The sequence below is a fragment of the Nitrospirota bacterium genome (genome assembly GCA_016194305.1).
Taxonomy (GTDB): Bacteria; Nitrospirota; Nitrospiria; order JACQBW01; family JACQBW01; genus JACQBW01.
This window is the reverse complement of record JACQBW010000024.1, coordinates 1-55272: the sequence shown is the minus strand read 5'-3', so window position 1 is coordinate 55272 and position 55272 is coordinate 1. Positions and strand designations below refer to the sequence as shown.

General features: G+C 45.3%; 62 protein-coding genes, 2 tRNA genes and 1 other RNA gene. 35 read left to right on the top strand and 30 right to left on the bottom strand.

What is annotated here, in order from left to right:
* A tRNA-Glu gene (locus HY200_08265) sits at positions 1–73 on the bottom strand.
* Between the two features lie 329 nt (positions 74–402).
* On the opposite strand from HY200_08265, the gene HY200_08260 reads away from it, so the two are divergent.
* On the top strand, positions 403–1020 hold the full coding sequence (locus tag HY200_08260) for an MBL fold metallo-hydrolase (protein ID MBI3594937.1): 618 nt from the start codon (positions 403–405) through the stop codon (positions 1018–1020).
* Here the strand turns inward: HY200_08260 and HY200_08255 are convergent.
* From HY200_08255 to HY200_08245, 3 genes are read right to left on the bottom strand one after another with little or no spacing between them, the layout of a single operon-like run.
* On the bottom strand, positions 1008–1673 hold the full coding sequence (locus HY200_08255) for a methyltransferase (GenBank protein ID MBI3594936.1): 666 nt from the start codon (positions 1671–1673) through the stop codon (positions 1008–1010). The two genes, HY200_08260 and HY200_08255, sit on opposite strands and share 13 nt — an antisense overlap.
* Positions 1666–2400 carry a hypothetical protein gene (locus tag HY200_08250; GenBank protein MBI3594935.1) on the bottom strand — a complete coding sequence of 245 codons (735 nt, stop codon included), beginning with the start codon at positions 2398–2400 and terminating at the stop codon, positions 1666–1668. The genes HY200_08255 and HY200_08250 overlap by 8 nt, the downstream gene beginning before the upstream one ends.
* Positions 2401–2413: 13 nt before the next feature.
* A complete protein-coding gene (locus HY200_08245; GenBank protein ID MBI3594934.1) occupies positions 2414–3373 on the bottom strand; it encodes a TIM44-like domain-containing protein in 960 nt (319 codons plus the stop codon).
* 89 nt (positions 3374–3462) lie between these two features.
* Here HY200_08245 and HY200_08240 point away from each other — a divergent pair, with 89 nt between their 5' ends.
* Positions 3463–5127 carry a hypothetical protein gene (locus HY200_08240; protein ID MBI3594933.1) on the top strand — a complete coding sequence of 555 codons (1665 nt, stop codon included), beginning with the start codon at positions 3463–3465 and terminating at the stop codon, positions 5125–5127.
* 14 nt (positions 5128–5141) lie between these two features.
* Here the strand turns inward: HY200_08240 and HY200_08235 are convergent, their stop codons facing one another.
* The gene (locus HY200_08235) at positions 5142–7337 is read right to left on the bottom strand and encodes a hypothetical protein (protein ID MBI3594932.1); all 2196 of its coding nucleotides are present in this window, start codon (positions 7335–7337) and stop codon (positions 5142–5144) included.
* Positions 7338–7459: 122 nt separating this feature from the next.
* Between HY200_08235 and HY200_08230 the strand changes: the two genes are divergently transcribed.
* From HY200_08230 to HY200_08210, 5 genes are all read left to right on the top strand, one after another.
* Positions 7460–7681, top strand: a complete 222-nt coding sequence (locus HY200_08230; GenBank protein MBI3594931.1) for a thiamine biosynthesis protein ThiS — start codon at positions 7460–7462, stop codon at positions 7679–7681.
* Positions 7678–8610: an adenine nucleotide alpha hydrolase family protein gene (locus tag HY200_08225; protein ID MBI3594930.1), complete on the top strand. Its 933-nt coding sequence runs from the start codon at positions 7678–7680 to the stop codon at positions 8608–8610. The genes HY200_08230 and HY200_08225 overlap by 4 nt, the downstream gene beginning before the upstream one ends.
* Positions 8611–9411 carry a tRNA (adenine-N1)-methyltransferase gene (locus tag HY200_08220; GenBank protein MBI3594929.1) on the top strand — a complete coding sequence of 267 codons (801 nt, stop codon included), beginning with the start codon at positions 8611–8613 and terminating at the stop codon, positions 9409–9411. It abuts the gene before it with no gap.
* Positions 9412–9482: 71 nt separating this feature from the next.
* Positions 9483–10043 (top strand): peptidylprolyl isomerase, encoded by a 561-nt coding sequence (locus tag HY200_08215; protein ID MBI3594928.1) that lies wholly within the window; start codon positions 9483–9485, stop codon positions 10041–10043.
* A 10-nt stretch (positions 10044–10053) separates the two neighbouring features.
* Positions 10054–10386: a DUF2892 domain-containing protein gene (locus HY200_08210; protein ID MBI3594927.1), complete on the top strand. Its 333-nt coding sequence runs from the start codon at positions 10054–10056 to the stop codon at positions 10384–10386.
* 237 nt (positions 10387–10623) lie between these two features.
* Here the strand turns inward: HY200_08210 and ssrA are convergent.
* Positions 10624–10979, bottom strand: a transfer-messenger RNA (tmRNA) gene (gene ssrA / locus HY200_08205).
* A gap of 204 nt (positions 10980–11183) precedes the next feature.
* Here ssrA and HY200_08200 point away from each other — a divergent pair.
* The 3 genes from HY200_08200 to HY200_08190 all read left to right on the top strand — a co-directional run bounded on the left by HY200_08200 (position 11184) and on the right by HY200_08190 (position 12526).
* Positions 11184–11786 (top strand): TetR/AcrR family transcriptional regulator, encoded by a 603-nt coding sequence (locus HY200_08200; GenBank protein ID MBI3594926.1) that lies wholly within the window; start codon positions 11184–11186, stop codon positions 11784–11786.
* 111 nt (positions 11787–11897) lie between these two features.
* Positions 11898–12254 (top strand): cupin domain-containing protein, encoded by a 357-nt coding sequence (locus tag HY200_08195; GenBank protein MBI3594925.1) that lies wholly within the window; start codon positions 11898–11900, stop codon positions 12252–12254.
* 65 nt (positions 12255–12319) lie between these two features.
* Positions 12320–12526: a DUF1059 domain-containing protein gene (locus HY200_08190; protein ID MBI3594924.1), complete on the top strand. Its 207-nt coding sequence runs from the start codon at positions 12320–12322 to the stop codon at positions 12524–12526.
* Positions 12527–12538: 12 nt separating this feature from the next.
* Here the strand turns inward: HY200_08190 and HY200_08185 are convergent, their stop codons facing one another.
* Together HY200_08185 and HY200_08180 are read right to left on the bottom strand one after the other, a co-directional pair.
* Complete coding sequence (locus HY200_08185; GenBank protein MBI3594923.1) at positions 12539–14668, bottom strand: HAMP domain-containing protein; 2130 nt, start codon at positions 14666–14668, stop codon at positions 12539–12541.
* 221 nt (positions 14669–14889) lie between these two features.
* Positions 14890–15129, bottom strand: coding sequence for a DUF2934 domain-containing protein (locus tag HY200_08180; protein ID MBI3594922.1), 240 nt, complete (start codon positions 15127–15129; stop codon positions 14890–14892).
* A gap of 255 nt (positions 15130–15384) precedes the next feature.
* Between HY200_08180 and HY200_08175 the strand changes: the two genes are divergently transcribed.
* From HY200_08175 to HY200_08165, 3 genes are all read left to right on the top strand, one after another.
* A complete protein-coding gene (locus HY200_08175; protein ID MBI3594921.1) occupies positions 15385–15774 on the top strand; it encodes a PilZ domain-containing protein in 390 nt (129 codons plus the stop codon).
* Between the two features lie 273 nt (positions 15775–16047).
* A complete protein-coding gene (locus HY200_08170; GenBank protein ID MBI3594920.1) occupies positions 16048–16377 on the top strand; it encodes a heavy-metal-associated domain-containing protein in 330 nt (109 codons plus the stop codon).
* A 335-nt stretch (positions 16378–16712) separates the two neighbouring features.
* Entirely contained in the window at positions 16713–17336 is a 624-nt protein-coding gene (locus HY200_08165; GenBank protein MBI3594919.1) for a hypothetical protein, read from the top strand.
* A gap of 14 nt (positions 17337–17350) precedes the next feature.
* Here HY200_08165 and HY200_08160 read toward each other — a convergent pair whose 3' ends face one another.
* Entirely contained in the window at positions 17351–18844 is a 1494-nt protein-coding gene (locus HY200_08160; protein MBI3594918.1) for an aldehyde dehydrogenase family protein, read from the bottom strand.
* A 283-nt stretch (positions 18845–19127) separates the two neighbouring features.
* On the opposite strand from HY200_08160, the gene HY200_08155 reads away from it, so the two are divergent.
* On the top strand, positions 19128–19493 hold the full coding sequence (locus tag HY200_08155; protein MBI3594917.1) for a hypothetical protein: 366 nt from the start codon (positions 19128–19130) through the stop codon (positions 19491–19493).
* Between the two features lie 119 nt (positions 19494–19612).
* Positions 19613–20785: a cation:proton antiporter gene (locus tag HY200_08150; GenBank protein MBI3594916.1), complete on the top strand. Its 1173-nt coding sequence runs from the start codon at positions 19613–19615 to the stop codon at positions 20783–20785.
* Between the two features lie 226 nt (positions 20786–21011).
* Here the strand turns inward: HY200_08150 and smpB are convergent, their stop codons facing one another.
* Together smpB and HY200_08140 are read right to left on the bottom strand one after the other, a co-directional pair.
* Complete coding sequence (smpB, locus tag HY200_08145) at positions 21012–21485, bottom strand: SsrA-binding protein SmpB (protein ID MBI3594915.1); 474 nt, start codon at positions 21483–21485, stop codon at positions 21012–21014.
* A gap of 5 nt (positions 21486–21490) precedes the next feature.
* The gene (locus HY200_08140; GenBank protein MBI3594914.1) at positions 21491–22267 is read right to left on the bottom strand and encodes an alpha/beta hydrolase; all 777 of its coding nucleotides are present in this window, start codon (positions 22265–22267) and stop codon (positions 21491–21493) included.
* 43 nt (positions 22268–22310) lie between these two features.
* Between HY200_08140 and HY200_08135 the strand changes: the two genes are divergently transcribed.
* Complete coding sequence (locus tag HY200_08135) at positions 22311–22634, top strand: DUF721 domain-containing protein (GenBank protein ID MBI3594913.1); 324 nt, start codon at positions 22311–22313, stop codon at positions 22632–22634.
* A 34-nt stretch (positions 22635–22668) separates the two neighbouring features.
* Here the strand turns inward: HY200_08135 and HY200_08130 are convergent, their stop codons facing one another.
* Complete coding sequence (locus HY200_08130; GenBank protein MBI3594912.1) at positions 22669–23754, bottom strand: ATP-dependent Clp protease ATP-binding subunit; 1086 nt, start codon at positions 23752–23754, stop codon at positions 22669–22671.
* A 159-nt stretch (positions 23755–23913) separates the two neighbouring features.
* Between HY200_08130 and HY200_08125 the strand changes: the two genes are divergently transcribed.
* Positions 23914–23985: transfer RNA gene (locus HY200_08125), tRNA-His, on the top strand.
* A gap of 127 nt (positions 23986–24112) precedes the next feature.
* On the opposite strand, the gene HY200_08120 is transcribed toward HY200_08125, so the two are convergent.
* The 15 genes from HY200_08120 to HY200_08050 all read right to left on the bottom strand — a co-directional run bounded on the left by HY200_08120 (position 24113) and on the right by HY200_08050 (position 36543).
* Entirely contained in the window at positions 24113–24817 is a 705-nt protein-coding gene (locus HY200_08120; GenBank protein MBI3594911.1) for a hypothetical protein, read from the bottom strand.
* Positions 24801–25271 (bottom strand): RDD family protein, encoded by a 471-nt coding sequence (locus HY200_08115; protein MBI3594910.1) that lies wholly within the window; start codon positions 25269–25271, stop codon positions 24801–24803. Before HY200_08115 ends, HY200_08120 begins: the two co-directional genes overlap by 17 nt.
* Entirely contained in the window at positions 25246–25992 is a 747-nt protein-coding gene (locus HY200_08110; GenBank protein ID MBI3594909.1) for a 16S rRNA (uracil(1498)-N(3))-methyltransferase, read from the bottom strand. The genes HY200_08115 and HY200_08110 overlap by 26 nt, the downstream gene beginning before the upstream one ends.
* 14 nt (positions 25993–26006) lie before the next feature.
* Positions 26007–27101 carry a molecular chaperone DnaJ gene (gene dnaJ, locus HY200_08105; protein ID MBI3594908.1) on the bottom strand — a complete coding sequence of 365 codons (1095 nt, stop codon included), beginning with the start codon at positions 27099–27101 and terminating at the stop codon, positions 26007–26009.
* 178 nt (positions 27102–27279) lie between these two features.
* A complete protein-coding gene (gene dnaK / locus HY200_08100) occupies positions 27280–29196 on the bottom strand; it encodes a molecular chaperone DnaK (protein ID MBI3594907.1) in 1917 nt (638 codons plus the stop codon).
* Between the two features lie 159 nt (positions 29197–29355).
* Positions 29356–29913, bottom strand: coding sequence for a nucleotide exchange factor GrpE (gene grpE, locus HY200_08095; GenBank protein ID MBI3594906.1), 558 nt, complete (start codon positions 29911–29913; stop codon positions 29356–29358).
* 23 nt (positions 29914–29936) lie between these two features.
* On the bottom strand, positions 29937–30947 hold the full coding sequence (hrcA, locus tag HY200_08090) for a heat-inducible transcription repressor HrcA (protein ID MBI3594905.1): 1011 nt from the start codon (positions 30945–30947) through the stop codon (positions 29937–29939).
* Positions 30948–31063: 116 nt separating this feature from the next.
* A complete protein-coding gene (locus HY200_08085; protein MBI3594904.1) occupies positions 31064–31651 on the bottom strand; it encodes a leucyl/phenylalanyl-tRNA--protein transferase in 588 nt (195 codons plus the stop codon).
* A 7-nt stretch (positions 31652–31658) separates the two neighbouring features.
* Positions 31659–32864, bottom strand: coding sequence for a bifunctional glutamate N-acetyltransferase/amino-acid acetyltransferase ArgJ (argJ, locus tag HY200_08080; protein MBI3594903.1), 1206 nt, complete (start codon positions 32862–32864; stop codon positions 31659–31661).
* The gene (locus HY200_08075) at positions 32861–33910 is read right to left on the bottom strand and encodes an N-acetyl-gamma-glutamyl-phosphate reductase (GenBank protein MBI3594902.1); all 1050 of its coding nucleotides are present in this window, start codon (positions 33908–33910) and stop codon (positions 32861–32863) included. The genes argJ and HY200_08075 overlap by 4 nt, the downstream gene beginning before the upstream one ends.
* 70 nt (positions 33911–33980) lie before the next feature.
* Positions 33981–34373 carry a 30S ribosomal protein S9 gene (gene rpsI, locus HY200_08070; protein MBI3594901.1) on the bottom strand — a complete coding sequence of 131 codons (393 nt, stop codon included), beginning with the start codon at positions 34371–34373 and terminating at the stop codon, positions 33981–33983.
* Between the two features lie 7 nt (positions 34374–34380).
* Positions 34381–34815, bottom strand: coding sequence for a 50S ribosomal protein L13 (gene rplM, locus HY200_08065; GenBank protein MBI3594900.1), 435 nt, complete (start codon positions 34813–34815; stop codon positions 34381–34383).
* A 90-nt stretch (positions 34816–34905) separates the two neighbouring features.
* Positions 34906–35361: a bifunctional nuclease family protein gene (locus tag HY200_08060; GenBank protein MBI3594899.1), complete on the bottom strand. Its 456-nt coding sequence runs from the start codon at positions 35359–35361 to the stop codon at positions 34906–34908.
* Between the two features lie 110 nt (positions 35362–35471).
* Positions 35472–36098 carry a hypothetical protein gene (locus HY200_08055; GenBank protein MBI3594898.1) on the bottom strand — a complete coding sequence of 209 codons (627 nt, stop codon included), beginning with the start codon at positions 36096–36098 and terminating at the stop codon, positions 35472–35474.
* The gene (locus HY200_08050; protein MBI3594897.1) at positions 36088–36543 is read right to left on the bottom strand and encodes a bifunctional nuclease family protein; all 456 of its coding nucleotides are present in this window, start codon (positions 36541–36543) and stop codon (positions 36088–36090) included. The genes HY200_08055 and HY200_08050 overlap by 11 nt, the downstream gene beginning before the upstream one ends.
* A gap of 187 nt (positions 36544–36730) precedes the next feature.
* Here HY200_08050 and ccsB point away from each other — a divergent pair, with 187 nt between their 5' ends.
* The 10 genes from ccsB to folP all read left to right on the top strand — a co-directional run bounded on the left by ccsB (position 36731) and on the right by folP (position 48291).
* Entirely contained in the window at positions 36731–37546 is an 816-nt protein-coding gene (ccsB, locus tag HY200_08045; GenBank protein ID MBI3594896.1) for a c-type cytochrome biogenesis protein CcsB, read from the top strand.
* 18 nt (positions 37547–37564) lie between these two features.
* Positions 37565–38956 (top strand): glutamyl-tRNA reductase, encoded by a 1392-nt coding sequence (locus HY200_08040; protein MBI3594895.1) that lies wholly within the window; start codon positions 37565–37567, stop codon positions 38954–38956.
* A gap of 54 nt (positions 38957–39010) precedes the next feature.
* Positions 39011–39934 (top strand): hydroxymethylbilane synthase, encoded by a 924-nt coding sequence (hemC, locus tag HY200_08035; GenBank protein ID MBI3594894.1) that lies wholly within the window; start codon positions 39011–39013, stop codon positions 39932–39934.
* A gap of 5 nt (positions 39935–39939) precedes the next feature.
* Positions 39940–41454 (top strand): uroporphyrinogen-III C-methyltransferase, encoded by a 1515-nt coding sequence (gene cobA, locus HY200_08030; GenBank protein ID MBI3594893.1) that lies wholly within the window; start codon positions 39940–39942, stop codon positions 41452–41454.
* 11 nt (positions 41455–41465) lie between these two features.
* Positions 41466–42440 (top strand): porphobilinogen synthase, encoded by a 975-nt coding sequence (hemB, locus tag HY200_08025; protein ID MBI3594892.1) that lies wholly within the window; start codon positions 41466–41468, stop codon positions 42438–42440.
* Positions 42437–43369 (top strand): bifunctional riboflavin kinase/FAD synthetase, encoded by a 933-nt coding sequence (locus HY200_08020; GenBank protein ID MBI3594891.1) that lies wholly within the window; start codon positions 42437–42439, stop codon positions 43367–43369. Before hemB ends, HY200_08020 begins: the two co-directional genes overlap by 4 nt.
* A 24-nt stretch (positions 43370–43393) precedes the next feature.
* Positions 43394–44752: a tRNA lysidine(34) synthetase TilS gene (gene tilS / locus HY200_08015; GenBank protein MBI3594890.1), complete on the top strand. Its 1359-nt coding sequence runs from the start codon at positions 43394–43396 to the stop codon at positions 44750–44752.
* An 80-nt stretch (positions 44753–44832) separates the two neighbouring features.
* Positions 44833–45369: a hypoxanthine phosphoribosyltransferase gene (gene hpt / locus HY200_08010; protein MBI3594889.1), complete on the top strand. Its 537-nt coding sequence runs from the start codon at positions 44833–44835 to the stop codon at positions 45367–45369.
* Between the two features lie 169 nt (positions 45370–45538).
* On the top strand, positions 45539–47344 hold the full coding sequence (locus tag HY200_08005) for an ATP-dependent metallopeptidase FtsH/Yme1/Tma family protein (protein ID MBI3594888.1): 1806 nt from the start codon (positions 45539–45541) through the stop codon (positions 47342–47344).
* 80 nt (positions 47345–47424) lie between these two features.
* On the top strand, positions 47425–48291 hold the full coding sequence (gene folP, locus HY200_08000) for a dihydropteroate synthase (protein ID MBI3594887.1): 867 nt from the start codon (positions 47425–47427) through the stop codon (positions 48289–48291).
* On the opposite strand, the gene HY200_07995 is transcribed toward folP, so the two are convergent.
* Entirely contained in the window at positions 48288–48848 is a 561-nt protein-coding gene (locus HY200_07995; GenBank protein MBI3594886.1) for a ribonuclease H-like domain-containing protein, read from the bottom strand. The two genes, folP and HY200_07995, sit on opposite strands and share 4 nt — an antisense overlap.
* Positions 48849–48991: 143 nt before the next feature.
* Complete coding sequence (locus HY200_07990) at positions 48992–49741, bottom strand: hypothetical protein (GenBank protein MBI3594885.1); 750 nt, start codon at positions 49739–49741, stop codon at positions 48992–48994.
* 155 nt (positions 49742–49896) lie between these two features.
* Between HY200_07990 and HY200_07985 the strand changes: the two genes are divergently transcribed.
* Genes HY200_07985 through HY200_07975 form a run of 3 tightly spaced genes read left to right on the top strand, consistent with a single transcriptional unit; the run spans position 49897 to position 51862 of the window.
* Complete coding sequence (locus HY200_07985) at positions 49897–50703, top strand: hypothetical protein (protein MBI3594884.1); 807 nt, start codon at positions 49897–49899, stop codon at positions 50701–50703.
* Complete coding sequence (cobO, locus tag HY200_07980) at positions 50703–51266, top strand: cob(I)yrinic acid a,c-diamide adenosyltransferase (protein MBI3594883.1); 564 nt, start codon at positions 50703–50705, stop codon at positions 51264–51266. The genes HY200_07985 and cobO overlap by 1 nt, the downstream gene beginning before the upstream one ends.
* Positions 51266–51862: a hypothetical protein gene (locus HY200_07975; GenBank protein MBI3594882.1), complete on the top strand. Its 597-nt coding sequence runs from the start codon at positions 51266–51268 to the stop codon at positions 51860–51862. Before cobO ends, HY200_07975 begins: the two co-directional genes overlap by 1 nt.
* Before the next feature lie 190 nt (positions 51863–52052).
* Here the strand turns inward: HY200_07975 and HY200_07970 are convergent, their stop codons facing one another.
* Positions 52053–52907 (bottom strand): hypothetical protein, encoded by an 855-nt coding sequence (locus tag HY200_07970; protein ID MBI3594881.1) that lies wholly within the window; start codon positions 52905–52907, stop codon positions 52053–52055.
* Positions 52908–53072: 165 nt separating this feature from the next.
* On the opposite strand from HY200_07970, the gene HY200_07965 reads away from it, so the two are divergent.
* From HY200_07965 to HY200_07945, 5 genes are all read left to right on the top strand, one after another.
* Complete coding sequence (locus HY200_07965) at positions 53073–53372, top strand: 2-nitropropane dioxygenase (GenBank protein ID MBI3594880.1); 300 nt, start codon at positions 53073–53075, stop codon at positions 53370–53372.
* 26 nt (positions 53373–53398) lie between these two features.
* Positions 53399–53977 carry a 4a-hydroxytetrahydrobiopterin dehydratase gene (locus HY200_07960; GenBank protein MBI3594879.1) on the top strand — a complete coding sequence of 193 codons (579 nt, stop codon included), beginning with the start codon at positions 53399–53401 and terminating at the stop codon, positions 53975–53977.
* 98 nt (positions 53978–54075) lie between these two features.
* On the top strand, positions 54076–54588 hold the full coding sequence (locus tag HY200_07955; protein MBI3594878.1) for a tetratricopeptide repeat protein: 513 nt from the start codon (positions 54076–54078) through the stop codon (positions 54586–54588).
* Positions 54585–54833, top strand: coding sequence for a YHS domain-containing protein (locus tag HY200_07950; protein ID MBI3594877.1), 249 nt, complete (start codon positions 54585–54587; stop codon positions 54831–54833). Before HY200_07955 ends, HY200_07950 begins: the two co-directional genes overlap by 4 nt.
* Positions 54826–55272, top strand: a 447-nt coding sequence (locus HY200_07945) for a (Fe-S)-binding protein (GenBank protein MBI3594876.1), incomplete at its 3' end; no start/stop codon positions are given. The genes HY200_07950 and HY200_07945, both read left to right, overlap by 8 nt.

Genomic DNA, 55272 nt, shown 5'->3' with positions numbered 1-55272 from the left:
TGGTCCCAACGGGTTTCGAACCCGTGTTTCCGGCGTGAGAGGCCAGCGTCCTGGGCCGCTAGACGATGGGACCTACTAAGCTTGCTCGCGAGCAGTTCCGCAGCAGAGTAATTTTTTCTGATTTTTCTTTTAAAGTGGGCCTTCGGGAAATCTTCTCAATGCCCCATTTTCCGGCCACCTCACCTGCTCGGTGGCGCTCATGGCGTGGTGCTCCTTATTCGTCGCATCATTCGCCCCCTCGTTCGGACCAGCCGAGCCAGGTCCTCACTTGTCAAAAGAGAACCTAGAATCTAAACGAAACCCCGGTTATTGTCAATCCTTTCTAGAATAGACATCACCTCTCTGATATAATCTCTCTGTATGAACAAAACCATTCAGATCCATCAACTTTCTGTAGGCCACATGCAAAATTTTTGCTACCTGATCGGCGATCCTTCCTCAGGCGAAGGTGTCGTTGTGGATCCAGGATTTGAAGCCCAAAAAATCCTAAAAACGGCACAAGAGGCGAAAATTCAGATCAAATTGATCTTAAATACCCATTGCCATTTTGACCATACAGGAGCCAATAAGGATATTAAATCCGCGACCGGTGCCCCGATTGTTATTCATCGGGAAGATGCAAAATATCTCAAGCATTTTACTCCCCCTCCTGCTGATAAAGAGATGGAAGATGGCGAGCTGGTCGAATTGGGCAAAATCGGATTTAAGTTTATTCATACCCCGGGACATTCTCCCGGCAGCTGTATTATTCTTGTTGATGGTTCGGTGATGACCGGAGATACGCTATTTGTAGGAAGTATCGGGAGATGTGATTTGCCTGGCGGGTCTCCGGAGGAAATGTTCCGAAGTCTTAAAACCAGGATTATGCCACTTCCGAAGGAAAGTTTAATTTATCCCGGTCATGACTATGGTCCGACGCCGACTTCGACCGTGGGCAGAGAGCTGGAAAATAATCCTTACCTGCTTTGTCCTTCGCTCGATGCGTTTATCGGAATGACGACCGGCGGCTACGGTTTATAACAGGCTTCCAGAATTCGTACCGAATTTCTTGACCGTTTGACCTCTTCCGTATCGGTCAAATCAAAATTATTTTTTTCTAGAAGAAGCGTTGCTTCCCGATAGCGGCTTGAGGGAAAAATAAAGTTGAGTTTTCCACCCGGTTGGAGAAGGAAGGAGCTCCACTGAATAATACTGCTGAGGCTTAAACTGATTTCATGCCTGGCAATGGCCTTATCATTTAATGGATTCAGTTTTCCTTTTCCGCTTTCCCTGTAGGGAGGATTGGTGACGACTCTTTGAAACGAGCCGTTCGTAAATTTTTGCCAACCTTCCCGAGCATCTTCATTGACAATTTCAATTTGATTCTGAAGCTGATAGAGCTCAATATTCTTTCGAGCACATTGGGCCAATTCTTCCTGAATTTCGATCGAGATGATTTTTACTTCCGGATTCAATTTAGCCAGAATAAGAGAAATGATGCCGCATCCGCCGCCGAATTCCAGGATATTTTCGTTGGGCTGGGGGTGAATCGTGTCGGCCAAAAGAAGGGCATCTGCCGTAAATCGATAACCTTTTTCAGGCTGAACGAGTTCTTTATCCAGGAATGAGAAGTCGGGAATTCTCTCTTCTTCGAGTTTGATAATCGGTCTTTTGGAAAACTCCGGATCAGTCATGGATTAGAATGGATAAAATAGATTCTTTCAAAAAAAGCGTACTGATAGGAGGGGAGGTGGGTATGAGCGGACGGCAGAGGAGAGAGAAATGGTCAAAGCTGTCAAGCTTTCCGGAATAGGAATCCCCGTTTTTTAAACGAAGTGTGATCTCTTTTTTTTGCGACATGAGATTCTGATATAGCTCGTCTTCTCGAAAACCTTTTTTTCCATCCGCCTTTATAACCAGAAATGGATATTCATGGGTCAAAGCATTGAGCGGTGAGGCGTGGTGCTTTTTCAAATAAAAGTTGAGAGACTGAAAATGCCGGTTTAAGAGAGAAATCAACTCGGGATCTTTTTTAAAAAGATGGAGATCGTAAACTTTCAAAAGGAGAGAATAGATCAGTCGAAGTTCAAAAGAGGCGATCCGTGGGATCAGCTTGACGAGGGCTGCCGGAACCGGATCGGACACTTTAAGTTCCTCTTCCGTCTGATCGATCCAGGCAAGCCCCTCTTCCATTTCTCGTGCAGGGAGGAGTTTTATTCGGGATGCGTTGGGACTCTGTCCCGGATTTCCACTGACAGCCTTTTTCAGAAGCAAGATCTGTTTTTCTTTTTGAACAACAATTTCTTTCCAGATTGCTTGTCCGGCCGATTTTTCTTTTTGAAATGAAAGGGTTTGTTTAAAGAGCTGGGAGACTTTTTTTTCAAAAAGAATGCCATGATTTAAGGTCTCAACGATATTCATCGAATGACTCTTGTTAAACCTGCTGAATAGCTGACAGTGTCCAGTTGCCGGTTCCTACGGGCCGGCAATAAGTCCAGTTTTCATTAAAAGAGACCGGTTCGATATCCGACCCCGAAACAATCTCTCCGGAAACGTCACTCTTGGTATAGTCGAGCAAATTGGCTGAAATCAGTGTGGTAATGTAGTCGCAGCCCTCTTCCTGCCAGGCCTCCACAATTTCAACTGCACGGAGGGAGATATTATCAATATGGTTATTTTTGAACTCTGCCTTTAACCGACCGATTTCCCTATCGAATATTGAATTCATTTCAGGAGTCAAAAATTTTGAAAGATAGGAGATATCCCTTTTGCCCCATCCGATTTGAATTTTGAAGAAGATATCGCTTGCAAGATTCTTAAAATTTTCAACTTTAAATTGAGGATCCATAGCCAAAATAGCCCTCAGTCCTTCTCCAACGGATTTGAAAGTGGCGACACCTCCGCTGCCGGTAGGAAAACCTTGGTAGATGGACCCTGGAATGGCAACCGATGAACTTCCTCTTTCGGGTGAAGAGTAAGAAAGACTCGAATTTCTTTTCATCCAGGTGTAGATTCCAAATCCGATTCCGACAATGAGGAGGACCTCAAATAGACCGATACCGCTTCCGCCGAAGCCATCCCCCGCAAAACCAAGGCTCCGGAAGAGCATTCCCCCGATCATACCGCCGATCAAGCCTCCCATCACGCCTCTTCCAAACCCACCCCCGAATAAACCGGGGGATGGCTGGGATGTGGGCTGAACGGGCGTTTGACCCATTGCTGCGGGTGAGGATCCTGTGGTGGGAGAAGGCGAAGCGGCAGGAGCGGCGGTACGGCTTCCACGGCTTCCGAATGATTTGGACCCTCCGGCACGGGCGAACGAATCCGATTCAGCAACAATAAGACCGAACAGGAGCATGAGAATTAGACAGCCGACAGCATTTTTCTTTTTCATCTTTAAGATAATCCTTATAGGGAGTGGTTATTGAATAGAAAACAAGTGTAACAGGGATACTTTCTCTCTTCAAGGGCATAAAGAGACAAATGAAGATTCCCTTTTCAGTCACGTCTTATTATAATGATCATGTGACTAAAAGAAAACCCAATCCCAAAGAGCTCCTGCTGGCGGGCGATCTCAGTTACGAGAGAGTTTCGGCCATTTTATCCCCGGTGGGAATTAAAGACATCAAGAAGGGGGATATGAACCTTCAACTGATTGCCGACGACCCCCGCTCCCGTCTGCTTCTGTCAGAAATCATCGTCGAATTTTTGGATTCTCTTTCCCGTTCGCCCGATCCGGATCAAGCCCTGAACTATTTTGAACGATTTACCAGAATGGCGTTGAATAAAGCCAATCTCCTCTCCTACCTGAAAGACTCTCCCTATACTGTCTGGCTGCTCGCAAAAGTTTTTGGGAGCAGTCCCTTTATGTCGGAAGTTCTGATTCGTTATCCGCATTATCTCTATTGGATTGCTGAAAGCCAGACGCTTGACGGAAATGTCCCCAAAAAAAATCTTGCGGGCGATTTTAAAAAAACATTAAGAAACTTGAAAAGCAAAGAGAAGAAGATCGAAATGCTCTGTGTATTAAAACATAAAGAGCTTCTTCGTATCGGCGTTCGGGATTTACTGCAGAAAGCGTCGCTGGAAGAAACGATCTCCTCCTTGTCCGTTTTGGCCGAAGTCGTTCTTGAAAATATTTTGCGCATTTCAGAAGAGACAGTCAAAAGACAATACGGCGTTCCGAAAGTGAGAAGGCGAGGCGGGGAGGGCGAAAGAGCCGCTTTCGTCGTCCTGGCCGTGGGAAAACTGGGAGGTGGAGAATTAAATTTTTCTTCTGATGTCGATCTGATTTTTCTTTATGAAAGCGATCAGGGAGTCAGTTCAGGAAATCGAAAAGGATTACCGCACTCCATGATTCCAAACAAAACCTATTTTACCCTCCTTTCGCAGGAGATGATTGCCGGATTGAACGCCATGACATCCAAGGGTTTTCTTTATCGGGTCGATCTAAGACTTCGCCCCGAAGGAAGATCAGGAGAAATCACGAGTTCGTTCACCAGATTCCGGAAATATTATGAAAAGAGAGGAGAGAGCTGGGAAAAACTGGCTTTGTTGAAAGCCTGGCCTGTGGCCGGGGAGATGCGTCTTGGAGAAAAATTCCTCCGTTTGGCAAGCCGTTTCATTTACCAATCCCCTTTTTCAACCATTCATTTCTCGGAAGTCAGTAAGATCAAAGAGGAAATAGATAATAAAATGTCCGCCCGAGGGAAGAGCTTTCTCCATGTTAAATTGGGGATCGGGGGGATCCGCGAGGTGGAGTTTATCGTGCAGTGTTTACAGATTTTTTACGGGAAGAAATACCCGGAAATTCGAGACCGCCAGACCCTGGGAGGTTTGAGAAAACTTTATGGTCTTGGGGTGATTCCGATGGAGTGCTTTGGTACTTTAACAGATGGTTATGTCTTTTTGAGAAAAGTTGAAAACTCACTTCAAATGGTCCATGAAAATCAGACTCACACGCTTCCAGAGGGTGAGGAAGAGTTTCAAATGGCCGCTCTAAGGCTTGATTACCGTGACAATGAGAATGAAACGGCCACGGTGCAATTTGCGAAAGATTACAAGACACATACCGGCCGGATTCACCGGATTTTTGAAGATCTATTTAACGGGCCCGAGTCCTCCGCACTCCTCAAGTTTCCGCGCTGATCAAAAGTGAGAATTCACCTCTTTTTCGAGAAATGTCCGGTATAAAATTGATGTGCCCACTTCATGTTCCGTCGAATATCCCTGTCCATTTCGATAGCCCCATTTTCCCAATCCGGCCTGAAATATCCCATTCGCCGCGCGAGGAACTTGAATTCATTTGATGAACGTTCAGGAAGAATGAGATCTCGCGCGTTTCCCCGGACCACTCTTAAGGCATCGATCAGATTTCTGAGGAAAAGATATGACTCAATCAATTCCTCTCTTTCTTTTCTGGAAATCAGTCCGACCTGGGAAAGCCGTTCTATCGCGATCAACGTAGTGGGGGTTCTTATTACCGGATAGGTACGGCCCTTGAGTATTTGGAAATATTGCACAGCATATTCGAGATCCACAACTCCTCCGGGACTATATTTAACATTTACGGTCCGGGGTTGTACGAGTTCTTTCGTCTGACGCTGACGGAGATTCAATGCGGTTTTCAGGTTCCAGGGGGCGCCGGAATAGGTAAACCGGTCCCGAATGTTTTCAATCTTTCGTCCTAGAGATTCATTTCCCGTTACCCAGCACAATTTTGTAAGGGCTTGCCTTTCAAAGGGTGCCGCGTCTCCACCCAGTTGATAATACCGTTCAAGAAAATCCAGTGAATTAGTCAGCGACCCTTTACTTCCATAAGGTCTTAGACGTAGATCCACATGAAAAATCCCTTCCCGTTTTGCTTCAATCAGGTTGAGAATGGATTGACCCAATCTTTCATAAAATTCCTGGTTGGTCATGGGATCTTTGCCATCCGTTTCTCCATCCCCGCCATAAACGAGAAGCAGTTCGATATCAGATCCAAATCCCATCTCCCCTCCCCCAAACTTTCCCAACCCGCAGATCGCAAAGGGACAGGGCTTCCCGTTCTCAAGCCTCGGCATTCCGAACCGATGTTGCAAATCGTCAAATCCAATTTTATAGGCCGATTCCAAAACGATTTCTGCCAAATCAGAAAGAGCACGCGAAAAGGTTACCAGATTCCTTTTACGCGACAAAAGATGGACCAAGTCAATGCGGAAAAGCTCCCGGTCTTTAAACTGATTGAGTCTTTCCTTTTTCCCTTCATAACGATTGGTCACTCGAATGGTTTTGCGCAGGGCCTGCTTGAGGCGAATCTTGCCCGGACGAAGTTTTTCCGCACGATACTTTTTAAGTATAGGAAGGAGTTCATCAAAATGCATTTTGAGAAAATCTTCAAAAAGGTACTCACTTGTTCCAAGAAGACGGGCGAGAAGATCCAGATTTCTTTCGCCATTTAGAAACGTGATCGCGGACGGAGAAAGTCCTTTTTCCATGATTTTACCCAAAAGCCGGTCAAAGTATTGAATGCCCTTTACGGGATCGGGTGCCGCAGCGAGAAAATAAGTAAATTGCTTTGTAAATAAGATTGCGATTTTTAACTGGTTTTGAGTTTTTCCACCTTTTATCTGTCCCCCCTGCGCATACCTTAAAAATATCCGGTCATGAACTGTCTGACCGCTGCTTTCAATGGTGACTTTGTCAATATTGATGTTCTGCAACGAAATCGCATTAGAAAAAGCATATAGAAAACCCGGACTATTTCTTGATTCAATCTCCATCAGAGTCGACTCGGCGGAAAGTTTGTTATTAAATGTGATTTTGGTAGGAAATGTCTTGCCATCCATCGGAAACTCAATGCCAGATAAGAATTCGACAACCTGCAAATTCACTTTCTCTCTTGCACGATCGAGCTGATTGTTTTCCAAGTATTTGACGACGGTGTCCAGATCTGCTTTAAACCTTATTCGGGCTTCTTGATTAAATGAAGTCCTGTCCGCACCTGTGACTTGAAAGTGGTCGATAATTCTTTTGCAATCCTGGTTTAGGGATGATTCCTCAAAAGTGAAAATGTGACCGGATTCAATATCCAATCCGTATGACGTCAAAAGTCCGCAGAGGAGAGAAAATTCTGAAAAATAGTCGTAACCCGCGATGACAATATTCAAGAGTTTTTTTTCAATCGGCTTGATCTGACAACGGACAAGGTGTTCTCCGGTCACTTCGGCAGTCAGTTTTATGTGCCTTGCGATTTCATCAGGAGTGTAAAGGGAAAAATAATCAGGTCCAAGATGGGAAAAAAAGAGATTTCGAATATCGGGATCAATTTCGCGAGTCAGAGATTCAATCGTTTCCTTATCATTTTGCTTTATCATGATTTGTTTGTCAGTGTCTCAAAAGCGCGGTCCTGGAGTCAATTCTCGGAAAGTGATGGAAAAACAGGAAGTTGAATAATTAGTTTGAATCAGATAAAATCACGTTTCACCGGACAGCACTTATGAAAATCACTTTTCATCACCCCACAAGGATTCTGGAGTTTTGTGGTCCCAGGAAAGTCTCTCAGTTGTTAAAAGAACTGGAGATTCTACCCGAGACGGTCCTGGTTATCTTAAAAAAAGAGGGGACAAGGGAAAGCGATGAACTTTTGCCGCCTGATAGTCAGATTGGGGACTCTGACAGTATCGAAATTCGTCCAGTGATATCTGGAGGAAGCCGATGAGGTGCCAAAAATGTCGTCAAAAAGCTGTTTTAACAATCTCCCGGTCAAATGCAAAATATTGCAAGCCTTGTTTCTTTGAAACCTTTTCGGTTCAGGTCAAACGGGCACTGACGAAAGACAAAATGGTTACTCTGGAAGATCGCATTCTAATTGCCGTCTCAGGCGGAAAAGACAGCCTGGCCCTCTGGCATATTTTGGTTGAATCAGGCTATCAGACCGCGGGACTCCACGTCGACCTGGGAATTGGTTCCTATTCTGAATCTTCAAGGCAAAAAGTCGAGAAATTCGCCGAGAAATACGGACAGAGGCTTTATACCTACCGTTTGAAAGAAGCGCATCAAATGGGAATTGTGGAACTGTCGGAAGCAACTGACAGGTCCCCCTGTTCTGCCTGCGGCACAATCAAGAGGTATCATTTCAATCGTTTTGCGATGGAGCATGGATATACGGTTTTGGCAACCGGTCATAACCTGGATGATGAAGCCGCAAGGCTGCTAGGAAATGTTTTAAGATGGCAGCAGGAATATTTGAATAAGCAGTCTCCAATCCTGGAAGGGAATGAAGGGGGATTTGTAAAAAAAATCAAACCTCTCTATCGGCTTTCTGAATATGAAGTCGCAGCCTACTCTTTTTTGAAGGGCATCGATTACGTCGTTGAAGAATGTCCCATGAGCCAAAGTTCACCTATGCTGATATACAAGAAGGCACTCAATTTAATCGAGAACCATTCCCCTGGAACGAAACATCAGTTTTATCTCTCATTTTTGGAAAATCGGAAAACGGCTCCGACCGGATCAGGGTCGATGGAAATGCGCTCTTGCACAATTTGTGGAGAACCCACCTCTTCTGTTTCATCTGTTTGCGGATATTGCAAATTAATCGTGCGCCTACCCGGTTATACGGCCCCACTACATGAGAAGGCGCTTTAGTTGGAACGACTAGAATCGAACAGTGGGAAAACATTAAGAGAAGGTGAGTGGATAGAGCTGATCGATCATAAAGAACGGGTCTATTCCCTAATCTTAAAAAAAGGGGCGAAATTTCAGTTTAGCGGAGACTTTCTATCGCATGACGATTTGATCGGAAAAGAAGAAGGGGAAAAGGCGGTATTTCCCAGCGGAAGGGAGATGACTGTTTTGAGACCGACCTATGGAGAATATGTTCTTCATATGCCAAGAGGGGCGCAGGTCATCTATCCAAAGGACACCGGGCAGATACTCATGTTGGCCGACATTTATCCTGGGGCTAAAGTGCTTGAGGCCGGAATTGGATCGGGCGCACTCGCAATGGCCATTCTCCGTTCTATCGGGCCGACCGGGACTCTGATTTCTTATGAAGTTCGGGAAGATTTTGCGACGAGGGCAAAGTTGAATATCGAACAATTTATGCAAACTCCGTACAATCTTCTGATTAAAAATCAGGATGTCTACAAGGAAATTACGGAAACCGATCTGGATCGTGTCGTGCTGGATGTCCCGGAACCCTGGCAGGTGGTTCCTCATTTAAAGTACGCATTAAGAACAGGCGGTATTTTTCTCTCGTATCTTCCGACGATCATTCAGGTGGTACAACTGGTCGAGACCTTACGAAGAGAGAAAGGGTTTTTCCAGATTAGCGTCAGCGAATCTCTTGTCCGGGGGTGGAATGTCGATGGGATGAGCGTTCGGCCTGATCACCGGATGGTGGCCCATACGGCATTTTTAACGACAGCACGCCGGGTCAATCGTTAATAAATAATCACTATAATCAGAAAGGAGTTTTCATGATGAAAGGTTTTTTTTCTTTTACCTTTATCGTTCTTATGGTGTTTTCAGAAATCAGCTTTGCGGCGGACAAAAAACTTGCTCCAGGAACTTACGTTCTCCTGGATACCACAGTTGGAAAAATTACCTGCATTTTCTATGAAAAGGATGCCCCCAAGACGGTTCAAAACTTTATCGGTCTGGTAGAAGGAAGCAAGGAATGGACCGATCCGAAAACAGGCCAAAAAGTCAAAAAACCTTTTTATGATGGCTTAATCTTTCATCGCGTTATCCCGAATTTCATGGCACAGGGCGGAGATCCTCTCGGAATCGGAGTCGGCGGACCAGGGTATCAATTTGAAGATGAGTTTTCTCCCAAGCTAAAGTTTGATGTTCCGGGGAGGCTTGCTATGGCGAATGCGGGTCCGGGCACCAATGGAAGTCAGTTTTTTATCACTCAGGTTCCAACGCCGTGGCTTGACGGGCACCATACGATTTTTGGACAGGTTGTCGAAGGTCAAGAAATTATCGATAAGATGGCTATGGTACCCAAAGGACCCAATGACAAGCCGATTACAGATATTGTGATGAAGAAAGTCACCATTATGAGAATCAAATAGGAAATCAAATATGGCGCTATCCGAAGATACCCCCCCCGAAGCAATTCAGTCCGATAAGGATGCCTGCCTGCTCAAACCATCCCGTTATAATATGGGAGGAACGGATCGGACTATGCGGGGCATTCTCGGAATCACCTTGATGTTTGCAGGACTGTTTCTATTTGATGGATTCAGTCTAAACCACTTCGGGCTCTGGGTAATGGCTCTATCGCTGTTTCCCATGGTAACCAGTCAGATGGCCATCTGTCCGATTTATAAACTAGTCGGATTCAGCACCCGAACCGCCTTGGATGTGGAAAAAGAGGCGGAGTATGAAGAGAATTACGAAAAGGACTATCACTAGGCCTGACTTACAGTCAAATGTTCTTAAAGGTTGGTGTGCCAGATCAGAACGCTCAGGGCGCAAGGCAGGTGAGAGGGGGACGTACAACGGGCTCTGCCCGTGCTGAACGAGGGGTTCGGGGGTAATGAGTGTATTTAACGAAGGCCTCAACAAATAAAACAAGTGAAGCATCTGGCTTTGCCAGTGCTAAACGCAGGTTTGGGGCAGGAAGGTGGTCTTCCTGGCGGGCCCCAAAATAAATGGAGGCGCGGAGAATCGAACTCCGGTCCAAAAGCCTAAACCCCAAAGCTCCTACATGCGTGTTCTTTGTTTTAGGATTCGCTCTTCCCCACGCCCAAAGACAGGCTTAGAAGAAGGGCTAGTCGACTTGATCTTATCCCTCTGACATCAACGGATCCGGGGGACCAGCCTGCTGCAGTTGCGCCCTTCTCATTACGCAGGCCCTCATGAGAAAGACGTCACAGACCTAAATTAGGCTGCGAGTGCCAGTTCTTCGTTGGCAGTTGCTTTTTTTTCCACCTGTTTAACGAGACCGATGGAACCTCGGCATGCAACCTTGAAATATAGAGCTCCTGTCGAAACCAGTCGCCCCCTGATATGATTTTATCAGTCTATCCTATTTTGACGCCTGACACAACTGCTATCGCTCGATCTGCTTGCATGACAGGCAAGGATAGAATATGATTTCCCTTGCAAGTGATCAGGATTCGAATGGACATTGAACTGGCCAAAACTGCCTGAAACGATGGACAATCGAGAGATTGCCGCCTAAAATAAATCGCACGTTCGGATCTGATATGAGATTGCCTAAAAATGTAGACGGAAAGAAAGATACCAAAGAAGCGATTCTGGACGCGGCTCAGTCAATCATTCAGTCATGCGGGGCAAACGGAATAAGTTATCAACATATTAGCGATATCGTTAATATCCGTAAAGCGAGCATTCACTATCACTTTCCCACCAAAGACAGGCTTATTGAAGCCCTGGTGCGGCGTTATAGTCCAAAGTTTTTAAAGTGCGTCGACGACTTAATCCTTCTCCCTGTATCCGCCCGGATCAAATTGAAGAAATACATCGAGTTGTTTGAGAAAACGCTTCAGGATGAACCTGGAATGAAAGTGTGTCTCTGCGGAATGTTGAGCGCAGAACTGGCCAGTATGGGGAATCCGACCGTGCTTCTTTTACGCCGATTTTACCGGGAGAATATAGGCAGGCTTTCCCAAATCCTGGACGAAGGCAATAGTTCGGGGTCCCTCAGTTTCACGGGCGATAGCGCCATTCTGGGTGCATTGATACTTTCGCTCCTCGAGGGAGCGATGATTGTTTCGCGGACCGAGGGAGGTGTGCCGCAATTCAAGGCAGTTAAGAATCAATTGTTAAGGCTTTTAGATAAAAAATAGCCCCTTTTTTTCTTCTTGACATCTACCTATTAGTAGGTTAGCATGCTTCCGTTGATCCAGAATTCCCAGGAATACCCATATCAACCATTCTTCCAAAAAGGAGATTGCACCATGCTTCAAACTGAATATAAGCGTCTCGACGCGCCGGACGAGACTCGAAAATTTGAAAAAGGAAAGCTCGATTTAATCAATATGGGGGGTGGGGTCATTGGCAGACTTACTCTCCTGCCCGGATGGAAATGGTCTGATCATGTCAAGCCGATCGCGGGAACCCAAAGTTGTGAAGCGCCCCATTTCCAATATCACGTCACTGGCCGTCTTCGGATTAAGATGGATGACGGAACTGAAATTGAAGCGGGTCCGGGCGATGTAACGTCTCTTCCTTCTGGCCATGACGCCTGGGTTGTGGGAGACGATCCGGTCGTTGTGATCGACTGGCATGGCGCCACGGAATACGCTAAATTATAGGAGAACGCGTGGTCAATTGCGTGCTTCGGTTGCCTATGAGTCTCAAAAAAGTAAAGGAGAAGATCATGCCCAGTAAAGAATATAAAAAATTAGGTTGTTTGGACGTCAGCCCCTCTGGAGGCTGTGCATTTGAAATACGCGCAGAGACAGAAGAGGAGGTTTTGAGGATGGTATCGGATCACGGCAAGAAGATGCATGACATGGCACAGGTCCCTCCGGATGTCGCGGCGAAGATAAAGAGTGCCATTAAGAGTGTCAAGGTTAACGTCTGAACGGGAATCTGATTAAATTATAAATTTATCGACTTCTTTTTTTAGAATGGAGACTTGTCCTGAGAGCACTTCGACGGAAGTGCTCATTTCTGTGGCGAGTTCAAGATTGGAACTTGACGTATGACGGATATTTTCCATCACACCGACGAAGGTCTCTGTTCCTTTCTTCTGTTCCTTGATCGATCTTAGAATCTGCTGTACGCGTTCATTTACATTTTCTGCGGAATCACTGATTTGTTTTGTTCCCTTAGATTGTTCTTGAATCGATCTTTGAACCACATGAGTGGAGTTTGCCATCATTTCTGTCGCGTGGAGTATTTGTTCACTCCCCTTCTTCTGCTGAATGGAAGCAGTAGAAATCTGTTGAACCATTTCATTGATCTGTTCCATTGCCTCGGTGATTTTCTGGGCCGCCAGCGTCTGGTCGCTTGTGGCCACTTCTATTTTGCGCGATTTTACGTTTGAAAGCTGAGAACTTTCCAATATCTTTTTCAGAGCCTCTCTGGCATTCAATGAAAGCGTGATTCCGTTTTCAACGCGGCCGACCCCGGACTGCGAAATGTGAATCGCTTCACCGACCTCCTTACGCACATCATTAATCACCTGGGATATCTCCTGGGTCGAACCCGCCGTGCGATCTGCGAGATTCTTGATTTCCTGGGCGACCACCGCAAATCCTTTTCCCTGTTCCCCGGCCTGAGCGGCAAGAATGGCGGCATTCAGGGCCAGAAGATTGGTCTGTTTCGTCACCTCGTCAATGACATTGAGAATGTTGCCAATCTGTTCTGAACGTTCGCCGAGCTGGTTAATCGCTTTGACCGAGGTCTGAACGGTTTCTTTAATCTGGTTCATTCCATCGATCGTTTTTTCCACCGCGACCATGCCAAGCTGTTCGGCGTCCGATTTCACTTTTTCAGACAAGGAAGTGGATTCCTTGGAATGGTTTTCTATCTCCTTGATAAAATTGTTCATTTCCTTAAGCGAGGTCATTGTTTGAGTCGAGGAGTTGGAAAGGTTTTGGACGTTCTGGGATACTTCCTTGATCGCGTTTGTCATTTCGACAATCGAGGCAGAGGTGTCATTGACCTGACCCACCATGCCGACTGTTGCGTTGGTTACTTCATTAAAAGAAGCGGAAATTTCAAGAATGGAAGACGAGGTAATTTCAGAAGAAGACGAAAGACTTTCTACATTCGAGGAGATTTCCATAATTGCAGAATTCATTTCAATGATGGAACTGGAACCCGTTTCCGCACAGGAAGCCTGATTTCTGGCCCCTTCCATAACGGTTTTCGTGTTTTTCCCCATCTGTTCGGTGGCGGAAGCCACATGGTGAGTGACTTCCCGGATATTTTTGATCATGGCGCTCAGGCGATCCGACATTCTTATAAATGCCCCGCTTAGAATTCCAATTTCGTCCTGAGAATTGACTGTGAATCTCTGTGTAAAGTCCCCTTCCGAAATCTTGGTTGCCAGAGTGATCATGGAAGTCAGCCTGGTACTGATGTTACGAGCCACAAGCACACTGAGAATCATTCCTCCTATCAATATGACAATGGTAATCGCGATCGTAATTTGATTGAAGGTCTTGATCCGCTGCTTCATATTCGCTATGTCATTGCGAAACACCGTATCCTTCGCAGAGGTGTAATTTTTTATTTTATCTTTTAGAGTGCGATGAAGTGTTGAAAACTCATTCATTCCTTTCTCGATCTCAGAAGATTCCTTTTTTGCGATAATCGAGGAGACAAGATTTTTGCCCATGACGGTATATGCCGCAAAAGCGGTTTCCATCTCTTCCACAGAATGAATATCCTTTACTTCATATTTTTTCAGATCATTGATGGTTGCCGTAAAATCAGTCTCGATTTCCTGGGTTTTGGCTAATTTTCTGTCGTCGCTGAAACTGATGGCATCCACATATATTTTACCCAGATTGGTAAATTTTTCTTCTAATATCAATCCATCTCTGGAAGTCAAATAATCTTTTTCCTGTAGATCCCTCGCTGCATTGATCAAACTGACCCCCTCAATCCACCCATAAATGGAGTGAGCCAGAAATGTCAACAAGATTAAGGAGAAGCTCGCAGCCAATTTTTGCTGTATTTTTAGATTGCGAATGAATGTTATCAAGGTGTTCATTTTCTAAGGAAATCCTCAAATGAAAGAGATTTAAAAAATTTGAATGTAAACGGTTTTTCCGGATCTGTCAGAATCAGATCATCAATATGACTTAAAGTTTAATATATCGTGATAAAATGTCAAATGTGAAAAAGTGGGTAGGAACGAGATTTTAACAGTCCTGTGCCTATTAAATCGGAAGGATTTCAGATTAATTTTATAGGCCATAAGGGAACATGTTTCTAAGTGCGGATTCCTGACTTCATCTGGGCCTGAACGATTAATTCGGCTTCCAGCCAATCGCCGAGATCATGACCATGTTCTCCTCCTCTTTTTAAATAGAGTTGATAGGCTGTCTCTGAAATGAGACTGTTGAGGCTCTGAGCGTCATTTTTTTGCAGATCTAAATTGTGAAGATCAATGCCGGTCTTAGAAGAGCTGGTCTCAGCGGGTGTCAGTTTCTTTACGATGGTTCTTGCCATTGCTTCCTCCTTTTGTAAAAGAATATTTCCCCTTTTCTGATTCTAGGAAAAGCATAGACCCTTCGAAATCTAAAATCAAGGAATCGTAACATAAAGATCTCTGAATCCATGATCGAGTTTTTTGAGAAGAATTAAAACCCGGTTGTAAAACTGATTTTCCCTTATTTATCCGCTTATAAAAATAGACCGATACAGAATCTGTTTTTTCCAGAATGGGTCAAGTCAATTTTTTTTAAAAATGGTATAATTAATCAGATGAACCGGAAAACAGGCTCTAAAAAAGATCTTCGAAGACATCCACGGGTTGACATTCATATTCCCGCAGAATATCGAATTCTTCAGCCAGGGGAATTGGGAAAGAAGAAAGGTTTTTTCGAAACCGAAAACATCGGAATAGGAGGTCTCATGTTCTATTCCTATTTTAAACTCAAACAGGGAGAAAATCTGTTGGTCAATCTTTATGTCGAAAAGAAACTGGTCGAATTTTCTGCCAGAGTCGCCTGGATCAAGGAATGGTCCGATCCAAAAGACCCCATTAAATCGTATGCAATTGGATTACAATATTTTGAAATTACACCGGCGGCTATTGAGACTATAAACCAGGCAGCGTCAAGAGTGGTCCTTCTTCAACCTAAATCTGATTAGTTTTGAAGCAAAAAGTCCTATCTCAAATCTCCTGAAAATCGTATCAATCAAAGTTAAATTATTAAACCTAAAATAGGGGCTCCTCCTCTTTTCAGCGTGTCGAATTCTTAAAAAAACAGGGTGCCAACCTGAATTGGCATGTCCGAGTAATAAATTATATTTTGTATTTAAAAATAGATTTGGGTATCGTGGAGCTGATTTAATCCTCATGAACGAGTAAGACATTTGAGATCCAGCTTTTCTTTTCTCACTTCTAACCGAAGGGAATTCGATATGAATATAGGTAGAATTCAAATACGGAAAATAACTGGCATTTTCGTGAGCACGGTTATCGTTCTTTTATCTTTAGTTCCATTGGCCAAAGCAAATGATCAAAAAACGATCCTGATGCTAGGGGGGACTTACTGTGAATCTTATCCGAAGGAGATTACCAAAGTCCTGATGGGGGTGAAAGGAGTCAAGACAGTGGACCTTAATAGTCTACCAGGCCATGCCATCGTATTGCATGACGATTCCGTTCAGTCAAAGTCACTGGTTGAGGCCATTAAAAGCGCAAAGGGCGACGGATGGTACTGTACCGGCCAAGTCATGGATAATAATTAGAGGAATGGGAAGATGCTATAAATATTGAGATTCACCACGGATAAACGACAACCTAAGGAAATGCGATTCAAAGTCGCAAAAGAGGACAATCCTGTGGAATATCTGATCGATAAGCAGATTGTCCTGACTGAATTCTAAAACCTTCCGAAATAAATTCATGCCCGAAGTTTAGGGACTCATTTCTTCTAGAAATATAAAAGGATTTCCAGTGACAATATTCGATTCAACAGAGTTTGACCATCTTCTTTCTTTGAGATACATTTAAAAGAGAACCTGTTTGAGACTTTAAAAAAGCATAGCCTGAATCCTCTATACAAGATTGAGAGAATTGTAATATGCATCCGATCTTAGAAAACCAAATTAAGGGATATTCCGAGCCACTCGTTATCAGACTTATTGAAAATTATTTTAGAGAGAATGAAGCGTCAAACACCTATCTTCAACTTTTGCGGGAGCAAAACAGTACGCTCATCATCGATCATGTCGCTATTCGATGCATGAATGTAGATCAAAGAGCCATGGAGTTCACCCAAATGGGTTACGCCTGGAAAAATGAAATAATTGAATTTCCTGAACAGGGGTGGTGGGCCAAGGTTTACCGCAAAAAAGATCGTCCGGCACTATTTATTGACCAGGACTATACCGATACAAAAGGATTAAACAGTCCTATCACACCCTGGGTAAAAATGTTTGGCGACAAAATCCTTCATCATGTTGCAGTTCTGGTGAAAAATATTGATCAATCCAAGAAAGCCTTGGAACAAAAAGGAGTGGAATTTTCGGGAAACATCATCGGCGCTTCCGGAACTCGATTAAGGCAGATATTTACCTCGGCTGAAATCAGGAGCGGATCGGCCTTTACTGTTTTGGAGCTGACAGAAAGAAATCACTATGAGGGCTTTTACCCTGAACAAGCTGATGGATTGATGAAATCTTCAACCAAAACCAAAACCCGTTAGTCATTCACACCGGATCAGGATTTATCAATCTGAGCTTTTTGAAGTCTTCCAGAATAATCCCGATAGATAACTTTCCACTTGCTATAATGATCCAGCGCACCACCTCTTCCCCCTGCCTCGCGAGGGCCATATCCCGTCTTTTTCGTTCCTCCAAACGGGAGTTGAATCTCAGCTCCTATGGTGGAAGCATTGATATAAACAATTCCCGTATCCAGCTCCCTCTCGGCTATGGCAGAATTGTTGACATTTCCTGTGTAAATTGCTGACGAGAGGCCATACGCAACCTGGTTGGCGATTTGAATTGCTTCGTCAAGACTCCTTATCTTCAAAATAGAAACGACAGGTCCAAATATTTCTTCGTTCGCAATTCGCATTGTTGGGCTGACATTGATAAAGATGGTCGGCTCGATAAAATGTCCTTTCGAACATTCTCCGGAAGTGCGGGCTTTTCCTCCAAGAATGAGCTTCGCTCCTTCATTTTTCCCAATTTCAATATAATTAAGAATCTTTTGATATTGGGACCGATTGATGATAGGTCCTATTTGGGTGGCTTTCTTCATCCCGTTTCCAATTCGAAGTTTAGATGCTTTTTTTTTGAATTTTTGAATGAATCGATCATGTACTGCCTCATGGACGATGACACGGCTTGCTGCCGTACATCGCTGACCCGTCGTTCCAAATCCTCCCCAGAGGGCTCCATCAACCGCCAGATCGAGATTGGCATCTTCCATAACGATGATCGGATTTTTACCACCAGTTTCTGTGGAGATTGGTTTGTGAAGAATTCCACAAATCCCTTCGAGTATGGAACCCGTCTCTGAAGAACCCGTAAACGAGACGGCCTGAATATCAGGATGTTTGACGATGGCCGATCCAACGACGTTCCCTTCTCCATGAACGAGATTCAATACCCCTTGGGGAAGATCTGACTCCAGGATAATCTCTACAAAGCGTGTAGCACAGACCGGTGTATCACTTGAGGGTTTAAATATGACCGTATTCCCAGAAATTAACGCGGGGAAAATTTTCCAGGATGGGATTGCTACTGGGAAATTCCATGGGGTAATCAATCCAAAAACCCCAATAGGAACGCGGATCGATTTAGCATCTTTATTCGGAAGTTCAGAGGGCACAGTTTCGCCGCTTAAGCGGCGTCCTTCCCCCGCCATGTAATAGGCCATGTCAATAGCCTCTTGTACATCTCCCAAGGCCTCCGGTAAAACCTTTCCCATTTCACGGCATACCAATTTCCCAAGTTCCAGTTTATTTTTTTGGAGGAGTTCAGCGACGCGGAATAGAATTTCTCCTCTGCGAGGAGGAGGAATCCGTCGCCAGCTTTGAAAGGCGGATTTAGCTGCGCGTGCAGCGCTGTCAACATCTTCATCGGAGGATGAAGGAACTGTGCCGATGGTATCACCGCTATCCGCCGGATTGATGCTGACTATCGTTCTTCCGGAAGTGGCATTTACCCACTTGCCGTCAATATAATTAAGGAATTTTCTCTTCATAGGTTTTTTCGATGTGATGATGACCTTTACTTTATACCATGGGACACCACACTTATTGTAGAATTCAAGCAGTTTTGCAACATTATAAATGCGTATAGGGGATCAATTCAATATCTTCTTCCCACCTTCATTCCTCCTGATTTTCGAAACATCGAAGATTATGAACGGTGTTCAATCATTTTCATGATTTAACAGGATGGTGACTTAAGCGGGTCTTACAGGCACTCGCCGTTTTCAATCGAAATGCTTGCAAAATGGCGCTCAATAATAGTTATATACATTTATGACCAAACAATTTTATAAAGACGCGCTGGGCTGGGGTTTTGTTCTGTGGCTTATCGGATACCTGCTAGGCATAGTGCTTTTTTCGGTCGTGTCCATTACTCTGATAGGATGGATTATTCTGCCTATTGGCACAATGATCACGCTTTGGGTTCTATTTAAGAAAATAAAAGCGGAATCAATTCAGTACTATTTTCTTTTGGCGATTGTTTGGACGCTGATCGCAGTAGTCTTTGACTATTTGTTTCTCGTGAAGGTGTTTAAGCCTTTGGATGGGTACTACAAAGTAGATGTCTATTTATATTATGGTTTAACTTTTGTTCTGCCTCAGGTTGTCGGTGGTTTGAAACAAAAGAATCTGAAATAAATGAAGCGGCGGAGAAACAAATCAACTACGAATCCTTCCTGAAATCGCGCGTTCACTTGACATCAAAAGTAATGTAAATTGCCGCAGGGTTTAATCGATTTGCTTCATCAAAATGTCATATGCTTGTAATTAACTCCACTGATTTGTCTTGGGTGTTTATAGAATTGGGTGCCGCGGTTGCCGGCTTGGCCCTTTTGGCCCGACTGGCCAACCGATGGGGCTTATCAGCCATTCCTCTATATCTGCTAGCGGGACTTGCTTTTGGCAACGGTGGATTAGTGCCACTTCACTTCAGCGAGAGTTTTATTCACATAGGTGCAGAGATTGGTGTGATTTTACTACTCTTTATGCTGGGTCTGGAATATACACATGAGACATTAGGAGCAGACCTGAGGTCGGGTTTACCTGCAGCTGTTTTTGATCTCATCCTCAATTTTACTCCCGGTTTGGTCGTCGGGTTGTTGCTGAGATGGAGCCCGCTGGCTTCGGTTCTGCTGGGTGGAATAACCTATATCTCATCTACCGGGGTCATCAGCAAGATTTTGACAGAACTCGGAAGAATAAATAACCCGGAGACTCCCGCAATCCTCTCAATCCTTGTACTGGAAGACCTGGCTATGGCAATCTTTCTGCCGGTTATCGCCGTACTCCTCATCGGCCAGGGCGCACTTGCGGGGCTGATTTCAATTCTGATTACAATTGTTACCGTTGGGATAGTGCTGACTGCGATAATACGCTATAGCAATGTCATGAGCCGGATTGTTTCTCATCAATCGGACGAGATCACCCTGCTGACGATATTTGGCATTGTTCTACTCGTTGCAGGCATTTCGCAATTGTTACAAGTATCAGCTGCAGTTGGCGCATTTTTGGTCGGCATCGCGCTTTCCGGACCTGTTGTCGCCCAAGCTCAGCGCCTGATCGGGCCGCTTCGTGACTTATTCGCTGCCATTTTCTTTTTGTTCTTCGGATTACAAATAGACCCCGCCACGCTGCCGCCAGTTCTTATGTTGGCAGTAGGGCTGGGTCTTATTACTGTGCTGACGAAATTCTTAACCGGTATATGGGCCGCACGCTACGTCGGAGTGGATATTCCGGGTCGTCTACGTGCTGGCTGCACTTTAGTAGCGCATGGCGAGTTTTCTATGGTCATTGCAGGCCTTGGAGTGACCGCAGGTCTGGAACCGCAATTAGGCCCGCTGTCGGCTGCCTATGTGTTATTTCTGGCGGTGCTTGGACCCGTCTTGGCACGAGTAATCGAACCGAAACAAACTGCTATACAAAATCGTTAGTATGTCAGATCAAGGACGCTCTGACCCAAAAAATGTTGGAGCAGCTAAAACATATGGTAAAAGCACACATGATTTTTCCGAATAGACTTCCGAATTTCTCGTAACATGTTCTTTCTTTAGATCATGCTTAATTCCCATTCTATGCAATATGCTCACCTCCCAGGTGGATTCCGCATGAATGCCGTGTTCATGACAGGTGGACGATTGTTCAGTAAAATAGAAGATTTTACCGCTGCCGTTCTTTAAAGGCTTTTTCAACCTCGCGTTTGGCCGCTCTTATTTTCAGATCTTCTCTTTTGTCATACGTTTTCTTTCCCTGTCCCAGACCGAGTTCCACCTTTGCCTTTCCGTTTCTAAAAAATATCTTGAGCGGGATAAGAGCATATCCTTTCAGCTGTGTTTTTCCGAAAAGACGAGAGATCTCCTTTTTATGCAAAAGGAGTTTTCGCGTCCGTTCCGGATCGACATTGGCACGATTGCCATGAGCATAAGGGGAGACATGGAATTGATAGAGGAAAACCTCCCCGTTTTCAATTCGGGCAAAACTATCTTTTAAGTTCGCCTGGCCTCCGCGGATCGATTTTACCTCGGTCCCGGTCAAGACCAGGCCGGCTTCATAAGTTTCTTCAATGAAGTAATCGTGAAAAGCCTTCTTGTTGGATATCACGGTAGAATTTTTTGGGGATTCTTTTTTGTTCATCCAGATCAGACTTCCTTTTGACTAAAAAATTGGACGAGATCTGAAGCCAATTCGGCCGGTCTTTCCACGATAATAAAATGACCCGTTTCCGAATATTGCTTCCACTGTGCTTTCGGAATATGTTTTTGTATCTCTTTTGGATAGGCCATAGGAATCACCTGGTCATTTTCAGCTCCGATTACGAGAGTAGGGCAGCGAATCAGGGAAAGCTGTTCAGTGACATGTATAAAAATTTTAGCGCTTCGTGCCATTTTGGCAAAAGTTTCTGATGAACGATGGATTTCTTTTTTTTCCTGGGTTGAGAGCTTTTCGTTCCTGATCCGCTCCTTTATTTCCGGACGATGATAAAAAAAGGCGAGAATTTCCTTTAGATTGAGTCCGACTGGACTAATAATTGGAATGTGATTAATCTTTCCCGAGGCGGTGGCAATAACGCAAAGCCTCCTGATCCGATCGGTCCTCTCGATAGCCATCAGAAGTGCTATGATACCCCCCATCGAGAATCCGCTCAGGTAAAATTCCTGGATACCAAGCGTATCAAGCCAGAGAAGGACAAATTCACTCATTTTTTCGACGCCGTCGACCCATTTCAGCTCGTCTGAACGGCCGAATCCCGGATAATCCAGCGTATAAATTGTGAAAAAGGGGGTTAAATGGGGAAAAAGTTCTTTGTATTCTTTTCCTCTCCCTCCTCCTGACGGGAGGAGTACCAGAGGATGTCCCTTTCCGGCCTGAAAATAGGTTATTTTCGCTCCATTGACTTTTATTTCTCTTTCATCCATAGTTTTGATATCTTAACATATCCAAGATGGAAGAATATAGGCAATGGGAAGGCCACAGCAGATATCGGAAATTTTAAAGCCGCTCCTGAAGAGATATGGCCTCGAAACGCAGATTCAGATTTATACCCTGGTTGAAGAGTGGAAAGAACTTGTAGGAAATCAGCTGGCTTCCCACACACTTCCCTATCAGCTCAAGTTTCACAAACTCTTTCTCTATGTCGATAGTCCGGCCTGGATGAATCAGTTGATCTATTTGAAGGAGGAGTTAAAAAACAAAATTAATAAGGAGGTTGGAGAAAACTGGGTCCAGGATATCGTGATGAAAGTGGGTCCGATTGAACCAGGGAATAAGGATGATGAACCCTAAAATGCTCAGAATAATTGAATCTGGCGAATCTGTTTTAACACTCTTGTGAAGGATTTCTTTTTAAAGTCGAAAAATCGGCTTTTACGGTTATCGATACCCGTTCGGCTCTTTTGAAAGCGATTTCATTTCTCTGTAATTCCCCAACAATATAGTCTCCTGCCTGAATTTCGCCCATGGCGTAATATTCGGCAATTTTTGCTTCCACCTCTTTTTCAACCAGATGCAGTAGTGGACGTGCTCCAAGATCGTTGTTTGTCCCCTTTTGTATCAAGTATTCCTTTGCCTCGTCAGAAAGAAGTACCGCAAATCCTTTGGATGCGCAGCGTGAACTGATCTGTCTAAGATATTTTTCAAGGACTTGAAGGAGGGAATCCTGCGAAAGGGGGTGAAACACCACAAAGTCAGAAATCCGGTTTCTAAATTCTGGACTGAAAGTCTTTTCGATTTCTTTATGAACTTCCTGATTAATCAATTGGGAGAGTTCTTGAAAATTATCTCTCTTTTTGAATCCGATATGCTGATCTTCCAAAACTTCTGAAACCTTTCGAGACCCTACATTGCTGGTCATCACAAGAAGGGTAGAAGAAAAATTGACCTTTCCGTTTTCTCCTTTGTTTTTGCGGCTCAATGTTACAGTTCCTTCGTCCATTATTTGCAGGAGAAGATTGTGAAGGGAATGATGTCCTTTTTCAATTTCATCAAATAAGATAATATTCCAGTTTCTCCCTTCAATTTCCTGCTTGTCGAGAACTACAGGAAGATCGCTCCCCATATAGCCGGGCGGTGAGCCGATTAGCTTTGAAATCGTATGTCCTTCGCTAAATTCGGAGCAGTCTACTTTAATACAGGCCTTTGAATTTTGGTGAAGGGCTTTGGCGAGAGCTCTGACTGTTTCTGTTTTTCCGACGCCGCTTGGACCTGAAAAAAACATGGTCGCAATCGGCCGTCCGGTGTCACGAAAACCGGTTGAAGCGCGTAGAAGCGATTTCAAAATTGTTCCAATCGCCAATTCCTGTCCAATGACTTCCTCACGTAAGGTATTTTCAATATGGGTCAACGGGTTTCTAGATCGGTCGGTGATCGAAATGGGTATGGTCGCTTTCGGTATCAAATCGCTCATAAGATAAACTCCTCTGAAATATCCGTTCTTCGATTTAAGCTTAACCCCCGATCCCGCTTCTGTCAATTTCACCTCGAACTGAGCCCGAATTGATGCGATCGGGTTGACTTGTTTGCCAGGATAGTGTTATATAAAAGATCCCAATTTAAATCCATCACGGTGAGTGTAGCTCAAGGGTAGAGCACTGGACTGTGGCTCCAGTGGTTGGGGGTTCGAAACCCCTCACTCACCCTCTTTTCTGAATGAAATCAATGGCCTATCCAATTCAGAGCAAGGAACTCGACGAGCTGCGTGAGAACCGGTGTCACCGCTGTGGAAAAGTAACCGATAAACTCTACAAATTGGGTTCTGGCGTCAATCAGACTCTGATTTGCACCACATGCCGAAGCGAGTTTGTAGGAGAGTAGAAGTTGTTCTGCCGGACGTCGGAGGAATAGGGCGGGCTGACTCGAATGGTACTTCTTGATCTTCTCTTGATTAAGAACTCTTCGAGTTTCGTCTTTCTTTTTTGCTCAAAGAGGTTGGCATAAATCTGACTTTTGACGTTTTCCAGGGCGGATCCGTTCCAGCTCGTCAGATGATCTTGATAATAGGCATTAATTTCGTTGTCGGAAATAAAAATAAAATAATTAATCCGTTGTTCGATAAATTTTTTTGAGAGAAGGGTGTTGCTGATCTTCTGCCTTAACTCGCTCTGGTTTATCCCTTCCTCAGAGAGTTGCACCAAAAGGTTTTCCGCCCCACCTGCCGCCAGTTCAATCTTCTTCAGCCAGGCTGTGATTTCTGATTCTTCCGGTTTTTCAGTCGCAAATTTCTCCGCGTCCTCCAATAAAAGAACCTGATCAATGGCGAACTGAAGGTGGGTGTCTTTCCCTTCTTCTTCAAGTAACGGGAATTCAAGTGAAAATCGCTTTTGGATTCTCAAATCGCTTTCCGTAATCAGGTGATCGTTGACTACCGCAAGGATTTGATCTATGACCTTGCCTGAAACTGGAATGACAGGGAGAACCAATGTGAGAGTAAACAGGAATATCAAGACAGTTATTCTAAACCTGAATAACATAGGTTCCTGCCAGCAGGTCATGAAAGGAGAGTTTCTTCTTGTTAAACGGAACAAGCAGAAATCCCATGAAGAAGAAAAAACAAGAGATGAATAGCCCGAAAGACCTGAGTGCTGCTTGCAGAAATCGTATGGGCCCTTCCGATTGTGAAATGATCTTTAGTCCAAGAAACTTTTTTCCGGGCGTTTGTCCTGTAAGATTGAAATATAAAAAATAGGAAATAAAGAGAATGATGCCCGTTAAGATAAATAATCCGATCAGGAGAAAAACGAGATCTTCCGATGGTGCTGCGATATTCAGGTCGCGCAATGCTTTTCCGGCGGCCCAGATTCCGGTTCCGATTAGAATCAAATCAAGAAATTTGATTATGAAGAGGTCGATCAACAACGCGGCACTCCGTCTCCAGAACCCGCCATAATTTACGGCTTGCTTATTTCCCGAAGTATCCCAGTTCATATTGTAACAGCGTAATGGCGACCATTACCGCAGTTTCGCTCCTCAGTTTTTGCCGGCCAAGAGAAACAGAAATATAACCCTTTTCCTGCGAGAGTTCAATTTCATTTTGTTGAAACCCTCCTTCTGGACCAATGATCAAATAGATCGAATGACTGGGCTCAGCAGGAGAGATCAAGGAAAATCGTTGTTTAAAGGGCTGAGTTTCCTTTTCCCAAAATATGAAACCGAGGCCATTTCGTTTTCTTTGAAGGAACGAGCGAAATTCTTCCGGGGGGTGAATTTCAGGAGGTGCCGGCTGTTCGGATTGTTGGGAGGCCTCCAGAAGGATACTCTCCCATCGACTCCGTTGATGTTCCCATCGATCTTCGAGAGGATGAACGACTGTTCGATCGGTCACCACTGGGAAAATCTCTGACACGCCGAGTTCAGCAGCCTTTTCCAGCAACAAATCCATTTTTTTCTTTTTAACCAGGGCCTGCACAAGAATAATTCGGGGACCCGAAGTTGACGGGACCGGTTCTTTTTGCGTAATGACCGCTTCCAGGGTATCCGGAGTAATGCGATTAATTTGGGCTTGATAGGATATCTGATTTTCATCGACGACTTTGATGAGGTCGTTGATTTGATATCTGAGGGAATTCTTAATATGGTGGAAGAGGGTTCCTGAAAGAACTAGCCTGCCGTTTTGAATGTCATTGGAATTGATCATAAAACGAGGCATTGAAAAATCCCGGATTAGAACAGGTTCTTCACTTTGTGAAAAAGCCCTTCCTTTTCCATTTCGGCTTTTTCGTCGCTCAACCTCGAATATTCTTCTAATAGCTCCTTCTGTTTTGAACTCAATTTTTGTGGAACATGGATATTGATTCTGACCATTTGGTCCCCTATACCGTGGGAATTCAGGTTCGGGACTCCCAGGCCTTTTAACTCAAATATTTTTCCGTGCGGTGTTCCTGGGGGAATCTTTAGCGATTGCGTTCCTTTCAAGGTGGGTACCTCTAATTTACCCCCAAGAGCTGCTTGCGGAAAGGTAATATAGACGTCGCAAAGAATGTTATTTTCCGACCTCTGAAAAAACTCGTGTTCTTTAACTGTCAGAAATACGTAGAGATCTCCGGGTCCACCTCCCGACTCCCCAAGTTCACCCTCGCCGTTTAAACGGAGACGTGAGCCGGTCTCAACGCCTCCTGGTATTTTTAGAGAGAGCGTTTTTTCTCTCTGAATTTTTCTTTCTCCACGACAGGATGGACAAACTGCGGCAATCTTTTTACCCGCTCCATGGCATTTTGGACAGGTGCGGCTAACTGTGAAAAATCCCTGCTGTAATCTGATTTGTCCTGCGCCCCGGCACGTATCGCACGGTTTGATGTCTTCCGGAGAGCGAGCTCCGCTGCCATCACACTTTTTGCAAAGTTCCCAGTGGGGAATTTTTATTTTGGTTTCAACACCGAAGACCGCATTTTCAAACGAGATATCGAGGTTGTACCTCAGATCATTCCCTCGCTGGGCCCTCTGTCCGGGTCGTCCCCCCGCGCCAAAAAAGTCCTCAAAGATGTCCGAAAAGATATCGCTGAATCCGCCAAATCCACCTGCTCCGGCTCCCGCGGCGAGACCTTCGTGCCCGTATTGATTATAAATCTCCCTCTTTTTGGGATCGCTCAGGACGGAATAGGCTTCATTGATCTCCTTAAATCTTTCCTCTTCTTCCTTATTGCCGGCATGGCGGTCCGGATGGTGTTTCATCGCCATTTTCCGGAATGCTTTCTTTAATTCCTCATCGGATGCGGTTCGATTGACGCCGAGAATTTCATAATAGTCATGTTTTGCCAATCGGGTTCTCCATTTTTCGGTTCATCCTGCCCTGGATCATGCCGGGATAGACTTTGAACAGAGGATAAGAATGGCAGATGCGAAGCCGCAGAATCAAGGCGTCATGGTGGGATACCATACCTAAAGAAGCCGAAACTCGAGAACGGTGCAGCTACCTTCCTAGCAACTTGTTCAGGGGTTATTTCTTTTCTTTGTCGACCTCTTCAAACGTAGCATCAACCACATCTTCTTTCTTATCGGGGGCCTCCGATTGGGCGTGACCGTCTGCTGAATTCGCAGATTCAGCGGAAGCCGTCTTCTTATAGGCTTCTTCGGCTAATTTATGAGATGTTTTAGTCAGCTCCTCCAGCGCAGCGCGAATCACCGTTATTTCTTTGGTTTCGAGCGCTTTTCTTGTCGCGGCAATTTTCTCTTCTACCGCGGACTTCTCTGTTCCGGAAATTTTATCTCCCAATTCACGAAGAGACTTTTCCACGCTGTAAATCATCGTGTCCGCTTCGTTTTGAACCTCAGCGAGTTCTTTTTTCTTTTTGTCTTCTTCTGCGTGGGCCTGGGATTCTTTCAACATCGTGTCGATTTCTTCCTTGCTTAACCCGCTGGAGGCCGTAATCTTGATCGACTGCTCCTTCTGAGTTGCCGTATCTTTTGCGGAGACATGCACAATTCCGTTCGCGTCAATGTCAAAAGCCACTTCGATTTGGGGAACGCCTCTGGGTGCCGAAGGTATTCCGACCAGGTCAAATTGGCCCAGGAGCTTGTTGTCGGCAGCCATTTCTCGCTCTCCCTGGAAAACCCGGATCGTGACCGCTGTCTGATTATCTGCCGCAGTCGAAAAAACCTGACTCTTTTTTGTTGGAATGGTCGTGTTTCTCTCAATTAATTTTGTAAAAACCCCGCCGAGCGTCTCAATTCCAAGAGATAGGGGCGTGACGTCAAGCAGCAGGACGTCTTTTACTTCGCCTTTCAGGACTGCTCCCTGTATGGCGGCTCCGATGGCAACCACTTCATCAGGATTGACTCCCTTATGAGGATCTTTTCCAAAAAATTCTTTAACAACCTGTTGCACTTTCGGCATCCGGGTCATTCCGCCGACCAAAACGACTTCATTAATTTCTTTTGCCGTTAAGCCGGCGTCTTTCAGTGCTTTTCTACACGGTTCAACCGACCTTTGGATCAGATCATCTACAAGCTGTTCCAATTTTGCTTTCGTCAATTTGGTGACCAGGTGTTTTGGCCCGCTGGCGTCCGCGGTAATAAAAGGGAGATTAATTTCAGTCTCCGTGGAGGAAGAGAGCGAGATTTTCGCTTTTTCGGCCTCCTCTTTCAATCGTTGGAGGGCCATTTTATCCTTCCTTAAGTCGATTCCTTGATCTTTTTTGAACTCATCCACCAGCCAGTCCATAATCTTCAGATCAAAATCGTCTCCGCCCAGGTAAGTATCCCCGTTGGTCGATTTAACTTCGAAAACCCCTTCTCCGATTTCGAGAATTGAGATGTCAAAAGTGCCGCCTCCAAGATCATATACGGCAATCTTTTCGTCTTTCTTTTTGTCCAGGCCGTAAGCCAGTGCAGCCGCAGTCGGTTCATTTAGAATTCGAAGTACATTAAGTCCTGCAATCGTTCCTGCATCTTTGGTTGCCTGCCTCTGGCTATCATCAAAATAAGCGGGCACGGTCACAACCGCTTCAGTCACTTTTTCTCCCAGATAGTCCTCAGCAGTCTGTTTCATTTTTTGAAGAATAATCGCTGAAACCTCGGCAGGACTGTAACTTCTTGACCGGATCTCCACGTGAGCATCCCCATTTTTTGCTTCAACGACCTTATAGGGGAGTCTTTTCTTGGCTTCGGAAACCTGGTTCGAACTGAATTTTCTTCCCATGAGCCGTTTAATCGAGAAAATCGTATTTTCCGGATTTGTTATCGCCTGCCTTTTCGCAATCTGTCCGACGAGCCTGTCTTCTTTGTCGGTGAACCCTACGACAGAAGGTGTTGTTCTCCCTCCCTCAGAATTGGCAATGACCACCGGATCTCCACCGGAAACGATGGATACGCAAGAATTCGTTGTTCCCAAATCAATTCCTATTACTTTTCCCATCTAAAACCTCCTGTTTTCAATAATATCAATGTAAAAATGACTTAATCTACCCTCTTGGACTCCTTTTAATCACATTATGAATGGAAATCAAGGGGGGTCTTCGAAATTAATTACCTGTTCTTATCGCAAATAGGCAATTCCAGAGGGATAAGGGGCACTTTATTTGGTTTTTTTCTTGGAGACGGAAACCATTGAGGGACGAAGAACACGATCTTTGAAGAGATACCCTTTTGAAATTTCATCGACAACGACATTTTCAGACACTTCATCGGTCTCTATTTGAGTAATCGCCTGATGTTTCGCCGGGTCAAAAGGTTCTCCTTTGGAAGGAATCGGCGAAACTCCCAGTTTTAACAAAACCTCCTGACTCTGTTTGAGGATTAATTGAAGGCCCTCATTTAATTTTTCAATATCTTCTGATTCCTTTGAATGTTTAAAAGCTCTTTCCAGATTATCCAGGATCGGAAGGACTTCTTTCAATGCCGGCTCATAGGCGTATTTCATATATTCCAGCTGATCTCTGGAAGACCGCTTTTTGAAATTTTCAAATTCTGCGATCAGTCGCAGATGCTTATCGTTTAGTTCTTGAATTTCCTTCTCTTTCTTTTCTTGCAATGTCTCTTTTCCGTCTTCCTGTTCAGATGTAAACGGAAGAATATCTTCAGAAGCGGATTCTCCCTGGTTTAATTTTGATTCATTTGACTCTTGTGACATCATACGGATTGCCCTTGAATTAGGTTTTAATTAGTTCTGGATAACATTTTCGCGGTGTAATCGACCAATGCGATGACGCGCGGATATTCCATTCGAATGGGACCGATAACCCCTACCGCGCCAATTTCTTTTTCGCTTAATTTGTAGGTGGAAATGACCAGACTGCATTCATTTTCTTCTAAAAAAGGATTTTCCGAACCAATTAGGACTTGGGTTCCTTCCGAGGCGAGAAAACGGTCGAGCAATTTGACAAGTACGAGTCTTTCTTCAAATACTTTGAAGACCGATTTGATTTTTTCGATATCCATGAATTCAGGAAGGTCCATGAAATTGGTCGTCCCTTCCACAAATAATTTCTGATCCTGAAAGTCATTTTTATTTTTCTTATTCAATTCAAATACCTTGTTTAAAAGATGTTCGTAATGTTTTTTTTCTTCCTTGAGCTCCCGCGTCAGAAGTTTCCGAATTTCTTCCAGATTCTTGTTGGAGAATCTTTCATTGATGATGGTCGCAAGATGATCGAGTTCGGTTTGAGTCAGGGTCTCATCGCTTTCAAAGGTTTTATTGTAGGCATTTCCTTCATGATTCACAAAAATCGCCAGAATGACATTCTTTCTCAATGAGATAAATTTGATATGTTTAAACATGATATTGCTGAGTTTTGGAGCCATAATGATGCTGGTATATCGCGAAAGAAGAGAAAGCATTTTGGAAGTATGCCCGAGCAAAACAGAAAAATCTTCGGTTTGAGTTAGCTGATACGGCTCAAATTCTTCCGTTTTTTCGTCTAACAGGTAATTAACATAATAACGGTAAGCTTTTTCAGTCGGAATTCTTCCGGCTGATGTATGCGGTTGGGCTAAGAAACCAAGATCTTCCAAATCGGCCATGATATTCCGAACAGTTGCGGGACTGATACCGAAATCGAACTGTTTAGTAATCGTTCGAGAACCGATCGGGGAGGCCGTCTTAATATAGGACGCGATGGTTGCTTTGAGTATATTTTGGTCCCGGTAATTTAGATCTTCTTTTTCCATAGGGGCCTGAAACTTTAGCACTCAATGAGTAAGAGTGCTAATCTTAGCAAAAATGAATCAAAAGTGTCAAATACTTATCAAAAAAAGTGAGGATAAAATTCAGGGTGTCCAGTCTCTCAGGGGACAAACTGACACGGGAGAGCCAAAGCCCTTTGAAGACGCTTCATATACTCTTGTCTTTTTATCTCAATGGCTCCAAATTGTCTAAGATGAGGAGTGATAAATTGCGTATCGAGGAGCTGAAATCCTCTCTCATTCAATCTCTGAACAAGGTAGACCAGACAGACTTTGGAAGCATCCCTTTCGAGTGTAAACATCGATTCCCCCATAAAAGCGCCACCGAGAGCGACGCCATAAAGCCCTCCGGCCAAATGGTTTCTCAGGTAAGCTTCTACGGAATGGGCTTTCCCCAGACGGTGAAGCGCCATGTAGGAGGAGATAATCTCTTCGGTAATCCAGGTCTCTTTTCTTGCGGCACATTCCCGAATGACCCGGTCAAAGTCATGGTTAATCTGAATGGAAAACTTTTCCTGACGAAGTGTACGGCTCAATCGGGATGGAAAATGAAAATGATTGAGGTCAATAATGCCTCTTGGATCGGGAGAATACCAGTCGAAACTTCCGTCAGGGTGACCCATTGGGAAAATACCGTTACGGTAGGCGGTCTCCAGAAGAAGAGGTGTCAATGCATTTGGAATGCCCATCGTTTCATCAGGTGCGATATGAGGCGTTTATTTTGATATAGTCGTAGGAAAGGTCTGTAGTCCAGATCTGTGCGCTCTCCTTGCCGATGGAGAGATCGACGATTAAAGAGAGCTCTCTTTCTTTCAAAATGTTTGCGACTTTCTTTTCCCGTTTATTTCCAAAACCGATACCTTGTTTTACAAAGGGGATCCCGTTCATCGACATCGAGATCCTTTCTTCCAAAAGGGTCGCTCCCGAACATCCGATTGCAGCCATAATGCGTCCCCAATTGGGGTCCTCTCCAAAAAAGGCTGTTTTAACAAGCGGGGATTGAGCGATGGAATAGGCAACCTTTCGGGCATCGCTTCTATTTTTGGCACCTTTTATTTCGATTGAAATGACTTTCGTTGCTCCTTCTCCGTCTTGAATGATCATTTTGGCCAATTCCCGGCTGGCGACCTGCATCAATTCCGAAAATTGGGTAAATTCTCTTGTGCCTGCTTTGAATGGTTCATTCCGGGCCTGACCGTTGGCCAAAACGATCGCCATATCATTGGTACTTGTGGTATCCACTGTGATGGAATTAAACGAAAGATCCGTACTCGCCTTTAGGATTTTTTTAAGAAGAGAAGAGGAAATTACTGCGTCGGTACCAAAAAAAGCAAGCATGGTGGCCATGTTGGGGTGAATCATCCCGGAGCCCTTGGCAAATCCCCCAACCGTAACAATCTTCCCCCCTATTTTCCCTTTGACGGTAATTTTTTTTGGAAAGGTATCGGTGGTCATAATCCCTTCTGCCGCGAGATGGCAGCCGGAGACCGAGAGTTGTCCGACTAATTTCGGAATGGCCCGGATAATCTTTTTAATTGGAAGTGGTTCGCTGATCTTCCCGGTTGACGCGATGAGAACATCTCTTTCGTCAATCCGAAGTGATCGGGCGGTGGCTTGAATAGCGGCGTATGAGGACGACTCTCCCGCTTTACCCGTGCACACATTGGCATTTCCGCTGTTAACAATGACTGCCCGGGCCCGGCCTCCCTTCAGAAGTTTAGTCCGCGTAATGATGACCGAGGATGCGGCAACCTGGTTCCGGGTAAACACCCCGGCGGCGGAGCATTCCGTTGTCGAATAGATCAGAGCTAAATCGGGCTTCTGAATCTGTTTAATTCCACAAAAAAGTCCGGAGCCGAGAAACCCGGGTACTTCGGCAAGACCCTCATAGCTCAGTTTCATGGGAAGATTCCAATCGAGGCTAAACCGGACGATTCCGAAAATCCGAACATCAAATTCATATTCTGTATCGCTTGTCCGGCAGCCCCTTTCGTGAGGTTGTCAATTGCGCTATAAAGAGAAAAGACGCCGGTACGCGATTCCTTTGAGAATCCGATATGACAATAATTTGAGCCTTTCACGTTCTTTGGGTTTGGCGTGGAACCCGGAGAGAGGATTTTAATAAAGGTCTCGTTACCATAATATTTTTGATAAAGATCTTCCAAAAATACCTTTTTGCTTTTTAATTTGATGTAGATGACACAAAGCATACCACGCACGATCGGTATAAGGTGGGGGGTGAATACAATCGGTACTGCGGTCCCGGAATAAGTTTCAATTTCCTGCTCGATCTCAGGAATATGGCGGTGTTTCCCTCCGGTTTTATAAAGACCGATTCCTTCGTCGACTTCAGAGAAGTGACTTCGGAGGTCAAGAGTCCGGCCCGCACCAGAAACGCCGGATTTTGCATCGATAATTAAAGGAAAACTCAAATCGACGATCCCTTCTTTCAGGAGAGGGTAAAGGGGAAGTAAAATAGAAGTGGGATAACAGCCCGGATTTGCCACCAGACTTGCCTTTTTAATCGCATCGCGGTTTATTTCAGTCAGTCCGTAGACAGCCTGAGAAAGCAAGTTTGGATTGGCATGTTCGAAATGGTACCAATTCGAATAAAGTTCAGGCTTCTTCAAGCGAAAATCTGCGCTCAGATCAATCACCCGTGTCACTTTTGACATGAAGCGCGGCGTCATTTCTGCCGCCATCCCGTGCGGAACAGCGAGAAAGAAGAGGTCTGCCTTCCGGGGGAGTTCCAACGAGTCGCTTTTTTCTAAAGTGACATCGAGAATTCCAGTCATGGAAGGGAAGAGATCTTTTATTTTTTTTCCGGCAGACTGTTCCGAAGTTAATGCCGTGATCTGAATCGAAGGATGATTGATCAGCAGGCGCAAAAGCTCTCCGCCCGTATACCCTGTTGCACCAATAATTCCCACTCTTATTTTATTTTTCATTTTTTCTCCTAAAAAAAAAGAGGGTGACAAATGCCACCCTCCTTTCGAAATCATATTTTAAATGAAAAAATTAACGTTTGGAGAATTGGAATTTTTTCCGGGCCCCTTTTTGTCCATATTTTTTTCTTTCTTTGGTCCTCGGATCTCGGGTGAGGAGGCCTTCTTTTTTCAGACGCTCTCTCAAAACAGGGTTCAGAACAAGTAGCGCTTTGGCAATGCCATGGCGAACTGCGCCCGCCTGACCAGTCAGGCCTCCACCATAGACGTTAGCAGTCACATTATAGCGTCCGCTTAATCCGACAACTTCGAAAGGTTGTCTGACCATCATTTTCCATGTTCCTCTTGGAAAGTAATGGTCGATCGGCTTCTTGTTGATCAAAATCTTGCCGTCACCGGGTTCAATACTAACCCGGGCTACAGCTTCTTTTCTTTTTCCCGTTGAAATGTTTAATATGGTGGCCATGAATTCCTTATTTTAAGGTCAATTGCTCGGGTTGTTGCGCCTGATGGGGATGGTCTGAGCCTTTATAGACTCTTAATTTCTTAACAATTTCAGATCCAAGCGTATTGTGGGGAATCATTCCTTCAATAGCCTTGAACACGAGCTTTTCAGGGTTCTCTGCCAGCAACTTTCCGGCTGCAATCGTCTTTAACCCGCCAGGATACCCCGTATGGTGTTGATAGAGCTTCCCTTTTAACTTATTCCCGGATAATTTAATCTTTTCAGCATTAATTACGATGACGTGATCCCCCAGGTCCAGGTGGGGAGTGAAAACCGGTTTATGTTTTCCCCTCAGGAGCAAGGCGGCCTGGGTCGCCAATCTACCCAAGATTTGATCGGTTGCATCAAGAATGATCCATTTTCGTATGACCGTATCTTTGTTAATCTGGGTTGTTTTCGAGATATTCAATTGAAAAGTCCTTTTCCAAAAAGATTAAAACAAAGGTGGAATAATAACCCATGGAAGTGAGATTGTCAATCAAAAAATATCGGTTCAGGATGAGCCTTTTGGTATCTCAATGGGATCCGTTTTTTCGTTGTAACGGACCTGTTTCTTGTTGTAAACGTCTTCTTCTACGAAGATGGGAATGTTCACTCGGACTGCCATCGAAATGGCGTCGCTTGGTCTTGAATCAACCTGCCATTCACTCCCATCCTTGCTGAAATAAAGATAAGCGAAAAATGTCCCCTGAACCAGTTTGTAAATCACCACTTTTTGAAGCGGTACCTGAAAATAGGCTAACATGTTTTTGAGAAGATCGTGGGTAAGAGGTCTTCCATGGATTGTAGAATTTTGAGACAACGCCGTTTTGATCGATACGGCTTCGGCGTTTCCTATCCAGATTGGAAGAAATTTCCCATCCCCTTTTGTTTTCGGTTTCAGGACAAGCATTTGCTGGTTAGACTGGGCATCAAGAATGACGCCCTCGACACTGACTTCAATTTTCATTGCGTTTTCAATTCCTCTAAGTCATCAACTTGAGTGTTGCCGAGTCAGTGGGGTGGCCGGTCCCGTCGAGCGACCATAATAAAGCATAGGTAACTTTTCCTGACAGCCGGCTAAGGGATTTTTTTGATGAGGTCGATGGAGGCCACCTCCATGACTTTTTCAAATGGCGCAGCCGTTTGCGGAAAGATCAGTATGACATATCCTCGAGACTCTTCACTCGCTTCCCAGACAATTTCACCCACTTCGATATCCCAAATTTGGGCTCTGATCTTGAGTTGTGTGGCTCCTTCGGAAATTCGAGTATCCGATAATTCAGGAATCATCAGAAATCTTTTACCTATTGCCCTTCCCACCTTTCGGATGAGAAGCTCACGGGGAACTTCTTTCTGCAAGTCCATCTGGGTCAGCTGTAAATAGGCTTCGTAAACTCCAGATTCTTTTGAAAGTTTAGCTGCTTCTGACGGTTCAATCAGAGCAATATCTTTTTCAATTCCCTTGAGATTTTTCAGGTAAATGGACTGGGCGGTTTTGATATAGAGTTCCTGCTCATATCGAAAGCTCATAGGAAGTACCGCTAGGCCTTCGTGGACCAATTGGTCATGAGAAAGGGTCAGCTTCTTATAATTCAGGGAATAATTGTGGTCTATCGAAGCACAGCCGTTAAAAAAAAAGAGAGCCAGGAGAGTAGTCAGAAAGCTGTGTGAGGAAAAGAGGCCCTGTTTTTGACTAAGCGTCATATTTTCCAAAGTCTTCCGGTCGAATATTGTCCAGCCAGCGATCTAATTCTTCGGCACTATGTTTTTTTAACACTTCTTCGCTGGTGAAAATGGGGGCTTCGGTCTTAAGACAGAGGGCGATGGAGTCGCTCGGTCTCGCGTCGATGGTATATTCTGAATCCTTAAACATTAAATGAAGCTTTGAAAAATAAGTGTTTTCCTTGAGATCTGTAATGACACAGCTAATAACGGTTGCATTGAGCGTGTCCAGTATATTCTTGATTAAATCATGGGTGAGCGGTCGGGCAGATAGAGCGCCTTCAAGAGCGAGACTAATTGCGTTGGCTTCAGCTTTCCCTACCCAGATTGGAAGAATTTCACTGTTATTTTCATCCCTTAGAATTACAATATAAGAGTTGTTCAGAGGATCAAACATCATGCCTCTTATTTTCATCTGAATTAACATGACCTTCCAAAAAGATGAGTAAATTCAAAGATAAATACTACTCTTTTCGACAGCGACAAGTCAATCTCTAAACTTTAAGTGCTTGACATAATTTCGGTTTCATTTCTATAATAAAATGATAGTTTATCGAGGGTTACAGCTGTCCTGATCATGATGAACTCAAGTTAGGGGTCATAAGAGCGAAGCGATGAATATCTTCTTCTTTAAAATTACCATCCTGATTTATTTTGTCGGAACGGTATTTTATCTCTTCTACTTTTCCAGCAAAAAAGACTCGTTCTCCAAATTCGCACTGGGAGTCACGGCAGCGGGCTTTCTTTTTCATACGATCGCTCTCCTGCTTAGGACGGTTGAATCGGGACATCTTCCGTTGTCCAATCTGCCCGAAATGCTCTCCTTTTTTTCATGGGCCATGATCCTGACTTACCTGGTTCTGGAAGTGAGATACCGGATTCATATCCTAGGATCGTTCATTCTGCCCCTGGCTTTTCTTTTCCTGGCATCTGCCGCAGCGTTTCCGCATGAAATCCGGACACTTCAGCCTGACCTGAACAGTTCCTGGTTTGGTATTCATACGACACTTTCTGTGTTGGGGGGGGTGGCCTTTACAATCGCTTTTGTTGCCGGATTGATGTATTTGATTCAGGAAAGACTCCTTAAATCAAAGCGATTCAGCATACTGTATTACAAACTCCCGTCACTGGACCTGCTTGATCAATTGAATCAATGGGCGATTTCTGCAGGCTTTCCTCTCTTAACGCTCGGAATCTTGGCAGGAGCGATCTGGGCGAGTGATGTCTGGGGCTCCTATTGGGTCTGGGACCCGCAGAGGATTTTTACTTTGATTACCTGGTTATTTTATCTTGGGATGATTCATGGAAGATTGACCATCGGCTGGAGAGCCAGGAAGGCCGCCTATTTGGCAATCATTGGTTTTATGGGCGTTGTGTTCACTTTCTTCCTGGTCAATATTCTGGCAAAGGGACCGCACAGGTTTATCTAGTCGCTAAAAATGAATAATATGAATATCGTTCTTGTAGGCCTGAATCACAAAACCGCTCCCGTTGAAATCAGAGAGAAATTTTCCTTTCCCGAATCATTGCTCGGAAAATATCTCTCTCAGCTGGTCGCTTCTCCCCTGGTTTCAGAAGGACTCATTCTCTCGACCTGCAACCGGGTCGAAATTTGTACGACCACGGAGAATGTTCCTGAAACTTTCGACTTTCTGAGCCGGTTTCTTTTCGAAAGCTCAAGAGAAAATCCTGCCATCCCGTTTTCACAATTCACCCGGCATCTCTATTTTTATTCATCGGAAGACGCGATCAGCCATATCTTCCGGGTTTCTTCCAGCCTCGACTCGATGGTGGTCGGAGAGCCTCAGATTTCAGGGCAGTTGAAGGAAGCATTTGATTACGCGATGATCAATAAGTCGACGGGGGTGATTCTAAACAAGCTCTTCAAAAAAGCGATTTCCGTAGCGAAACGTGTTCGAACGCAGACCAAGATCTCGGAAAATGCGGTCTCGGTCAGCTACGCTGCAGTAGGATTGGCCAGGAAAATATTTGGAGATTTAAGCGGAAAAACAGTTCTGCTGGTCGGTGCAGGCGAAATGAGCGAGCTCGCCGCCCGGCACCTGGTGAACAATGGGGTCAAGACGGTCATGGTCACAAATAGGAATTACCAGAGAGCCGTGGAATTGGCCAGGGAATTCAATGGGGTGTCGGTCAAATTCGATGATCTTAAAGCGGACCTGGCCGAAGCCGATATTGTGATCTGTTCAACCGGAGCGCCCTATTTCCTCATTGACCGAGAAATGGTTGAGCACGCCATATCTCGAAGAAAGAATCGGCCTATTTTCTTGGTCGACATTTCAGTGCCGCGGAATATTGATCCAAAGGTCAACAGCCTGGATAACGTATTTCTCTATGATATTGATGACCTGCAGTCCGTGGTCGAAGCGAATCTGAAAGAGAGAATGAAAGAGGCGGAAAAAGCCGAATTGATTATCTCAGAAGAAGTTGAAACGATGGATCGATGGCTAAAATCCCTGAATGTGGTACCAACGATTATTGCGATTCGGGAGAAAGTGGAGTCGATCCGAAAAACGGAAGTCGACAAGACCATTGCGAAATGGGGAAGGGAAATTTCTCAGGATGAGATCAGCGCCATTGAAACCCTTTCCCAGAATATTATTAATAAAATTCTTCATTTCCCCCTTTCCGTGTTGAAATCCGAGGCACATCAGTCCCATGGACAGCAGGTCATCCAAACCACGCGTAAATTGTTTGATCTTGAAGCGGAGGAAAATCAAATCCTGTCCGATTCAGGAGTCGACCTGCCTCACCCGGACGCGTCCCCGGAGTCCCAGGAAAATCCCCTCTCCCGCGCCAGAGAATCGCAGGATAATAAATAATTTAATTTTTTATAACCATTTTTTGATATCTTATTCCGTGAGAAAGGCGAGTGAATGAGGGATGCAATCTGGATCGGCACACGCGGAAGCAAACTGGCATTATGGCAAGCCCATTGGATCAAATCGGGCATAGAAAAAAATCACCCCGGTCTGCAGGTGCATCTTAAGGTGATTCACACATCCGGAGACAAGATCCTCGATGTTCCGCTTGCCCAGGTGGGCGGAAAAGGGCTTTTTGTCAAGGAGATCGAGGAGGAACTGCTGGAAGATGAAATAGACCTGGCGGTTCATAGCATGAAAGATGTCCCATCAGATCTTCCGGATGGGCTCCATCTTGCATTTTATACGAGCCAGGATGATCCCAGGGATGTCCTGGTCAGTCAGGACAAGATTGGATTTCTTGAGCTTCCAAGAGGGGGAAAAGTGGGAACATCCAGTCTCCGTAGGCAGGCGCAATTACTCTCAGCGAGGCCCGACCTTCAGATTCGATCCATTCGAGGGAATGTTGAGACCCGGTTGAGAAAGCTGGAGGAAGAAAACCTGGATGCGGTGATCATGGCAGCCGCTGGATTGAAACGTCTTGGTTTCGAAGATAGAATTACGGAATATCTTGATCCGGAAATCTCTCTTCCTGCGGTCGGACAGGGTGTTCTGGGAGTAGAATTGAGGAAGGATGATCTCTTTCTTCACAAGATACTGGCGTTTCTTGAAGAGCCCGAGACCCGAATTAGAATGCGGGCCGAGCGGAGCTTTCTAAAACGGCTGGAAGGTGGATGTCAGGTGCCCATTGGGGCACTTGCCCGGGTAGCGGACGGGGGAATCGTTTTGAAGGGGATGGTGTCGAGTTTAGACGGACAGGCGATGATCCGCGAATCGATTCAGGGTGCGGAAGGGGAAGCCGAAGAGCTGGGACTGGCGCTTGCCGACAGAATTCTTTCCCTGGGTGGACGCGAGATCTTAGAAGAGGTTTATCAGTAGAAAAGATGACACGGGGAAAAGTTTACTTGGTGGGAGCGGGTCCGGGAGACCCAAAACTGCTGACGTTAAAGGGGAAAGAATGTCTGGAAGAGGCCGATGTGATATTTTATGATTCCCTCGTCAATCCGGACATTCTGGATTTTTCAAAAACCGGGACGGAAAAGATCTTTGTCGGAAAGAAGGGAGACGGCTCCTTTCAGCAGGCCGAAATTAATGCGCGGGTTATTCAGAAAGCGATGGAAGGGAAAACGGTCGTCCGACTTAAAGGGGGAGATCCGTTTATCTTTGGAAGAGGAGGTGAAGAAGCCGAGGCGCTGGTTGAAGAAGGGCTCCCGTTTGAAGTCGTTCCCGGAATTACTTCTGCGATCGCGGTGCCGGCCTATGCCGGAATTCCGCTCACGCATAGGGGGTTGAGCTCCAGCGTTGCGTTTATTACCGCACATGAAGATCCATCCAAACTGGAGTCCTCAATAGACTGGTCCAGGATTTCTACCGGAATCGGCACGCTGGTTTTTTTCATGGGTCTGGGAAATCTGAAAACAATTGTCAAACAGCTGATCAAAAACGGGAGAAGCCCCGACACGCCGATTGCCCTGATCAGGTGGGGGACCCGGTATGATCAAAAATCGGTCATAGGCACATTATCGAATATTCTGAAAAAGAGCGACGAAAACGAGCTTGAACCCCCTGTACTGATACTGGTTGGTGAAGTGATTCAATTAAGAGAGAAACTCAACTGGTTTGAAAAAAGACCTCTGTTCGGAAAGAAAATATTAATTACCCGTTCCAAGGAACAGTCCAAAGATTTTTCGGATCTCCTCTTCTATTACGGGGCGGAGCCCGTTATTTTTCCGACCATTTCTCTTGTTCCGCCAGAGAGCTGGGAAGAAATGGATCTGGCAATCAGATCGCTCGAGAAATACGACTGGATCCTTTTTTCAAGCGTCAACGGCGTTCACTTCTTTATGAGTCGATTGAAAGTCCTGGGAAAAGATATCCGGGTTCTTCACCGTATCAAGATTTGCGCGGTCGGTTCTTCCACTGCAGAAGATCTGCTGAAATATGGAATTCAATGTGACCTGGTTCCCGCTTCGTTTCAGGGAGAAAGTGTGGTGGAGGCGTTCCAGGAGATGGACATCAAAGGCCTTTCATTCCTTATACCCAGGGCAAAAGAGGCGAGAGAAGTCATTCCAGAATCTCTCAGAAAAATGGGAGCTAAAGTGGATTTGGTTACGGCTTATAAAAATATCAGGCCACATGACAATATCGATCGAATCAAAAGGCTGTTAATTGACAATAAAATTGCAGTCCTCACTTTTACGAGTTCTTCGACCGTCAAGAACTTTTTAGATTTGTTTCAGTCCAGGGAACTTAAAAACATTTTTAATAATACCAAGATAGCAAGTATCGGACCGATCACTTCCCAAACGCTTCGGGAGGCGGGTTTCGCAGTCGATATTCAGCCTCAAGAGCATACGATCAAGGCATTAACAGATGCGATTCTGGAATATTATAAATAACAGGAAAGAAAATGACTTACCCCGTACATCGTCCAAGACGACTCAGAAAAAGCGAAGAGATTCGCGTTTTGGTAAAAGAGACTCGCCTGGAACCCGATCAGTTTATTTATCCATTATTTGTGACTTACGGTAAAGCGATCCGTTCCGGAATCTCGTCTATGCCGGGACACTATCGCTTTTCAGTCGACCAGATTTTGCCTGAAATAGAGGAAATTATTTCATTGGGAGTCCGGTCGGTCATCTTGTTCGGTATCCCCGAAAAGAAGGACGATTTCGGAAGTGAAGCTTACAATCCGAACGGAATCGTACAAACCGCCGTCAGGAAGATTAAACAGAAATTTCCTCAGTTGCTCGTGATAACCGATGTCTGTATCGACGAATATACCTCCCACGGGCATTGCGGAGTCGTCCTCAATGGAGAAATTCAAAATGACGAGACTCTGCCGCTTCTGGCCAAAATGGCATTAACGCATGTTGAGTCGGGAGCCGACATGGTGGCTCCGTCGGATATGATGGATGGCCGCATTGGATTCATTCGGAAATTTCTCGACCAGGCCGGTAAGACCGGAACCCCTATTCTGGCCTACTCCGCGAAATATGCGTCCTGTTTTTACGGACCCTTTCGGGAGGCGGCTCAATCCGCTCCTTCCTTTGGAGACCGTAAGACTTACCAAATGGACCCGGCCAACAGCCGGGAGGCTTTAAGGGAGGTGGCTTTCGATATTAAAGAGGGAGCCGATATCATCATGGTCAAACCGGCGATGCCCTATCTTGATATTATTTATCAGATCAAGAAAAAGTTTGAGGTTCCCGTCGCGGCCTATCAGGTGAGCGGTGAGTATGCCATGATTAAGGCGGCTGAAAAAGAAGGATGGATCGACGGAAAGGCGGCCATGCTGGAATCGCTCGTTTCGATCAAGAGGGCCGGAGCAGATATGATCCTGACCTATTTTGCAAAAGACGCTGCCCGAATTCTGAATCGATGACCCCGGAATTTCTCAAAACAATCCGGGGCGAAATAACCTACCCTTATCCAGTACTCGGGCTGGGCAATTTTGACGGGCTCCATATCGGACACCAGAGTATTCTGAAAAGGGTCGTTCAAAAAGCAGAAGAAAGAAACGGGACGGCCATGGCCTTCACATTTGACCCTCATCCGGTCAAAGTTCTCTTTCCGGAACGTGCACTTGAACTTCTCTGTACCACCAGGGAAAAGATCGAGCTGATTGAAAAATGTGGAATCAGCACGATTTTCTGCATTGAATTCACAAAGGAGTTTTCTTTTCAGACTCCCCGTGATTTTGTGAAGACTTTTTTAGTTAATGGTCTGAAGGTTCGGGAGGTCATGGTAGGAAAAAATTACGGATTTGGTCAGGGTAGGAGCGGAAATGTAGATATGCTCCAATCTTTCGGCGCTGAATTCGGGTTTCATGTTGAGATCATTCCTCCCGTGGTTCTGAAGGGCCAAATGGTTAGCTCCTCCTTAATCCGGAATTTCTTGCTTGAAGGAAAAGTACAGGAAGCGAACAGGTTGTTGGGACGGCCCTATCAGATTGAAGGAACCGTTGTGGCGGGAGAGGGTCGGGGAAGAAAGCTTGGATTTCCAACTGCCAATATTCTGCCTGGAGATAAGCTCATTCCGGGAAACGGGGTTTATGCAGTCCGGGCCGAAAAGAAAAGCGAAACTTTTTCAGGAATCGTCTATATTGGAACACAGCCGACATTTGAAAATGCGCTGCGCCAGATCGAGGTTCATCTCTTTAAGAATGGCGGGACCTTATACGGCGAAGAGTTAAAAGTTGATTTCTACGGGAAAGTGAGAAACGAAATGAAATTTCCCGACCGGGAAGCATTGATTCAGCAGATTACCCGGGACATTGTTAAAGCGAAAGAAATTCTGAACCAACCCAATTAGGTGTTAACTCAACTTAAAGAAAATTTGGAATTGCTCGGTGTAAGTCCGAATGACCGCCTCCTTGTTGCGGTATCAGGCGGCGCTGACTCCAGCTTTCTGCTGCATCTTCTTTTTCAGATCTCCGACAGCTATCCTTTCCAGCTTCACGTGGCCCATCTAAACCATGCCCTTCGCGGAAAAGATTCCGATGAAGACGCCCGGTTTGTCCGTCGGATGGCTGACGCCATGAAAATACCCTCTACCGTCGCTAAGAAGGAGATCGCCTCTCTGGCCAAATTGCAGAAAAGATCGATGCAGGATGCGGCGCGGAAAGTGAGATATGAATTCCTTGAAGATATCGCCAGCCGTTATCAATGTCATTGGATTGTCACAGGTCACCATGCAGACGACCAGGCCGAAACTTTTTTGATGAGGCTCATTCGGGGTGCCGGTAGTTCAGGGCTGACCTCCATTCCGAAGAAACGGGGAAAGATTATACGACCGATTCTTCATGTGACCCGGACAGAGATCATAGATTATCTGCGGCTGAACAAAATGAGTTTTCGGGAAGATTATTCAAACGATCTGCCCATCTATTTTAGAAATCAGGTTCGTCATGAACTCCTTCCCTTACTTAAGCGGTATAATCCAAATATTGTGAAAGTGCTGGGCGATGAAATGAATATCTTGCAGGAAGAAAAGCAGGTTTTTGAGGAAAGGATTCACCTGGAAATGCCGGCCGTGGTCCGGTTTTCTGATTCAAAAAAGAAGATATTGAGAATTTCGTCTTTTATGAGTCTCTCCCGGGCGATACAGAGAGGGATATTGAGGTCTCTCTTGTATCAACTCAAAGGAAATCTGGACCATCTCCAGTTTAAACATATTGAACAGATCATCCGCCTGGCAAAAGAAGGGAAAAACGGGAAACAGATCGATCTTCCGGCGGGGATCCAGGTTTTTAAACAGGACGCCGAACTGGAATTCGCTTTTGAGAGAATTCCTGACTCGAGCGAAAAATTTGATTTTCTTTTACCTGTTCCCGGGGAGATTTCCAGACCGGAACTCCAAATAACGCTTCGCACTCTTTTGAAAAGAGGGCCGCTTTCAGGACCGCCGAAAGCGAATGAAATCTGGTTTGACTATGATCGCATCACGCACCCGTTAAAACTGAGATGCCGTCGTCCTGGAGATCTGATTTATACCGAGCGTTTGAAAGGAAAGAAGAAGAAACTTCAGGACCTTTTTGTGGACCTGAAAATATCCAGACCGATCAGGGATCGGATACCCTTATTGGCGGGTCCAGACCGGATTTTATGGGTGGTCGGAATTGAGAGGGATTACAAATCGCTTGTGAATCTGGAAACGCAATCCATTCTGTCAATTGAGTCATTTTACCCGGCATAAATTGGCTTGCTTTTTTACTAAAAATATGAAAAAAACTTAAGAGAGCTCCCCACGGTCCTACTCTTTCGAAAGGAAATTGAATGGCTGTAAAGATTTTCGGAAAACCGCTCATTACGCAGGAGGCGGTTCAAAAAAGAATTAAAGAATTAGGCAATAAAATAGCCAAAGATTATTCGGGCAAAGAACTCTATCTCATCGGAATACTGAAAGGCGCCTACGCGTTTTATGCCGATTTGTCCAGAGCCATTTCACTCCCGCTCCAGGTCGGATTTATTATCGTTTCCAGTTACCAGGGGGCGACCCATTCCTCCGGGAAAGTCAAAATTCTGTCTGACATTCCGGATGATATCAAGGGAAAGGATGTTTTGCTGGTAGAAGATATCATCGATTCCGGACTGACACTTCAATATCTCAAGAAGCAGATCAAGACCAAAAAGCCGAATTCTCTGAAAGTATGTGTTCTTTTGAATAAAATCGAGGGAAGGCAGGTTGAAGTGGATCTCGATTATGCTGGATTTGAAATACCGGACAAGTTTATCGTTGGTTATGGTCTGGATTTTGACAATAAATATCGAAACCTTCCTTATATGGCCGTGCTTGAAAACTTTAATGAGTAATTATTACTAAAAAATAAATATTATTGTTGTTTAAGATTAAACTGTGATAGACTGACCCACCTGTCATATAATGTAATGGCTAAAAGAACATGAGTTTCTCGCAGCCGTTTTCCGATCGATCATGATTCTGTTTGAGACAGGACGGACTCCCAAACAACTGGAGATTTAAATGAAACCGCGCTTTAAGAATTTAGCCCTTTGGTTGGTCATAGGGTTATTTATGATCCTTCTGTTTAATCTATTCAACGTACCGACTCGTCCCGGGGAAGAAGAACTGATATTCAGCGATTTTATGGCCCGGGTTGAAAAAGGAGATGTTTCGGAGATTATTATCAAAGAGAATCATCTTTCCGGTGTTCTGAAGGACGGGGTTAAGTTCAAAACCTATACGGCAAACTATCCGGAACTGATTAAGTCGCTCCGTGACAAAAATGTCAAAATAACGGTGAAACCTCCTGATGAAAACCCGTGGTATATCACGTTTCTCATCACCTGGGGTCCTTTTGTCTTCTTTCTTGCGCTCTGGATTTTCTTCATGAGACAAATGCAGATGGGCGGAAACAAGGCCCTGTCGTTTGGGAAGAGCCGCGCCCGTCTCTTGTCGGAAGATAAGAAAAAAGTCACCTTTGCCGATGTGGCCGGTGTCGACGAAGCGAAAGACGAAGTGGTCGAAATTATCGAGTTCTTAAAAGACCCCCCAAAGTTTCAAAAATTAGGAGGGCGGATCCCAAAAGGGGTTCTTATCGTCGGTCCTCCCGGTACAGGAAAAACGCTTCTGGCGAAAGCGATCGCAGGAGAAGCGGGCGTTCCTTTTTTCAGTATCAGCGGTTCTGATTTTGTAGAAATGTTTGTGGGAGTAGGAGCCTCGCGCGTGCGCGATCTCTTTGAACAGGGGAAAAAGCAGGCGCCTTGTATTATTTTTATTGATGAAATTGATGCCGTAGGTCGACATCGGGGCGCAGGTTTAGGAGGCGGACACGATGAGCGGGAGCAAACCCTGAACCAGCTTCTTGTCGAAATGGACGGCTTTGAAACAGCCGAAGGAGTCATTTTAATTGCGGCCACAAATCGTCCGGATGTTTTGGATCCGGCCCTGCTTCGGCCCGGAAGGTTTGATCGCCAGGTGGTGGTCCCGCGTCCCGACTTTAAAGGGAGAGCTGAAATACTTAAAGTCCATACGAAGAAGATACCGCTCGATTCCAATGTGGATCTCAATATCATTGCAAGAGGAACCCCCGGATTTGCCGGTGCCGACCTTGAAAATCTGGTGAACGAAGCGGCCCTTTTGGCTGCAAGGAAAAATAAAAAAGTAGTGGAAATGATCGATTTTGAATTTGCCAAGGATAAAGTCCTGATGGGGGTTGAACGGAAGAGCATCATGATTAATGATGTTGAAAAAAAGACCACGGCCTATCATGAAGCGGGCCACACCCTTGTCGCCAAAATATTGCCCGGGACGGACCCCGTGCACAAAGTGACCATTATTCCTCGCGGCAGGGCGCTTGGTTTAACCATGCAGCTTCCGACGGATGACCGTTATACCTATGCGAAAGAGTTTCTCCTCAATAACATTGCGATCTTGATGGGAGGTAGGGTGGCGGAAGAAGTGGCCCTGCAGTTTGTGACGACCGGCGCCGGAAATGATATCGAAAGAGCCACTGATCTGGCGCGAAAAATGGTCTGTGAATGGGGAATGAGCGATAAACTCGGCCCGTTAACCTATGGCAGAAAAGAACAGGAAATCTTCCTGGGAAGGGAAATTTCACAGCATCGGGATTTTAGCGAATCAATCGCAATCGAGATTGACAACGAGGTCAGAAGGATTGTCAGCGAGAACTATGAGCGGGCAAGGCATATTATCAAGACCCATTTTAACGCATTAAAGGCGCTGGCCGAAGCCTTGCTGGAAAAAGAATCTCTGGATGCTCCTGAAATAGATAAGATAATTCAATCCGCGATGACGACGCCCGCTTAAATTTTCATCCGGGTGATATTAAGATCAAGGGTGTGTGTAGACGGGCCTCATGAGGGCCCGTTTTTTTTGACCTGGAAAGAATGGAAGACGCAAATCAAAAACAGGAACTCGTCTGCGGCCGGTTTAGAATTCAACTGGGACTGCAAACCAGGATCATGGGAATTCTCAATGTGACCCCTGACTCCTTTTCAGACGGAGGTCTCTATTTCAGCCGGGAAAAGGCAGCAGAGCGGGCACTTCAGATGGAAGAAGAGGGCGCTGACTTCATCGATATCGGAGGGGAATCGTCTAGACCAGGGGCTGCGTCGGTGAGCCTGGCGGAAGAACTTGAAAGGGTGATACCTGTTCTTGAAGCGGTTATTCCCAGACTAAAAATTCCGGTTTCAGTTGATACCTGTAAGACCGAAATGGCCCGGCGAGCGATTGAATGCGGGGCTGCGATGATCAATGACATTCGGGCTTTGGGCGAGCCCGGTATGATGGATCTCGTCGCCAGGCAGGGTGTTGCGGCAGTACTCATGCATATGAAGGGGACACCCGGAACGATGCAGGACGAACCCGAGTATCAGTCGGTTGTTCAGGAGGTTCTTCTTTTTCTTAAAGGGAGATTTGAGAGAGCGATTGAACGAGGTGTACGGCCGGAGCAGATTATCCTCGATCCCGGAATCGGTTTTGGAAAGTCTCTGTCACACAATCTGGAAATTCTTCGTTCTCTGGACCGGTTTCGGATGCTCAACAGACCGGTGATGATCGGAGTTTCTCACAAATCGTTTATTGGAAAAGTACTCGAACGTCCGATTGAAAAGCGCCTATTCGGTTCTCTGGCCGCGGCGGCTTGGGCCCAGTGGAAAGGGATTCATATTGTCAGGGTACATGACGTCAGAGCGACCAGGGATGTTCTCAAAATGATCAGGGCCATTCAGGATGAGAGGTATCCGATAGCCTAAAAAAGGGACTGCTGAGTTTCCATCTCCCATTTAACGGAGAAGCTGAGAATTCCCTTGCCCGATCGATCGGAATAATAGAGCTTTCCGTTTTTCTTGCCGTATTCATAGAGGTCCCGGGTTAACCGGACATCTTCCAGACAATATTTCTTAAGCTTGTCGATTTCCCCGCTCCTGAAATAACGTATCGCGTCCAATCCTTCGCCGATTTTGGATTGATTAAGAGTGGCTTTGGCAAGCGTGTCGAGGCTTAAGCGATGTCCGAGCGTTTTTTGAACTTCTTCGAGAATATCCAGGCTTCGAAGGTGATCGAGGCTCTTCTTAAAATAAGGTTCCAGAACAAGATAATCGAATCTTTTTGTATTGAAGCCAATAACCAGGTCGGCCGATTCCAGCATCGGAAGTAATAGATGAACCTCATTTTCAACGTAGCATTCGAAAACATTTTTTTGATAGGAGTAGAGACCGACGACGGAGACCAGGAGATCTCTGAAATTGCGTCCATTGACCTCCTCAAATGATTTTTGTGTCTCAAGGTCTAGTACAAGGATATCACCCATTTATTTTTCCTCTTTTAAAAGGTTGGTGAAAAAGTTCAACTGCTGCGTTCTCGAATTTCGACTGCCTCAATGTACAAACTAAGTAGGCCTGCGTCGTTTCGATTCTGTGGTCTGGCATTAAAATTTTTAGACCAACTTTAAGATCAATAGGATTGACGTCTTTCGCCATGTAACCCCTTTTTCTGCACCCAACGTGACCCGTCCGGAGAGAGGACCAGGACGTCAATCGGTCCTCCGACGTTTTTGGGTCGGGTCTGGAAACGCATCGTGTCAATGGTGGTTCGGACGGCGTATATGGAAAAATCGATGGCATCCTGAAGAGGGAGGGTGTCGAAAAGTATCGGCGGCTTGGGTATGTGAGTGACCCCGTCAGAGGTCATAAATTGACCCGGTTGAAGAAGATTGGCAATAATATCGCCCTGACCTCCCCAGCTGGTTCCATAAACCGTTTCTTTGGTTTCCGGATGGGTATTCAGGGGCTTAATTTCGTTTCTGGAAATCTGGCAATGTGTCACCTGGGCTTCGCTAATTTTCCCTTTTCTCTTGTATCCCGCCACATGAAACGCGGTGTCGGAGTTCGGAAAACGAGCTCGAAAATAGGTGACGAGCTTCTCCGGGACCGTTGCGACGTCGTCATCCGTTTCGAGCATCTCCTCGGTAAAACGCTTGATATGACTTTCAATCGTCAATTTTCCTAAAATCGATTCTCCAAAGGTGCTGATTCCGACCTGTTGTTGAGCCAGGTAAAATATTTTATAGACAAAATTCGAACGGATTGTTTCAATAAGTGAAATAGTTCCGTTCGGCATTTTATTTTCAATCGTGATAATCTGACGGCTGTCAGCCGCCATCACGATACCTTCCGGAACGTAAACCGTGATCACAAAAGACAATAGATCTCCTCAAAAAACGATAATCGAGCCACTCTAATATATTCCCTGGACTATGTCAAATCATCTCCTTGAAGCGGTTTTGCGGACAGAAGAGGCTCTTTTCGCGGAAGCCAGAATTGACACGAATGAAACGGATATGCTAGTTTTCGGTTTCTATGGATAAACTTTTTGATATCGGGTTTCTCATTTTAAGCCAGATTGCCGTGGGTGGAACATTCCTCATGAATCTTCTGGACATCAGGATTACAGGAAGGGTCCTTTTTCGGACAAACGGAATCCTGTTTCTTATCAGTATCATACTCGCACTCTTTTTCTTTTCTTTTAATCATCAGTTTTCTAAGACAGACCGAATCGGAATAGGGATCTGTTTTCTTCTCTATCTGGTTTTTCTGTTTCTGCATTTACTGACCCTCTGGCTTGGAGGAGAGTCTTTAGGAAAAGGGGCACTCTGGATTTCAAGTGCCGTAGGACTTATCGGATTAGTCTGGAGCGGAGTTGCCTATAGCCGTCCCTTGACGCCGGATAGTTTAACCTATCTTCTCCCGATCAATTTTTGTCTTTCAGCTCTTCTGATGGGTGCGGGTCTCGTAGGAATGAATCTGGGTCACTGCTACCTCACCAATATCCATCTCCCCATCTCGCCCTACAAAAGGCTCTCTTACCTTTTTCTCCTGTTTCTCCTGTTTCAGGCGCTGGTATCTCTGATCAGTCTCATACAACTCCGGGATATCGAATTGATCAAAAAGGCGATTTATCTGGAAAATATCGAAGGACTTTTTCTCTGGATCAGAATTCTGATTGGATTTCTTGCTCCGTTGGTCCTGATTTTTATGATTCTTCATACTGTTCGGATCCGGTCGACGCAATCCGCGACGGGGTTGATGTATGTGGCTATGATGATGGTAATCTCGGGAGAATTTTTTTCACGTTTCTTTCTCCTCGCAAGCCAGCGGTTGCTCTGATGCCGGAATCTCCCCAGACTCCTCCGCCGTCGGGCCGGCAAAAGAAAGACGGATTAATTATCGTTCATACCGGAAACGGGAAGGGAAAAACGACGGCGGCACTCGGGCTTGCTTTCAGGGCCGTGGGACAAAAAATGAAGGTTCTTATTGTTCAGTTTATCAAGGGAAAATGGAAGTATGGCGAGATGGAAACGGCAAAAAAGCTTGGAAATAATCCCGAGATCTATCCCATGGGTGAAGGATTTACCTGGGACACCCAAAATCGGGAACGCGATATGGAAAAAGCGAAGGAAGCCTTTGATTTTGGACTTCGCAAGGTTAAAGAAGAGCAGTACGACATGCTCATCTTTGATGAAATCAATTATGTCACATCCTACGGTTACCTTCCGGTAGAAGAGCTCCTCACATTTCTGAAAGCGAAACCTAGAAAACTGCATGTCGTCCTGACAGGGAGAGATGCCGATCCCCATGTCATTGAACTCGCGGATCTGGTGACGGAAATGAAGGAGATTAAACATCCCTACAAAAAAGGGATAAAAGCGCAAAAAGGGATTGAGTTTTGATGAAAGATATCAAAATATTCGTGACGGGATTCATGATATCGATGGCCCTGGTCACTGGCTGCAATCCATCGTCTAAAGAGGCCAAGCCCCCTCCTTTCACTTCTCAAGAGACTTCAAAATTGGAAACACTGACTCAGAGAGTGGAACACGATGGACTGATTCCGTTGTCGAAGTTGGACACGCCGATGATATTGAAAAAGGGAGAGGAAGCTTATTACGTGGTTACCGGAGTCGCTCTTTTTGAAGAAAAGATCTCGAGAAAATCTACGCGGGGAGAAGGAATTGGTTTAAGTATCCGTTTGATCAAAGGGGTCACGCTCCACCCGTCATTGTTTCAGAGCCATCCCGTGATCGGAAAGGAGATGATGAAAATTGATGAGGGTAAACTGGTCATTACCAATAAACGGATCGTGTTTATGGGAACCTCCAAAGATCTGGCCGCGGAGTATAAAAAGATTCTGGGTGTCACGCCAAACGCGGAAGGGTTTCAAATAGAACGCGAAGGGAGAAAGACCGAGGAGCTTCTAAAGATGACCGATCCGGTTACGCCGTTGGTCTACATCACTTACATCATTAATCATTTATCCGACTCGTAAAAACCGTCGGTACTAAAAAAAGGGCGGCCATCCGGCCGCCCTTTGAAATAATTTCCTGAAAATCAGGTTGATCAAAAAGCTCCAGTTGGAAGGCCGCAGTCCTGAAGACGATGGAAGCGTACGGTGGATGTACGTTGACGAGTCTGAGGGACGAGAACGAAGCAAATGGGCTTTTTCATCGACCTGCAAGCTAGAACTGATAGTTTGCCCGGAGCACAACCGGTGTCCCGATACCGGAAACTGAATCGTAAGGCCGACCGCTTCCTGAAAGCGAAGCGTAACTTAGAACCAGCCCATCAATTGTGACTTTGCTATTTGGAGTAAGGCGGCCACCCAGACCAACCACCAGAGCCGTAGACGAATTCCCGTTTGCCGTTTTCGTGGGATTGGCACTGGTGTCAAAACCAAGCTCGCAGATGAAAGATAATTTTGAGATTACCGGCATCAAAATGGCGCCATTGAGTTTCAAATCGGTCGTTGATTGATTGGTGCTTGTGCCGTTATCGAAGTAGTCCGAATCGATTGTAAACTCGCCATTGAGATTAACAATCATATTTTTCAAGTCTTTCGAAAAAGCATATCCAGCCGTGATATCAAAATCCCCTGTTTTGGCCGGATATCCCGGAGTGGTATTTGGAGAAGGCGAGACTCTGTTAAAGTTTATTCTTCCATAGGCGGCTCCCGGTCCCGCGATAAATTTATATCCCAGACTTCCTGTGCGAGTTGAACTTTCGGTTCCGTATCCTCCACCGACGCGCAATTCCCCGCCCCAGATCCCCATGTTAATCTGAAGGGTGGGGATATATCCCTGGGGGGCTCCGGATGAATAACCTGACTGATAGAACCCTGTTCCATCTAAAACCGACAGATCCACATTCACATCCCCATCCCTATTAATTCCTCCCATTTCCTGGGTAATGGTCCGGGACGGGCCGCTTATGGATTTCATATCGCCTGGCGACGGGCTCGTCGTGGTGGCAGCCATTGCGGAAAACGAAGTGGTGGAAAGCAAAAACAAAAATAGTGTTAAACGAACTTTTAGCATTCAATAATCCCCTATCTGTAGTTTTTAATATGGTTGAACCTTCTTTAACAAATGAGTTTTAAAATATCACACTATTGCGAATTGTCAATCAATTCGTGTATTTTGTGTTCTCGAAAATCTCGGACGTTTGCATTTGTGAGGATGATTCTTTATACTGAATTGATCATGGATGATGCCAAGATCGAGACCCAGTGCCCCACCTGTCAATCCCGTCTGATCGTTGATAAAACGACTGGCGCAGTTCTTTGGCATGAAGGAAAAAAGCCGGATAAAAGTTTCCCCTCCATCAATGAGATGATCCGGAATCTTGAAGTGCGAAAAAAAGAGGTTGAGGAGAAATTCTTGAGTGAAGGCCATGCGCTCAGGGAGAGGTCGAGAATTCTGGAAGAAAAGTTCAAGGAATCGATGAAACATCTTGACCCAAACGAGGAAATAAAACCGATTCGGCCGATCGACCTGGATTAGGCATCAGAACGGACGGGGTAATGAATATGGAAAAGATAAAGGGACTCGAGTCCTGGGACTTTATTGACCAGGGATTCAGGAAACAGTTTTTCAGGGGATCGTATCGTGCCGCGGTCTCATTTATGAACAAAATAGGTCGTTCTCATAAAGACGGGATTCCTCCTGATCTGGTGGTTGACAAGGATGGCCTCTGGGTCATTTTTCATCAAGAGGGAAATGAGGTCTTGCCGGAGCAAAGAGAGATGGCCCTTAAAATAGATATGGCTTACCGGGAGATTATAGACGAAGAGGACCCGCCATTGACGTATGTCGAAATCGCTGAACTGAAGCCGGGTCTTTCAGGTTGGACCTTTTCCGATCGCGCGTTACAGCGATTAATACCCGTAGACTCCTTCAAAACCGCGGTAGAATTTTCAAACCGGGTGGCCGCAATCGGGGTGGGATCAGGACATCTCCCTGACCTCGTCGTGACAGGCGGAAGCGTGTTAATCATCATCTCTGGCAGGTTTTCAAGCGGGATTACGGTTTCCGACATCAATCTCGCCAGACAGATTTCGGAAGTGGTTGAGAGGCTTGATCAAGGGCAAGGGATCAGAAATCGTTGACCGGCAAATCGACGACAACAAAGATGCCGTTCTTATTCTTTATCGCCATCGCTATCTTAATTTTTCCATTTTCAGGCTGCAAATCCGGAACGCCAGGCATGAGCAAGAATCAGGCTGTTTCGAATGCCAATCTTCCTCCCACCGAGAATGCGCCTGAAGAAGACCATCCCGGTACGGGTCCGATGGCAGAAATTTCTTCTTTCAAGGAGCGTTTGAAGAAGAACCCAAAAGATCTGGAAGCATTGATTTTTCTGGGAAATTCTAATTTTGATATCAAAAGGTATGAAAAAGCAAAAGAGCTTTATATTCAAGCCTTGATGATTGAACCCAAAAACTCGTCTGTCCGAACCGACCTGGCGACCTGTTTCAGAAATCTGGGAGAGTCGGACCAGGCGATCGTTGAACTGAAAACGGTACTTGCTTTGAACCCGGATCATCCTGCAGCGCTCTTTAATCTGGGTGTTATTTTGCTCGGAGACAAAGGCGACAAAAAGGAGGCGGTTGAAATGTGGCGGCGGCTTCTTAAGAAACATCCCGAAAGTCCGTTTACGCATGGTCTTTCTGAAAAGATTGCCCTGTTGATGCGGGAAGAAAAGGGGTCCCTCCAGTGAGATTTCTGATTCTAGGCGGCTGGATCGTTCTTATCTTACTTTTTATTTTGCCTCTCCTGGGTTCGCTATTCCGGAAATCCCCTTCGAGAAAAGATCAATTGGACAAGGGATCAGAATTGGCCCGGGATGAAGTCTGCGGAGTCTATATTCCAAAGGACCGGGCCGAAACCTTAGAGGCGAAAGGGAAGCTTTATTACTTTTGCGGTAAAGAATGTCAGACAAAATTTCTACAGGGGAATGGTTAAGATGTTTTTGGAAGGCGTTCCGAGATGGAAAGAGGAGTATGATAGTTGCGTCCGCTGCGGTGCTTGCCTCGCGGTCTGTCCGACTTATCAGTCGGAGCTGATTGAATCCTATGGCCCCCGCGGGAGAGTGGAACTTGCCGGGAATCTCCTGATGGGAGATTTTAAACCCACATCGTCCTTTATCGATCGTTTGACCTCTTGTATCGATTGCAAGGCCTGCGTCACGCATTGTCCGAGCGGCGTTGAACTGGATACCCTTTTTAATGCTGCAAAAGAAAAGATCGCGTTTTACAGAGGAATGGGTATTTTGAACCGGTGGATCGCTTCGGGCGTCGCATGGGGACGTCCGCTCTATCCGCTTCTGAAAGGGCTTGACTTATTAAGGAGAATATTTTATGAAACGATCCCAGTCGAGAGCGTGATTGGGAAACTCCTTCCC

Coding starts and splice junctions, on each gene's coding strand:
- HY200_08260 (MBI3594937.1), top strand. CDS start 403: ATGCAAAATTTTTGCTACCTGATCGGCGATCCTTCCTCAGGCGAAGGT.
- HY200_08255 (MBI3594936.1), bottom strand. CDS start 1,673: ATGACTGATCCGGAGTTTTCCAAAAGACCGATTATCAAACTCGAAGAA.
- HY200_08250 (MBI3594935.1), bottom strand. CDS start 2,400: ATGAATATCGTTGAGACCTTAAATCATGGCATTCTTTTTGAAAAAAAA.
- HY200_08245 (MBI3594934.1), bottom strand. CDS start 3,373: ATGAAAAAGAAAAATGCTGTCGGCTGTCTAATTCTCATGCTCCTGTTC.
- HY200_08240 (MBI3594933.1), top strand. CDS start 3,463: ATGAAGATTCCCTTTTCAGTCACGTCTTATTATAATGATCATGTGACT.
- HY200_08235 (MBI3594932.1), bottom strand. CDS start 7,337: ATGATAAAGCAAAATGATAAGGAAACGATTGAATCTCTGACTCGCGAA.
- HY200_08230 (MBI3594931.1), top strand. CDS start 7,460: ATGAAAATCACTTTTCATCACCCCACAAGGATTCTGGAGTTTTGTGGT.
- HY200_08225 (MBI3594930.1), top strand. CDS start 7,678: ATGAGGTGCCAAAAATGTCGTCAAAAAGCTGTTTTAACAATCTCCCGG.
- HY200_08215 (MBI3594928.1), top strand. CDS start 9,483: ATGGTGTTTTCAGAAATCAGCTTTGCGGCGGACAAAAAACTTGCTCCA.
- HY200_08210 (MBI3594927.1), top strand. CDS start 10,054: ATGGCGCTATCCGAAGATACCCCCCCCGAAGCAATTCAGTCCGATAAG.
- HY200_08200 (MBI3594926.1), top strand. CDS start 11,184: ATGAGATTGCCTAAAAATGTAGACGGAAAGAAAGATACCAAAGAAGCG.
- HY200_08195 (MBI3594925.1), top strand. CDS start 11,898: ATGCTTCAAACTGAATATAAGCGTCTCGACGCGCCGGACGAGACTCGA.
- HY200_08190 (MBI3594924.1), top strand. CDS start 12,320: ATGCCCAGTAAAGAATATAAAAAATTAGGTTGTTTGGACGTCAGCCCC.
- HY200_08185 (MBI3594923.1), bottom strand. CDS start 14,668: ATGAACACCTTGATAACATTCATTCGCAATCTAAAAATACAGCAAAAA.
- HY200_08180 (MBI3594922.1), bottom strand. CDS start 15,129: ATGGCAAGAACCATCGTAAAGAAACTGACACCCGCTGAGACCAGCTCT.
- HY200_08175 (MBI3594921.1), top strand. CDS start 15,385: ATGAACCGGAAAACAGGCTCTAAAAAAGATCTTCGAAGACATCCACGG.
- HY200_08170 (MBI3594920.1), top strand. CDS start 16,048: ATGAATATAGGTAGAATTCAAATACGGAAAATAACTGGCATTTTCGTG.
- HY200_08165 (MBI3594919.1), top strand. CDS start 16,713: ATGCATCCGATCTTAGAAAACCAAATTAAGGGATATTCCGAGCCACTC.
- HY200_08160 (MBI3594918.1), bottom strand. CDS start 18,844: ATGAAGAGAAAATTCCTTAATTATATTGACGGCAAGTGGGTAAATGCC.
- HY200_08155 (MBI3594917.1), top strand. CDS start 19,128: ATGACCAAACAATTTTATAAAGACGCGCTGGGCTGGGGTTTTGTTCTG.
- HY200_08150 (MBI3594916.1), top strand. CDS start 19,613: ATGCTTGTAATTAACTCCACTGATTTGTCTTGGGTGTTTATAGAATTG.
- smpB (MBI3594915.1), bottom strand. CDS start 21,485: ATGAACAAAAAAGAATCCCCAAAAAATTCTACCGTGATATCCAACAAG.
- HY200_08140 (MBI3594914.1), bottom strand. CDS start 22,267: ATGGATGAAAGAGAAATAAAAGTCAATGGAGCGAAAATAACCTATTTT.
- HY200_08135 (MBI3594913.1), top strand. CDS start 22,311: ATGGGAAGGCCACAGCAGATATCGGAAATTTTAAAGCCGCTCCTGAAG.
- HY200_08130 (MBI3594912.1), bottom strand. CDS start 23,754: ATGAGCGATTTGATACCGAAAGCGACCATACCCATTTCGATCACCGAC.
- HY200_08120 (MBI3594911.1), bottom strand. CDS start 24,817: ATGTTATTCAGGTTTAGAATAACTGTCTTGATATTCCTGTTTACTCTC.
- HY200_08115 (MBI3594910.1), bottom strand. CDS start 25,271: ATGAACTGGGATACTTCGGGAAATAAGCAAGCCGTAAATTATGGCGGG.
- HY200_08110 (MBI3594909.1), bottom strand. CDS start 25,992: ATGCCTCGTTTTATGATCAATTCCAATGACATTCAAAACGGCAGGCTA.
- dnaK (MBI3594907.1), bottom strand. CDS start 29,196: ATGGGAAAAGTAATAGGAATTGATTTGGGAACAACGAATTCTTGCGTA.
- grpE (MBI3594906.1), bottom strand. CDS start 29,913: ATGATGTCACAAGAGTCAAATGAATCAAAATTAAACCAGGGAGAATCC.
- hrcA (MBI3594905.1), bottom strand. CDS start 30,947: ATGGAAAAAGAAGATCTAAATTACCGGGACCAAAATATACTCAAAGCA.
- HY200_08085 (MBI3594904.1), bottom strand. CDS start 31,651: ATGGGCATTCCAAATGCATTGACACCTCTTCTTCTGGAGACCGCCTAC.
- argJ (MBI3594903.1), bottom strand. CDS start 32,864: ATGAAACTGAGCTATGAGGGTCTTGCCGAAGTACCCGGGTTTCTCGGC.
- HY200_08075 (MBI3594902.1), bottom strand. CDS start 33,910: ATGAAAAATAAAATAAGAGTGGGAATTATTGGTGCAACAGGGTATACG.
- rpsI (MBI3594901.1), bottom strand. CDS start 34,373: ATGGCCACCATATTAAACATTTCAACGGGAAAAAGAAAAGAAGCTGTA.
- HY200_08060 (MBI3594899.1), bottom strand. CDS start 35,361: ATGAAAATTGAAGTCAGTGTCGAGGGCGTCATTCTTGATGCCCAGTCT.
- HY200_08055 (MBI3594898.1), bottom strand. CDS start 36,098: ATGACGCTTAGTCAAAAACAGGGCCTCTTTTCCTCACACAGCTTTCTG.
- HY200_08050 (MBI3594897.1), bottom strand. CDS start 36,543: ATGTTAATTCAGATGAAAATAAGAGGCATGATGTTTGATCCTCTGAAC.
- ccsB (MBI3594896.1), top strand. CDS start 36,731: ATGAATATCTTCTTCTTTAAAATTACCATCCTGATTTATTTTGTCGGA.
- HY200_08040 (MBI3594895.1), top strand. CDS start 37,565: ATGAATATCGTTCTTGTAGGCCTGAATCACAAAACCGCTCCCGTTGAA.
- hemC (MBI3594894.1), top strand. CDS start 39,011: ATGAGGGATGCAATCTGGATCGGCACACGCGGAAGCAAACTGGCATTA.
- cobA (MBI3594893.1), top strand. CDS start 39,940: ATGACACGGGGAAAAGTTTACTTGGTGGGAGCGGGTCCGGGAGACCCA.
- hemB (MBI3594892.1), top strand. CDS start 41,466: ATGACTTACCCCGTACATCGTCCAAGACGACTCAGAAAAAGCGAAGAG.
- HY200_08020 (MBI3594891.1), top strand. CDS start 42,437: ATGACCCCGGAATTTCTCAAAACAATCCGGGGCGAAATAACCTACCCT.
- hpt (MBI3594889.1), top strand. CDS start 44,833: ATGGCTGTAAAGATTTTCGGAAAACCGCTCATTACGCAGGAGGCGGTT.
- HY200_08005 (MBI3594888.1), top strand. CDS start 45,539: ATGAAACCGCGCTTTAAGAATTTAGCCCTTTGGTTGGTCATAGGGTTA.
- folP (MBI3594887.1), top strand. CDS start 47,425: ATGGAAGACGCAAATCAAAAACAGGAACTCGTCTGCGGCCGGTTTAGA.
- HY200_07995 (MBI3594886.1), bottom strand. CDS start 48,848: ATGGGTGATATCCTTGTACTAGACCTTGAGACACAAAAATCATTTGAG.
- HY200_07985 (MBI3594884.1), top strand. CDS start 49,897: ATGGATAAACTTTTTGATATCGGGTTTCTCATTTTAAGCCAGATTGCC.
- cobO (MBI3594883.1), top strand. CDS start 50,703: ATGCCGGAATCTCCCCAGACTCCTCCGCCGTCGGGCCGGCAAAAGAAA.
- HY200_07975 (MBI3594882.1), top strand. CDS start 51,266: ATGAAAGATATCAAAATATTCGTGACGGGATTCATGATATCGATGGCC.
- HY200_07970 (MBI3594881.1), bottom strand. CDS start 52,907: ATGCTAAAAGTTCGTTTAACACTATTTTTGTTTTTGCTTTCCACCACT.
- HY200_07965 (MBI3594880.1), top strand. CDS start 53,073: ATGGATGATGCCAAGATCGAGACCCAGTGCCCCACCTGTCAATCCCGT.
- HY200_07960 (MBI3594879.1), top strand. CDS start 53,399: ATGGAAAAGATAAAGGGACTCGAGTCCTGGGACTTTATTGACCAGGGA.
- HY200_07955 (MBI3594878.1), top strand. CDS start 54,076: ATGAGCAAGAATCAGGCTGTTTCGAATGCCAATCTTCCTCCCACCGAG.